Annotated in this window: 52 protein-coding genes and 1 tRNA gene (2 of these 53 only partly in view); 24 read left to right on the top strand and 29 right to left on the bottom strand. The window is 64.3% G+C overall.

Annotated features, from left to right (window positions below; genetic code table 11):
• From F8R15_RS16430 to F8R15_RS16420, 3 genes are all read left to right on the top strand, one after another.
• Positions 1-293: the 3' portion of a MerR family transcriptional regulator gene (locus tag F8R15_RS16430; protein ID WP_152845315.1), read on the top strand. The gene continues 673 nt to the left of window position 1, outside the view; 293 of the gene's 966 nt are visible here — the last part of the coding sequence; the start codon falls outside the window, past its left edge; the stop codon is at positions 291-293.
• A gap of 87 nt (positions 294-380) precedes the next feature.
• A tRNA-Pro gene (locus F8R15_RS16425) sits at positions 381-458 on the top strand.
• A 61-nt stretch (positions 459-519) separates the two neighbouring features.
• Complete coding sequence (locus tag F8R15_RS16420; RefSeq protein ID WP_152845314.1) at positions 520-1,602, top strand: 2'-deoxycytidine 5'-triphosphate deaminase; 1,083 nt, start codon at positions 520-522, stop codon at positions 1,600-1,602.
• A gap of 252 nt (positions 1,603-1,854) precedes the next feature.
• Here F8R15_RS16420 and F8R15_RS16415 read toward each other — a convergent pair whose 3' ends face one another.
• Together F8R15_RS16415 and dksA are read right to left on the bottom strand one after the other, a co-directional pair.
• The gene (locus tag F8R15_RS16415; RefSeq protein WP_152845313.1) at positions 1,855-3,027 is read right to left on the bottom strand and encodes an FAD-dependent monooxygenase; all 1,173 of its coding nucleotides are present in this window, start codon (positions 3,025-3,027) and stop codon (positions 1,855-1,857) included.
• Positions 3,028-3,150: 123 nt separating this feature from the next.
• Positions 3,151-3,573, bottom strand: coding sequence for an RNA polymerase-binding protein DksA (gene dksA, locus F8R15_RS16410; RefSeq protein ID WP_078522815.1), 423 nt, complete (start codon positions 3,571-3,573; stop codon positions 3,151-3,153).
• Positions 3,574-3,811: 238 nt separating this feature from the next.
• Between dksA and F8R15_RS16405 the strand changes: the two genes are divergently transcribed.
• The 3 genes from F8R15_RS16405 to F8R15_RS16395 all read left to right on the top strand — a co-directional run bounded on the left by F8R15_RS16405 (position 3,812) and on the right by F8R15_RS16395 (position 6,743).
• Positions 3,812-4,654 (top strand): AAA family ATPase, encoded by an 843-nt coding sequence (locus F8R15_RS16405; protein ID WP_368731085.1) that lies wholly within the window; start codon positions 3,812-3,814, stop codon positions 4,652-4,654.
• A 335-nt stretch (positions 4,655-4,989) separates the two neighbouring features.
• Positions 4,990-6,315 carry an MATE family efflux transporter gene (locus F8R15_RS16400; protein ID WP_368731084.1) on the top strand — a complete coding sequence of 442 codons (1,326 nt, stop codon included), beginning with the start codon at positions 4,990-4,992 and terminating at the stop codon, positions 6,313-6,315.
• Positions 6,312-6,743 carry a glyoxalase superfamily protein gene (locus tag F8R15_RS16395; protein ID WP_152845311.1) on the top strand — a complete coding sequence of 144 codons (432 nt, stop codon included), beginning with the start codon at positions 6,312-6,314 and terminating at the stop codon, positions 6,741-6,743. The genes F8R15_RS16400 and F8R15_RS16395 overlap by 4 nt, the downstream gene beginning before the upstream one ends.
• 115 nt (positions 6,744-6,858) lie before the next feature.
• On the opposite strand, the gene F8R15_RS16390 is transcribed toward F8R15_RS16395, so the two are convergent.
• The 8 genes from F8R15_RS16390 to F8R15_RS16355 all read right to left on the bottom strand — a co-directional run bounded on the left by F8R15_RS16390 (position 6,859) and on the right by F8R15_RS16355 (position 15,121).
• The gene (locus F8R15_RS16390; RefSeq protein ID WP_152845310.1) at positions 6,859-7,074 is read right to left on the bottom strand and encodes a hypothetical protein; all 216 of its coding nucleotides are present in this window, start codon (positions 7,072-7,074) and stop codon (positions 6,859-6,861) included.
• A 14-nt stretch (positions 7,075-7,088) separates the two neighbouring features.
• A complete protein-coding gene (gene scpB / locus F8R15_RS16385) occupies positions 7,089-7,754 on the bottom strand; it encodes an SMC-Scp complex subunit ScpB (protein WP_078547427.1) in 666 nt (221 codons plus the stop codon).
• Positions 7,751-8,533, bottom strand: coding sequence for a ScpA family protein (locus tag F8R15_RS16380; protein ID WP_078522820.1), 783 nt, complete (start codon positions 8,531-8,533; stop codon positions 7,751-7,753). Before F8R15_RS16380 ends, scpB begins: the two co-directional genes overlap by 4 nt.
• Positions 8,526-9,527, bottom strand: coding sequence for a beta-N-acetylhexosaminidase (gene nagZ / locus F8R15_RS16375; protein ID WP_152845309.1), 1,002 nt, complete (start codon positions 9,525-9,527; stop codon positions 8,526-8,528). The genes F8R15_RS16380 and nagZ overlap by 8 nt, the downstream gene beginning before the upstream one ends.
• Positions 9,527-10,573: an SPOR domain-containing protein gene (locus tag F8R15_RS16370; RefSeq protein ID WP_152845308.1), complete on the bottom strand. Its 1,047-nt coding sequence runs from the start codon at positions 10,571-10,573 to the stop codon at positions 9,527-9,529. The genes nagZ and F8R15_RS16370 overlap by 1 nt, the downstream gene beginning before the upstream one ends.
• Before the next feature lie 74 nt (positions 10,574-10,647).
• A complete protein-coding gene (gene argS / locus F8R15_RS16365; protein WP_152845307.1) occupies positions 10,648-12,393 on the bottom strand; it encodes an arginine--tRNA ligase in 1,746 nt (581 codons plus the stop codon).
• 143 nt (positions 12,394-12,536) lie between these two features.
• Complete coding sequence (locus F8R15_RS16360) at positions 12,537-12,959, bottom strand: heme-binding protein (RefSeq protein ID WP_152845306.1); 423 nt, start codon at positions 12,957-12,959, stop codon at positions 12,537-12,539.
• Positions 12,956-15,121: a malate synthase G gene (locus tag F8R15_RS16355; RefSeq protein ID WP_152845305.1), complete on the bottom strand. Its 2,166-nt coding sequence runs from the start codon at positions 15,119-15,121 to the stop codon at positions 12,956-12,958. Before F8R15_RS16355 ends, F8R15_RS16360 begins: the two co-directional genes overlap by 4 nt.
• Positions 15,122-15,634: 513 nt before the next feature.
• Here F8R15_RS16355 and pepN point away from each other — a divergent pair.
• The 6 genes from pepN to F8R15_RS16325 all read left to right on the top strand — a co-directional run bounded on the left by pepN (position 15,635) and on the right by F8R15_RS16325 (position 23,103).
• Complete coding sequence (gene pepN / locus F8R15_RS16350; protein ID WP_152845304.1) at positions 15,635-18,205, top strand: aminopeptidase N; 2,571 nt, start codon at positions 15,635-15,637, stop codon at positions 18,203-18,205.
• A 141-nt stretch (positions 18,206-18,346) separates the two neighbouring features.
• A complete protein-coding gene (locus tag F8R15_RS16345) occupies positions 18,347-18,760 on the top strand; it encodes a hypothetical protein (protein WP_152845303.1) in 414 nt (137 codons plus the stop codon).
• Between the two features lie 86 nt (positions 18,761-18,846).
• Entirely contained in the window at positions 18,847-20,364 is a 1,518-nt protein-coding gene (gatB, locus tag F8R15_RS16340) for an Asp-tRNA(Asn)/Glu-tRNA(Gln) amidotransferase subunit GatB (RefSeq protein WP_152845302.1), read from the top strand.
• A 143-nt stretch (positions 20,365-20,507) separates the two neighbouring features.
• The gene (locus F8R15_RS16335; protein WP_152845301.1) at positions 20,508-21,479 is read left to right on the top strand and encodes a DUF808 domain-containing protein; all 972 of its coding nucleotides are present in this window, start codon (positions 20,508-20,510) and stop codon (positions 21,477-21,479) included.
• Between the two features lie 72 nt (positions 21,480-21,551).
• Entirely contained in the window at positions 21,552-22,295 is a 744-nt protein-coding gene (locus F8R15_RS16330) for a carboxylesterase (RefSeq protein WP_152845300.1), read from the top strand.
• Between the two features lie 97 nt (positions 22,296-22,392).
• Positions 22,393-23,103, top strand: coding sequence for an alpha/beta fold hydrolase (locus F8R15_RS16325; protein ID WP_152845299.1), 711 nt, complete (start codon positions 22,393-22,395; stop codon positions 23,101-23,103).
• Here F8R15_RS16325 and F8R15_RS16320 read toward each other — a convergent pair.
• Both F8R15_RS16320 and phaZ read right to left on the bottom strand, forming a co-directional pair.
• Complete coding sequence (locus F8R15_RS16320; RefSeq protein WP_152845298.1) at positions 23,089-23,871, bottom strand: NERD domain-containing protein; 783 nt, start codon at positions 23,869-23,871, stop codon at positions 23,089-23,091. The two genes, F8R15_RS16325 and F8R15_RS16320, sit on opposite strands and share 15 nt — an antisense overlap.
• A 129-nt stretch (positions 23,872-24,000) precedes the next feature.
• Positions 24,001-25,311, bottom strand: a complete 1,311-nt coding sequence (phaZ, locus tag F8R15_RS16315; RefSeq protein WP_078542728.1) for a polyhydroxyalkanoate depolymerase — start codon at positions 25,309-25,311, stop codon at positions 24,001-24,003.
• 110 nt (positions 25,312-25,421) lie between these two features.
• Here phaZ and phaC point away from each other — a divergent pair, with 110 nt between their 5' ends.
• The 5 genes from phaC (at position 25,422) to F8R15_RS16290 (ending at position 31,190) form a co-directional block, all read left to right on the top strand.
• The gene (phaC, locus tag F8R15_RS16310; protein ID WP_078522835.1) at positions 25,422-27,215 is read left to right on the top strand and encodes a class I poly(R)-hydroxyalkanoic acid synthase; all 1,794 of its coding nucleotides are present in this window, start codon (positions 25,422-25,424) and stop codon (positions 27,213-27,215) included.
• A gap of 142 nt (positions 27,216-27,357) precedes the next feature.
• A complete protein-coding gene (locus tag F8R15_RS16305) occupies positions 27,358-27,807 on the top strand; it encodes a phasin, PhaP (protein ID WP_078542726.1) in 450 nt (149 codons plus the stop codon).
• Between the two features lie 150 nt (positions 27,808-27,957).
• Positions 27,958-28,506 (top strand): polyhydroxyalkanoate synthesis repressor PhaR, encoded by a 549-nt coding sequence (gene phaR, locus F8R15_RS16300; protein WP_078522837.1) that lies wholly within the window; start codon positions 27,958-27,960, stop codon positions 28,504-28,506.
• A gap of 299 nt (positions 28,507-28,805) precedes the next feature.
• Positions 28,806-30,755 (top strand): threonine--tRNA ligase, encoded by a 1,950-nt coding sequence (gene thrS / locus F8R15_RS16295; RefSeq protein WP_152845297.1) that lies wholly within the window; start codon positions 28,806-28,808, stop codon positions 30,753-30,755.
• A gap of 228 nt (positions 30,756-30,983) precedes the next feature.
• On the top strand, positions 30,984-31,190 hold the full coding sequence (locus F8R15_RS16290) for a cold-shock protein (protein ID WP_075775516.1): 207 nt from the start codon (positions 30,984-30,986) through the stop codon (positions 31,188-31,190).
• Between the two features lie 91 nt (positions 31,191-31,281).
• Here the strand turns inward: F8R15_RS16290 and F8R15_RS16285 are convergent, their stop codons facing one another.
• The 5 genes from F8R15_RS16285 to proS form a co-directional block, all read right to left on the bottom strand.
• On the bottom strand, positions 31,282-31,605 hold the full coding sequence (locus tag F8R15_RS16285) for an arsenate reductase family protein (RefSeq protein WP_152845296.1): 324 nt from the start codon (positions 31,603-31,605) through the stop codon (positions 31,282-31,284).
• Entirely contained in the window at positions 31,602-32,285 is a 684-nt protein-coding gene (locus F8R15_RS16280; RefSeq protein ID WP_078606113.1) for an ABC transporter ATP-binding protein, read from the bottom strand. Before F8R15_RS16280 ends, F8R15_RS16285 begins: the two co-directional genes overlap by 4 nt.
• Positions 32,278-33,570 carry a lipoprotein-releasing ABC transporter permease subunit gene (locus F8R15_RS16275; protein WP_152845295.1) on the bottom strand — a complete coding sequence of 431 codons (1,293 nt, stop codon included), beginning with the start codon at positions 33,568-33,570 and terminating at the stop codon, positions 32,278-32,280. The genes F8R15_RS16280 and F8R15_RS16275 overlap by 8 nt, the downstream gene beginning before the upstream one ends.
• Before the next feature lie 146 nt (positions 33,571-33,716).
• Entirely contained in the window at positions 33,717-34,241 is a 525-nt protein-coding gene (locus F8R15_RS16270) for a hypothetical protein (RefSeq protein WP_152845294.1), read from the bottom strand.
• Complete coding sequence (gene proS, locus F8R15_RS16265) at positions 34,228-35,565, bottom strand: proline--tRNA ligase (protein WP_078522843.1); 1,338 nt, start codon at positions 35,563-35,565, stop codon at positions 34,228-34,230. Before proS ends, F8R15_RS16270 begins: the two co-directional genes overlap by 14 nt.
• Positions 35,566-35,800: 235 nt before the next feature.
• On the opposite strand from proS, the gene F8R15_RS16260 reads away from it, so the two are divergent.
• From F8R15_RS16260 to F8R15_RS16245, 4 genes are read left to right on the top strand one after another with little or no spacing between them, the layout of a single operon-like run.
• Positions 35,801-36,943, top strand: a complete 1,143-nt coding sequence (locus F8R15_RS16260) for an AI-2E family transporter (protein ID WP_152845293.1) — start codon at positions 35,801-35,803, stop codon at positions 36,941-36,943.
• A 2-nt stretch (positions 36,944-36,945) separates the two neighbouring features.
• The gene (locus F8R15_RS16255) at positions 36,946-37,620 is read left to right on the top strand and encodes a DnaA/Hda family protein (RefSeq protein WP_152845292.1); all 675 of its coding nucleotides are present in this window, start codon (positions 36,946-36,948) and stop codon (positions 37,618-37,620) included.
• A gap of 50 nt (positions 37,621-37,670) precedes the next feature.
• Positions 37,671-39,836 (top strand): RNA degradosome polyphosphate kinase, encoded by a 2,166-nt coding sequence (locus tag F8R15_RS16250; protein WP_152845291.1) that lies wholly within the window; start codon positions 37,671-37,673, stop codon positions 39,834-39,836.
• A 39-nt stretch (positions 39,837-39,875) separates the two neighbouring features.
• The gene (locus F8R15_RS16245; RefSeq protein ID WP_152845290.1) at positions 39,876-41,426 is read left to right on the top strand and encodes a Ppx/GppA family phosphatase; all 1,551 of its coding nucleotides are present in this window, start codon (positions 39,876-39,878) and stop codon (positions 41,424-41,426) included.
• Here F8R15_RS16245 and F8R15_RS16240 read toward each other — a convergent pair.
• From F8R15_RS16240 to F8R15_RS16220, 5 genes are all read right to left on the bottom strand, one after another.
• A complete protein-coding gene (locus tag F8R15_RS16240; RefSeq protein ID WP_152845289.1) occupies positions 41,423-41,851 on the bottom strand; it encodes an AAA+ family ATPase in 429 nt (142 codons plus the stop codon). The genes F8R15_RS16245 and F8R15_RS16240 overlap by 4 nt on opposite strands.
• Positions 41,852-41,895: 44 nt before the next feature.
• Entirely contained in the window at positions 41,896-42,903 is a 1,008-nt protein-coding gene (locus F8R15_RS16235; RefSeq protein ID WP_152845288.1) for an endonuclease/exonuclease/phosphatase family protein, read from the bottom strand.
• The gene (locus F8R15_RS16230) at positions 42,903-43,589 is read right to left on the bottom strand and encodes a TerB family tellurite resistance protein (RefSeq protein ID WP_368731086.1); all 687 of its coding nucleotides are present in this window, start codon (positions 43,587-43,589) and stop codon (positions 42,903-42,905) included. The genes F8R15_RS16235 and F8R15_RS16230 overlap by 1 nt, the downstream gene beginning before the upstream one ends.
• Positions 43,590-43,820: 231 nt before the next feature.
• Positions 43,821-45,950, bottom strand: coding sequence for a methylmalonyl-CoA mutase (gene scpA / locus F8R15_RS16225; protein WP_078606120.1), 2,130 nt, complete (start codon positions 45,948-45,950; stop codon positions 43,821-43,823).
• Entirely contained in the window at positions 45,922-46,851 is a 930-nt protein-coding gene (locus F8R15_RS16220) for a hypothetical protein (protein ID WP_152845286.1), read from the bottom strand. The genes scpA and F8R15_RS16220 overlap by 29 nt, the downstream gene beginning before the upstream one ends.
• 178 nt (positions 46,852-47,029) lie before the next feature.
• Here F8R15_RS16220 and F8R15_RS16215 point away from each other — a divergent pair, with 178 nt between their 5' ends.
• Positions 47,030-47,506, top strand: coding sequence for a DUF4174 domain-containing protein (locus tag F8R15_RS16215; protein WP_152845285.1), 477 nt, complete (start codon positions 47,030-47,032; stop codon positions 47,504-47,506).
• 95 nt (positions 47,507-47,601) lie between these two features.
• Here the strand turns inward: F8R15_RS16215 and F8R15_RS16210 are convergent, their stop codons facing one another.
• From F8R15_RS16210 to F8R15_RS16185, 5 genes are all read right to left on the bottom strand, one after another.
• Entirely contained in the window at positions 47,602-49,605 is a 2,004-nt protein-coding gene (locus F8R15_RS16210; RefSeq protein WP_152845284.1) for an acetyl/propionyl/methylcrotonyl-CoA carboxylase subunit alpha, read from the bottom strand.
• Between the two features lie 152 nt (positions 49,606-49,757).
• Complete coding sequence (locus tag F8R15_RS16205) at positions 49,758-49,964, bottom strand: hypothetical protein (RefSeq protein ID WP_078571734.1); 207 nt, start codon at positions 49,962-49,964, stop codon at positions 49,758-49,760.
• 349 nt (positions 49,965-50,313) lie between these two features.
• A complete protein-coding gene (locus F8R15_RS16200) occupies positions 50,314-50,706 on the bottom strand; it encodes a hypothetical protein (protein WP_083078880.1) in 393 nt (130 codons plus the stop codon).
• A 916-nt stretch (positions 50,707-51,622) separates the two neighbouring features.
• Entirely contained in the window at positions 51,623-52,144 is a 522-nt protein-coding gene (locus tag F8R15_RS16190) for a DUF6497 family protein (protein WP_253732692.1), read from the bottom strand.
• 8 nt (positions 52,145-52,152) lie between these two features.
• On the bottom strand, positions 52,153-53,685 hold the full coding sequence (locus F8R15_RS16185) for an acyl-CoA carboxylase subunit beta (protein WP_083078881.1): 1,533 nt from the start codon (positions 53,683-53,685) through the stop codon (positions 52,153-52,155).
• A gap of 235 nt (positions 53,686-53,920) precedes the next feature.
• Between F8R15_RS16185 and F8R15_RS16180 the strand changes: the two genes are divergently transcribed.
• Positions 53,921-55,315 carry a short-chain fatty acyl-CoA regulator family protein gene (locus tag F8R15_RS16180; RefSeq protein ID WP_078522857.1) on the top strand — a complete coding sequence of 465 codons (1,395 nt, stop codon included), beginning with the start codon at positions 53,921-53,923 and terminating at the stop codon, positions 55,313-55,315.
• Positions 55,316-55,376: 61 nt separating this feature from the next.
• Here the strand turns inward: F8R15_RS16180 and F8R15_RS16175 are convergent, their stop codons facing one another.
• Together F8R15_RS16175 and F8R15_RS16170 are read right to left on the bottom strand one after the other, a co-directional pair.
• Positions 55,377-55,622 (bottom strand): YdcH family protein, encoded by a 246-nt coding sequence (locus F8R15_RS16175; RefSeq protein WP_078542708.1) that lies wholly within the window; start codon positions 55,620-55,622, stop codon positions 55,377-55,379.
• A 71-nt stretch (positions 55,623-55,693) separates the two neighbouring features.
• Complete coding sequence (locus F8R15_RS16170) at positions 55,694-56,344, bottom strand: thermonuclease family protein (protein WP_152845283.1); 651 nt, start codon at positions 56,342-56,344, stop codon at positions 55,694-55,696.
• An 80-nt stretch (positions 56,345-56,424) separates the two neighbouring features.
• Between F8R15_RS16170 and F8R15_RS16165 the strand changes: the two genes are divergently transcribed.
• Positions 56,425-56,784 carry the 5' portion of a DoxX family protein gene (locus F8R15_RS16165; protein ID WP_152845282.1) on the top strand. The gene runs 24 nt beyond the window's last position, so 360 of the gene's 384 nt are visible here — the first part of the coding sequence; the start codon lies at positions 56,425-56,427; the stop codon falls past the right edge of the window.

Here is a 56,784-nt window from a genome sequence, read left to right as displayed (position 1 = left end):
CCCCCGAAGTGGACGAGTCGGATGACGACGTAGAGGCCCCGATGGCCCTCGATGTCGAACCCGACCCCGAGCCGATGGCCCCCGTCGTGGCCATGACGATCGACCGCGGGCCGCAGGAACGCGCCGCGAAAATCGCCGCGCGTCCGGACCTCGCACGGCTCTTGCATGGGCTGCGTACGCTCGATCCGGCGCGGCTGAGCCCCGCCGATCGGGGCGATCTGCGCATGTTGCGCCTGCGTGCGCAGGCCCTTCAGGTGCGGCTCGCACAGCATGGCTCCGCACGAGCGGAATGAGTGATCTTAACCCCGGACGAATTGGCGTGAAATTTCTCTCACTAACTGCTTGCACCCGCCGCCCGGTTCGCACTATATCCCCCTCGTCGGGCTGTGGCGCAGCCTGGTTAGCGCGTCCGTCTGGGGGACGGAAGGTCGTGAGTTCGAATCTCGCCAGCCCGACCAATTCGACAAACGCCCACCTCTTCATCGGGGTGGGCGTTCGTGTATCCGGAGGAGGGATCGGATGACCATCGGCGTGCTACCCGACACGATGCTGCAAGACATGATCACGCGCGGTGAGATCGCCGCCGAGCCAGCCATCATCCCCGATCAGATCCAACCTGCGAGCCTCGACCTGCGGCTTGGCACCGTGGCCTACCGGCTGCGTGCCTCGTTCCTCGCAGGCAAGGGGCAGAAGGTCGCCCACCGGCTGCATGATTTCGAGATGCACCGCATGGCGCTGACCGATGACGGCGTGGTGCTGGAAAAGGGCTGCGTTTATCTCGTGCCGCTGATGGAGACCCTCGCGCTGCCCGAGGGCGTCACGGCGGTCGCCAATGCCAAAAGCTCCACCGGGCGGCTCGATCTGCTCACGCGCCTGATCACCGATGACGGCACCGAGTTCGACCGAATCCCCGAAGGCTATAGCGGCCCGCTTTATGCCGAGATCTGCCCGCGCAGTTTCTCGGTTCTGGTGCGACCCGGTATGCGGCTCAACCAGATTCGCTTCCGCGCCGGTCAGGCGGTACTGAGCGATGCCGAGCTGAAGATCCTGCACCAGCAGGAACCGCTCGTGGATGGCCCCGCAGTGATCGACGAGGGCCTGGGTTTCTCGGTCGATCTGAAGCCTGCCGAAGGCGATCTGGTGGGCTACCGCGCCAAACCCCATACCGGGGTGATCGACATCGACAAGATCGGCCATTACCCGGCCCGCGATTTCTGGGAAGAGGTGCGCGCCTCCGATGGCCGCATCATCCTCGATCCCGGCGCGTTCTATATTCTCGTGAGCCGAGAGGCCGTGACGATCCCGCCCGATCACGCCGCCGAAATGGCGCCCTATCTGGCGATGGTCGGTGAATTCCGCGTCCATTACGCAGGCTTCTTCGATCCCGGCTTCGGGCACGGCGCTGCCGGCGGCACCGGCTCGCGCGGGGTGCTGGAGGTGCGCTGCCACGAGGCCCCCTTCGCGCTCGAGCACGGGCAGGTCGTGGGCCGTCTCGTCTACGAGCGCATGGCCGAGGAGCCGCGCCAGCTTTACGGCAAGGACATCGCCTCGAACTATCAGGGACAGGGCCTGAAGCTCGCCAAGCATTTCCGGATGGGGTGAGCCGGGAATAGCGGCCTTCCAGTGGAAGGACGCCCCGGCTAACGCTCGAAGGCAGAACGCCACTCTCTGAGCGGCTGAGGGTCGCGCCCGAGCCTCGGGTGGGCGCTTGTCGCACTTTGTGGCTTGGAACTTTATCTCGCAAGCCCGCAGGTCGGTCGTGCCCGCGCTGACATCGCCAATGCGCCCTCCCGGGGGGAGGGTCGGGCGCGGCCCGGGGCTGGTCGCCCCGCGCCAGAGCCCCATAGAGACGCCCTACCCGGCCTGCTGCGTCACGTCATACCCATAGATCCAGTCGAACCGCCCCACCAGCCGCTCCGGCGTGAACCGCGAGGCGGCACGCAATGCGAGATGACCAAAGGTGCGCGGCGCCCCCGAGAGGTGATAGTTCCGCGCGTTCTTGTTTGCCGCTGTCACGATCTGATCGCAGCGATCCCAGCGCGCGTTCTGATAGGCGGCGAAGGCCACCTCGTCGGTCTCGTAGTTGGCGAGCGCCTCAGCCAGAACCCAGGCATCCTCCATCGCCATCACCGCCCCCTGCGCGAGGAAAGGCAGCGTCGGATGCGCGGCGTCGCCCAGAATCGCGACACCGGGCGCGAACCAGCGCTCGGCCACCGGATGACGGAAGAGGCCCCAGAGGTTCACCTTCTCGACCTGATCGAGCCAACCGCGCACGGTCGGGCAAAATTCGTCGAAGGCGGTGCGCAGATTGATCGGATCATCCTCGAGCGCCCAGCTCTCCTCGACCCAGCGATGCCGCTCCTCGACGGCCACGACATTGCGCAGCCCCCGGCCCAGCGGATAGCTCACCAGATGCTTGCCCGCGCCCATGAAGACCTGCGCGATCTTCGGCTCGGAATCGTCGCACGGCACCAGCGCGCGCCACGCCACCTGATGGGTGAAGAACGGCGCGACCCGCCCGTTAAGCGCCTCGCGCGTCTTGGAATTGAGCCCGTCGGCCCCGATCAACAGGTCGGTCTCGATCTCGGCGCCCTGCTTGGTGTGCAGCACCGGGTGCGGCCCCGAGAGGTTCACCCGCTCGATCTGCTGCAGCAGGCGGATTTTCACCCCCGCCTCGCGCGCCCCATCGGCCAGCAACTCGATCAGCCGGGCGCGATGGACGAAATGGTAATCCGCATCGGGACGCAGCCGCGCCATGTCGAGCTTGGCCACCTGGCTCCCGGTCTCGCCATCGACGAGCCGCACCGCCTCGGCGCGCGGCCCCGCCGCCTCCAGCGCCTTGCCCAGACCCAGCGCACGCAGCACCGCCGCCCCGTTGGGCGAGACCTGCAGCCCGGCGCCCACTTCGCGGATCGCCTCGGCCTGTTCGAGCACCTCGACATCCGCGCCGCGCATCGCCAGAGCCCGCGCCACCGTCAGCCCCGCGATCCCCGCACCCAGAACCGTAACCTTGCGCCCGATCAGCATGGGACCTCCTTCAAAAGCGAACACCGGCACCTTGGCGGTGCCGGTGTCGAATTGTTTTGCGCGCCTTCCCGCCCGAAGGCAACGCGCGTTTTGTGCATCACCACACGCAGTCCGCGCAGGCGATCAGTCGTCGCGATGCACCCGTTCGCGGCGCTCGTGTTTTTCCTGCGCTTCCAGCGTCATCGTCGCGATCGGACGCGCGTCGAGACGCTTGAGCGAGATCGGCTCCCCGGTCTTCTCGCAATAGCCGTATTCGCCATTGTCGATCCGACGCAGCGCCGAGTCGATCTTGCTGACCAGCTTGCGCTGACGGTCGCGGGTACGCAGTTCCAGCGCACGATCGGTTTCCTCGGAGGCGCGGTCGGCAATATCGGGAACGTTGCGCGCGGATTCCGCGAGACCTTCGAGCGTTTCAGCGGATTGTTCGAGAAGTTCGGCCTTCCACGCCAGAAGCTTTCTGCGGAAATACTCCAGCTGCCGGTCATTCATGAAGGGTTCATTCTCGGCCGGACGATAATCATCCGGAAGGAATACTTCAGCTCTCATACCTGCCCTCTCATACGTGCCGGGGGCGTCACCATGATCGTCATTCGCCATCGGCCAACTCTCCTCGGGCGAGGCAATACCCCAAGAACACAGTGTTGTCACGTCCGCATTCGCCCGGACTGCGTGTTTCCTCATCAATTCTTACGCCCGGGTTGCGGCAGCATTTTGGCGCAGATAGGTTGCAAACGATTTGCGCAAGATCATTGCGCAGCGATCTCGAAACCGGAGCGTGTTCCCCGTGCAATTTCAATCGACCGACAGCTATGTCGCCCCGCCCGATCTGACCGTCGCGGTCTATGCCGCCGTGGCGCTGGAGCGCCCCCTTCTGGTGAAGGGCGAGCCGGGCACCGGCAAGACGGAACTCGCGCGGCAGGTGGCGCAGAGCCTCGGAATGGAGATGGTCGAGTGGAACATCAAATCCACCACCAAGGCGCAACAGGGGCTTTATGAATATGACGCGGTGAGCCGGCTGCGCGACAGCCAGTTGGGCGACGAACGCGTCAACGACGTGAGAAACTACATCCGCAAGGGTAAGCTCTGGCAGGCCTTCGAGGCGGGCAAGAAGGTCGTGCTGCTGATCGACGAGGTCGACAAGGCCGATATCGAGTTCCCGAACGACCTCCTGCAGGAACTCGATAAGATGGAGTTCCACGTCTACGAGACCGGCGAGACGATCCGGGCCAAACACCGCCCCGTCGTCATCATCACCTCGAATAACGAGAAGGAACTGCCCGACGCCTTCCTGCGCCGCTGCTTCTTCCACTACATCCGCTTCCCCGAGCCGGAGGTGATGCGCGAAATCGTCGCCGTCCACTTCCCCGACATCAAGGACCGTCTGCTGACCGAGGCGCTGAGCCAGTTCTACGAGATCCGCGAGACCCCGGGCCTGAAGAAGAAACCCTCGACGAGCGAAGTGCTCGACTGGCTGAAGCTGCTGCTGGCCGAGGATCTGAACCCCGAAGACCTCAAACGCGAAGGCGCGAGCCTGCTGCCGAAACTGCACGGAGCGCTTCTGAAGAACGAGCAGGATGTGCATTTGTTCGAGCGGCTCGCCTTCATGGCGCGACGTCAGGGGCGGTGAGTCCGGATTGAGCCCATAGCTCCGGGTCTGGACTTTATAGCGTAACACTCATGCATCTCGGGGCCGCGCGGTCGCGCGACCTTGCATGCCTATTGCGCTTGATGGGGTTCCCTCTTAAGAAGCCGGTAGGTGCCGGGCACCTGCCGCCTGCGGACGCGAGTCACGGTGAAGCCCGGAACAAGACGACATCTCACCCTCGAAGCATTTCGCTGGTGGGCAATGCAGGCTCCCTCCCGATCCGAAATGCCTCTCTGGAGGAGTGAGCCATGTCCGCTGGACCTGCATCTACTGCAATTGAAAACCGTCTCCTGACACAGCCCGTCGGACGATTGTTCGTGTCGAATACCCTGCCCATGGCGGTGGTCATGTCGATGGGTGGGCTGCTTAACGTCGTAGACGGGATCTTCGTCGGGCGCTTCGTCGGCGCCCAGGCCCTAGCCTCGGTCAGCCTGGCCTTTCCGGTCGTCATGCTGCTCACGGCACTGACGACTTTGGCCGGTGGCGGCATGTCGAGCTTGCTCGCCCGCCATCTGGGCGCAGGCGCCCGCACACAGGCCGGAGCCGTCTTCGCAGGTGCCCACGGGCTGGCCCTCGCCATCAGCGCGGCGCTTATCGCGGGTGCTTTGTCGGTGGGGCCTGTCATCATCTCCGCACTCGCAGCCGGAAACGCTGCGGTCGCAGGTGGGGCGCAGAGCTACCTTCTGATCCTGATACTCGGCGCGCCAATCCAGTTCGCTTTGGGTCTGCACGCCGATGCCCTGCGCAACGAGGGACGTGCAGGGCAGATCGCCATGCTCTCGGTGCTCGTGAATCTGCTGAACATCGGGGCGAACTACATCGCGATCGTGCTGTTTGGATTGGGAGTGGCGGGCTCTGCGATCGGCACCGTGGGGGCGCAGGCCCTCGGCCTCGCGCTGCTGCTGGTCCTGCGGGAACGCGATCGCGACCTGTTGCCCCTTAGGGCACTCCGCCACCACAACTGGCTGTCGGGGTGGCTGCAGATCTTCTCGCTCGGGCTCCCTTTGTGCCTGACCTTCATTGGGATGGCCTTGGTTTCAAGCGTGGTCCTCCTCGTCGTCGGCACCACCGCCACGAACCATGCAACCTTTATCGCGGCCTACGGCGTGGTGACACGCATTCTCGGACTGGCCTTCCTGCCACAGATGGCGATCGCGCTGACCACCCAGAGCATCACCGGCAACAACGCGGGCGCGGGCCGGCTGGATCGGGCGGGCGCAGCCTTGCGGCTTGCCATGGGAAGCGCGTTCCTGTGGTGCCTTGGTGTGACGCTCACCGGAGCCTTTCTGGGCGAGCCCTTGGGCGCGATGTTCTCGAACGACCGGGAGGTCGTCTCGGCAGTTGCCGCGATCCTGAGGCCGATGACGGCCCTCTACGTCGTCACCGGCCCCATCCTCGTCCTCGCCCTGCATTTTCAAGCGATGGGGTATCCGCTCCGGACTGCAGCACTCACCCTGACGAAGCCGTGGCTGCTGACGCCCGCGCTGCTGCTTGTCCTGAACGCAGTGGCGGGGATCGACGGCCTGTGGTTCGCCTTCCCCATCGCTGATGCTGCGCTGTTTGCGCTGGCCTTGATCCTTGTCGTCCGTAACCGCCTCACTGCGCCCATCTCCGCAACGCCGCACGCGAAGGAAGCCGCATGACACAAGCATCCCTCGACACCGTCAAGACGCAGGCCAAGGCACTGCGTCAGGCCTTGCAGGCCCAGGGTATGACCGTCAGTCATGCCCAGGCTCTCGAACTCGTCGCCCGGCAACATGGGGCGCGGGACTGGAACACGCTTCACGCCCGTCTCAGTCAACGCAATGCGCCACCGGAACTTGCCCTGGGCGACCGGGTGACCGGACACTACCTCGGACAAGCCTTTAGCGGAAAGATCGTCGCCCTTTCGGGTCCCGCCGCGCATCGCCGGGTCGAAATCGCGCTGGATAAGCCGATCGACACGGTGCGGTTCGACAGCTTCTCGAATTGGCGGTCCCGCATTCGTGGCACTCTGCGCGAAGATGGGTGCAGCCACAGCAGAACGTCGGATGGCACACCCCATCTTACCTTGGAGAAGGCACCGTCCTGATCTCACACTTCCTTTGAGCAATGACCCTTTGCCGGACCTCTTCGGGAGGTTCGGCTTTCGCGGCGAATGGCAACTTTGTCCGCAAAACTGCCTCGTCGCGAGCTGCCGGAGCCCCTCACATGCGCCGCGTGATCCGCGCCGCCTTCCGTGCCCGCTTCACCGCGTCGCGCGCGCCCTGCTGGGCCTTGCGCTCCTGCGCCGTCATCGGGCCCGTGGCCTTGCCCTTGCCGCCCCGCTTCGAGGCCATGCCGACGCCCTTGTTGATCCCCCAGTTGATCCCGCGGCGCAGGAACATCCGGATGACCATGTTGATGATCTGGTTGAAGTTCATCGGATATCCCCCTGTCAATCCTCGAACAATTCGGACTGGCCGGTCTGGGCCTCGTCCTCCTCGCCCTCCTCGTCGTCATCCGAGCCTGCACCCGGCAGGGGGCGCGAGTCCAGCAGACCGGCGGCGCGCAGCTCCTTGAGGCCCGGCAGGTCGCGGGCGCTCTCGAGGCTGAACTGGTCGAGGAATTCCTGCGTCACGACGAAGGTGACGGGGCGGCCCGGCGTCATCCGGCGGCGACCGAAGCGGATCCATTCCATCTCCAGCAACTGGTCGATCGTGCCGCGCGAGACGGCGACGCCGCGGATCTCTTCGATCTCGGCGCGGGTGACCGGCTGGTGATAGGCGATGATCGCGAGCGTCTCGACGGCGGCGCGGGACAGCTTGCGCTCCTCCACCGTCTCCTTCTGCATCAGGAAGGCGAGATCGGGCGCGGTGCGCACGGCCCAGGCATCGCCGACCTTCACCACCCGCACGCCGCGCCCCTCGTAGCGCTTGCGCAGATGCACGAGCGCCTCGGCGGGGTCGCAGCCATGCGGCATCCGCTCTTCCATCTCGCGCAGACGGACGGGTTCGGCAGAGGCGAAAAGTATCGCTTCGACCATCCGCTCCTGCTCGGCAATAGGCGGCGCCGCGAAAAGAGTTTCTTCTTTTTCTTCAGTCTGTTCCGGCTCGTCGTTCATGTCTTCTTCCGGATCGAAATGGGTTGGAACGTATCGCTCTGGCGCAGCTCGATCTGGCCTTGCTTGGCCATCTCCAGCGAGGCCGCGAAGGTCGCGGCGGTGGCCGAGCGTCGGCGTTTGGGATCGGCAGTCCAGCCGTCGGGCAGGAAGGTGGTCAGCTCCGACCAGCCGCCCGCGAAACCGATCAGCCCGCGCATCCGGTCCAGCGCCTCCTCCATCGTGAAGACATTGGTCCGATCGAACGCATAGGGGCGGAATTCGTCGCGCGTGCGGATGCGCGCATAGGCCTGCATCAGGTCCATCAGCGAGGCCGAATAGGTGACCTTGCGGACGCGCTCGACCTCTTCCGAGATGCCGCGCGCAAAGGTGTCGCGCCCCAGCCGGTCGCGCGCCATCAGCTGCGCCGCAGCCTCGCGCATCGCCTGCAGGCGTTCCAGCTGGAAGGCCAGATGCTCGGCAAGATCTTCCGCCGAGGGGCCTTCGGCCTCCGGGTCGGGCGGCAGCAGCAGGCGCGATTTCAGGAAGGCGAGCCATGCCGCCATCACGAGGTAATCCGCGGCCAGCTCGATGCGCAGCGCCTTGGCGCGATCGACGAAGGCCAGATATTGCTCGGCCAGTTGCAGCACGGAAATCTTGCGCAGATCGACCTTCTGGCTACGCGAAAGCGTCAGCAGAAGGTCGAGCGGGCCTTCGAACCCGTCGACATCGACGATCAGCGCCTCGGCCTGAAGCCGATCCGCTACCGTTTGGGAGTCGAACAGGTTTTCGGTGTCACTCATCCATGCCGCCGCTCAAGAGTGCCTCAAGTTCGGCATCGAGCGCGGCCATGTCAACTGTCTCGGGCGGCAAGCGCCGGTCGAGCGCGGCCTCGGCGCGGGCCTTTGCCGCCTCGCTCATCGCCGGAGCCGCCATCGCCACTTCTTCCATCGCGGGCATGTCGCCCTTGCAATGGAGCACCAGATCGCAGCCCGCCGCCAGTGCGGCAGCCGTGCGTGTCCCGAAGCCGCCCGCCAGCGCCTCCATCCCGATATCGTCGCTCATCAGGAGCCCGTCGAAGCCGATCTCCTCACGAATGATCTTGATGATCTTCGCGCTCTGCGTCGCAGGAGCCGCGTCGAGCGCGGTGAAGCGGATATGGGCGGTCATCCCCAGCGGGAGATCGTTCAGAGCCTTGAAGGGTGCGAAATCAGTCGCGATCAGATCGGCCTTGGAGGCTTCGACCACCGGCAGGTCCTTGTGGCTGTCGGAGATCGCACGGCCGTGGCCCGGAATATGCTTGATGACTGGGAGCACACCGCCCGCCAGCAGCCCCTCGGCCGTGGCTCGGGCATTGGCGATCACGGTGGCCGCATCCTTGCCCAGACAACGGTTTTGCAGGAAAGGATGGGTCAGAAGCCCCGCGATATCGCAGGTGGGCGCGCAGTTCACGTCGATGCCGACCGCACGCAGTTCCTCGGCCATGATCCGCGAGCGCAGCCAGAACGAGCGCGGAGCCGCATCCCCTGCCCGCTTCGCCTGCTCCAGCGGCGGCAGCCATTCGCGCCATTGCGGACCGCGCATCCGCTGCACCCGACCGCCTTCCTGATCGATCAGCACCGGCGCATCGCGCCCCACGGCCCCGCGCAGCGCATCGGTCAGCCGTGCGACCTGCTCGGGCGTGTCGACATTGCGCGAGAACAGGATGAAGCCCCACGGGTCGGCCTCGCGGAAGAAGTCGCGTTCGCGCGCGGAGAGCTCGGTCCCCTCGCAGCCGAAGATCGCGGCGACGCCCATCAGCGCGCCTGCGTCGGGATGCAGTTCTGCCGCTCGGCCACGAGGGCGGCGCAGAACTGGCGCGCTTCGGTCACGTCGTCAAAGCCCGCGACGCGCAGGCGATAGAAATCGCGCCCGCCGGAGCTGGCCTTCTGAACCACACGCTTCTTGCCGGACATCAGAGCGTCGAAGCGCTTGGCGATGCGGTCCCATTCGCCCTTGGCCGCGGCCTCGGTGTCGAAGGCGCCAAGCTGCACGAGCCGCGTGCCCGCCGCCAGATCCGCAGGGTTGATGTCAACGACGCCCGCCTCGGCCTGACCGGAGGACATCTGTTTCGTCACCGCCTGCTCCAGCGCCGCCGCCAGAAGTTGATCGCGCATCGGCTTGGTCTGCGGGCGCGGCGAGCGCGAGACGCCCGGCACCGAGGCCGGGATCACGCCGCTGACCGCGTCGCTCTCGGGCGTTGCCTCCTGCGCGACCGCGTCGGGGCGCGTCTCGGGCATGGCCGGGCTCATCAGCGCGGGCTTCACGGGAATATCGGGCGCGTCCTGCACCTGCGAGGGATCGGCATTGAGCGCAGCAGGCTCGAGCGCGGCGATCGCGGCCTCTACGGCCGGATTGGACGCCGTGTTGGCCTCATCGCCTGCCACCTTGGCCTCTGCCGCCAACTCGCCCATCGGCTTGTCATCGTCGGTGAACCCTTCCGGGCTGGGCGCGAGCGTCACTTTCTCGGGCGCAGGCGCCGCCTGCCCCGTGCCGGCTACGTCGTTCACGGCCAGACCGGTATGGCGCGCAAGTTCGCCGCCCGGGTCCTCGGGCGCGATGCGGGCGGGTCCGTCCATCGCGCGGATCACCGGCACGCCGTTGAGATCGCGCATCGCCAGCTTGTAGCCCCAGACCACCAGCCCCGCGATCATCGCGACCGATGTCAGCGCGCCGGCCACATTGACCCATCGCGACACGACGCGTGGCGCACGTTCAGGAGCGGGATCTTCGGGATGCGCGTAATGGGGCTGCGGGTGTTCATGCCCGTAACCCCCACTCTCGCGGTAGTCGTAGGTCGTCATGCTCGTCGCCTCGCCGCCGGTTGCCCGGCCTTGCCCGGTTGACCCGGAATTTGCCTGTTCCCGGCGGCGTGCGTTTATCGCATCTCTTCAGCCGGGGTCACGCCAAGAATACCAAGACCGGCGGAAATGACAACGGCGCTGGCACGGGCAAGGGCGATTTTCGCCGCCGATGCGGCCTCATTGCCATCCTGCAGGAAGCGCAGGGCCGGCTCGTCATTGCCACGGTTCCACAGGCTGTGCAGGTCCGAGGCAAGATCGTAGAGGTAGAACGCCACCCGGTGCGGCTCGTTCGCGCGCGCCGCGATCTCCAGAAGACGCGGCCATTCGGCGATCTTCTTGACCAGTTCCAGCTCGGACGGATGCCACTCGCCGGACAGATCGACCTCGGCCAGACGCGCGTCGGACATGTCCCAGCCCGCTTCCGCCGCCTTGCGCAGCACCGAGCAGACCCGGGCATGGGCGTATTGCACGTAGAAGACCGGGTTGTCCTTGGACTGCTCCAGCACCTTGTCGAAATCGAAATCCAGCGGCGCGTCGTTCTTGCGGGTGAGCATGTGGAAGCGGGTCACATCCGCGCCCGCCTGCTCCACCACGTCGCGCAGCGTGACAAACGTGCCCGCGCGCTTCGACATTTTGAAGGGCTCGCCATTCTTGAATAGCTTCACCAACTGGATCAGCTTGATGTCAAGCGTCACCTTGCGATTGGAGAGCGCAGCCACGGCCGCCTTCATCCGCTTCACGTAGCCGCCATGGTCGGCGCCGAAGACGTCGATCAGAAGATCGTAGCCACGCTCGATCTTGGTCCAGTGATAAGCGATATCGGGCGCGAAATAGGTCCAGGAACCATCCGACTTCTTCACCGGACGGTCCACGTCATCGCCATAATCGGTGGAGCGGAACAGCGTCTGCTCCCGCTCCTCCCAATCCTCGGGCAGCTTGCCTTTCGGCGGGTCGAGCACGCCTTCGTAGATCAGCCCCAGATCCTCGAGCCGCTTCAGCGCCGCCTCGATCTGGCCGGTGCCGTAGAGCGATTTCTCGGAGGAGAACACATCCATCTTCACGCCGAGGCAGGCGAGATCCCCACGGATCATCTCCATCATCTGCTCGGTCGCGAATTCGCGGATATCTTCGAGCCAGTCTTCCTCGGGCTTGTCGAGCAGGCTCTCGCCATACTTGGCCTTGATCGCCTCGCCGACCGGGATCAGGTAATCGCCCGGGTAAAGCCCCTCGCGGATTTCCGGCTCGAGGCCACAGGCTTCGCGATAGCGTTCATAGGCGGAGCGGGCGAGCACATCGACCTGCGCACCGCCATCGTTGATGTAATATTCCCGCGTGACGTCATAGCCCGCGAAGTCCAGCAGGCTCGCCAGCGCATCGCCGAACACCGCGCCGCGCGTATGGCCCACATGCATCGGGCCGGTGGGGTTCGCGGAGACATATTCCACGTTGACCTTCACACCCTTGCCCAGATCGGAACGCCCGTAATCCGCGCCCTCTTTGAGCACAGCGTGTGTCACATCCGCCCAGACCTTGGGATCGAGGCGCAGGTTGATGAAGCCGGGACCAGCCACATCGGCGCTGACGATCCGGTCATCTGCGGCCAGCTTGCCCGCCAGCGTCTCGGCGATGTCGCGCGGCTTCGATTTGGCGGGCTTGGCCAGCACCATCGCGGCGTTGGTCGCCATGTCGCCATGCAGCGGATCGCGCGGCGGCTCCACCGCGACGTTTGCGTAGTCCAGCCCCTCGGGCAGCGCGCCCTCGGAAACCATCTGATCGAGTGCCGCAATCACCGCGGCGCGGATGTCGGAAAACAGGTGCATTCTCATTGTCCTTATTTGCGCTCTCCCCTGCCAGAGCGCGCCGGGCGCGTCAATGGCCCGAGCGGGGGCCGCGGGAGGCAGAGACGACGCGGGCGGCCCGGCATCGCCTGCCGGACCGCCCGAAATCGAACCTTGCGAGAGGATCAGTCCTCGGCGGTGAAGCCCGCAGCCTCGATCCCGGCCACGGCCACTTTCGCATCATTGTCCGAGGTATCGCCGGTGACGCCCATCGCGCCGATCACCGCCCCGCTCTCGTCGCGGATCAGCACGCCGCCGGGCACCGGGCAGGTCTTGCCGTCATAGATGCCGTTCACGGCGGCCATGAAATAGGCCTGCGCTTCGGCCCGCGCCATCTGCGCCTTGCCGCCCATGCCCAGCATCACCGCGCCGTAGGCTTTGGCCTGCGCGATCTCGAACCGGCCCGGCGCGGCGCCATCGGCGCGCGCGAAAGCCAGCGGGTGGCCGCCCGCGTCCAGCACGATCGCCGAGAGCGGTTTCAGCCCATCTTCCACACCTTGCGCCAGCGCGGTCTCGATCATCTTCTGCGCTTGTTCGAGCGTGATCATGCGCGTTCCTCCTTCACTTGCAGGCGGCGCTGATGCAGCACCGGTTCCGTATAACCCGAGGGCTGGACCGTACCCAGGAAGCACAGATCGCACGCCGCCTGGAAGGCGAATCCGTCATAACCGAGCGCCATCGGGCGGTAGTTCGGGTCGCCCTCGTTCTGGCGGTCGACGACCTTGGCCATCTTGCGCAGCGCCTCCATCACCTGACCCTCGCTGACCAGCCCATGCTCGAGCCAGTTCGCGATCGCCTGGCTGGAAATCCGGCAGGTCGCGCGGTCTTCCATCAGGCCGACGTCATGAATGTCGGGCACCTTCGAGCAGCCCACCCCCTGATCGACCCAGCGCACGACATAGCCGAGGATGCCCTGCGCGTTGTTCTCGATCTCGGTGCGGATTTCCTCTTCCGAGTAGTTCTTGCCGCGTGCGAGCGGGATCGTCAGCAGATCGTCGAGCCGCACCGGGCGGTTCATCGCGGCGATCTCCTGCTGGCGACGTTTCACATCGACCTTGTGGTAATGCGTGGCATGCAGCGTGGCCGCCGTCGGCGACGGCACCCAGGCGCAGTTCGCCCCCGCCAGCGGGTGATTGACCTTGGCCTCGAGCATATCGGCCATCCGGTCGGGCATCGCCCACATGCCTTTGCCGATCTGCGCCTTGCCCGCCAGCCCGCAGGCCAGCCCGATATCGACGTTGCGATCCTCATAGGCTTCGATCCACGGCTGGCCCTTCATCTCGCCCTTGGCGAGCATCGGACCGGCCTGCATCGACGTGTAGATCTCGTCGCCCGTGCGATCGAGGAAGCCCGTGTTGATGAAGGCCACACGGTTCTTCGCGGCGCGGATGCATTCCTTGAGATTGACCGAGGTGCGGCGCTCCTCGTCCATGATGCCCAGCTTCACCGTGTAACGCGGCAGGCCCAGAACCTCTTCGACCTCGTCGAAAATCTCGGTCGCGAAGGCGACCTCTTCGGGGCCGTGCATCTTCGGCTTCACCACATAGACCGAGCCGGTGACCGAGTTGCGCGGGCCTTCGGTCTTCTTGAGGTCATGCATCGCACAAAGCGTGGTGACCATCGCGTCCATCAGGCCCTCGAAGGCCTCTTCGCCGTCGCGGGTCAGGATCGCGGGCGTGGTCATCAGGTGGCCGACATTGCGCACCAGCATCAGCGAACGGCCTTTCAGCGTGATCTTCTCGCCACCGCCGCCGGTGAACTGGTAATCGCCTTCGAGCCGCCGGACCGTCTTCTCGCCGTTCTTCACGACGTTTTCGCGCAGATCGCCTTTCATCAGGCCCAGCCAGTTGCCATAGGCCTGAACCTTGTCTTCGGCATCGACGCAGGCGACCGAGTCCTCGCAATCCATGATCGTGCTGATCGCGGCCTCGAGGATGACATCGGCGATATCGGCGGGATCGGCCTGACCGACTTCGGTGGTAGGGTCGATCTCGATCACGAGATGCAGCCCGTTATTTTCCAGCAGAACCTCGGACAGCGCGCCCTCGTCGGAAATGTTGAACCCGAGGAACTGCGCCGGATCGGCCAGCCCCGTTTCGCCCACCGCGTTCTCCACGAAGAAGACGCCGTTCTCGACACGCAGCGCGGTCACACCGGTCCAGCTGCCACCTGCAAGCGGCACCGCCTCATCGAGAAATGCCTTCGCGCGCTCGATCACGCGCGCGCCACGTTCGGGGTCATAGCCCTTGCCCTGCGGCAGATCGCCAAGCGCGTCCGTACCATAAAGCGCATCGTAAAGGCTGCCCCAGCGCGCATTCGCCGCGTTGAGCGCATAGCGCGCATTGGTGATCGGCACGACGAGCTGCGGACCGCAGACGGTGGCGAATTCGGGATCGGTTTCCGGCGTCTCGATCTTGAAGTCGTCGCCTTCGGGCAGCAGGTAGCCGATCTCTTTGAGGAAGGATTTATAGTCTTCGAAATCAAAGCCTTCGGCGCGGTGATGCGCGTGCCAGTCGTCGAGCTTGGACTGGATCGCCTCGCGCGTCTCCAGCAGCGCACGGTTCTTCTGTCCCTGCGTATGCAGCAGGTCCGACAGCCCCTCCCAGAAGCGCTCCGGCGCGACGCCGGTCCCCGGCAAAGCCTGATCCTCGATGAAGGCGGCCAGTTCGACCGCCACCTGCAGTTCGTTACGTGCGACCCGCTGTGCCATTGTGCCCTCCCGGTTTTCTTAGACGCGTACTAGATGAAACCGCTGAGCGTGAATGTCCAGCGGATTGCCGCCAGCGCGCGGGAAGACGCCAAGACGGAGAACGGGTGAGAATAGGCTCTCCGATCGCCCAAGGGACAACGCTGCCACTCGTCACCCGATCGACATCACTGCTGGATCGGGTCGGCCTCGGTCGGCGCGCCATTGCTTTCAGCAGTACCGACACCGGTCGTCTCGGGCGCTTGCGTGGTGGACAGGCCCCCTTCACCCAAGGTAACGCAGCCCTCCCGCTTAGGGTTCACCCGGCGCGCCACCGCGTCTCTCAGAGCGGTCCGCGAAACCGCTTTGAAAACCCCGAGCGGGCCAGATACTGTTCCGCCAGCTGCGGGACTGCGACGCCAAGACCGGGTCGCGCCCGCCGAACATCAGAGGCGCGGCTCACGCAAAGGCGAACTTGCTTTCGCACGGGCGCGCGCCACCTGAAATAACCCGAAGTTAATTAGGAATATCGTTAGAATGTCCGCTGAACTGACGGCTGCCGACGCCCCTGCCAAGCGCCTGAGCGACTACCGCCCCTACCCCTTCACCCTCGAGACCGTGCGGCTTGATTTCACGCTCGACCCGGACGCGACCGAAGTGCGCGCGCGCCTCACCTTTTCGCCCCGGCAGGAGGCGGCCGCGCTGGAACTCGATGGCGAAGATCTGGAGCTTGTCTCGGTTGCAGTGGACGGGCGGGCGCTGACGCCGGACGACTATGAACTGACAAAGACAGGCCTGACGATCCCGGCGAACGTTCTGCCCTCGCAGCCCTTCACGCTGGAAACCGTCACGCGGATCGCACCGTCGAAGAATACCGCGCTCGAAGGGCTTTATATGTCCAACGGCATGTATTGCACGCAATGCGAGGCCGAGGGCTTCCGCAAGATCACCTACTACCCGGACCGTCCCGATGTGATGGCGCGCTTCCACGTCACGATCACCGGCGACCAGCCGGTGCTGCTGGCGAATGGCGATCTCGTCGAGAGCCGCGAGGGCTATGCCGAATGGGTCGATCCGTGGCCCAAGCCCGCCTATCTCTTCGCGCTAGTCGCGGGCGACCTGCGCGCGCATTCGGGCACATTCACCACGATGTCGGGCCGCAAGGTCGCGACGAATATCTGGGTCCGTCCGGGCGACGAGGACCGCTGCGACTTCGCCCTGCAGGCGCTCCACCGCTCGATGCGCTGGGACGAAGAGGCCTATGGGCGCGAATACGACTTGGACATTTTCAACATCGTTGCCGTCGATGACTTCAATATGGGCGCGATGGAGAACAAGGGGTTGAACATTTTCAACTCCAAATGGGTTCTCGCCTCGCCCGAGACCGCGACAGACGCCGATTACGAGCGTATCGAGGGTATCATCGCCCATGAGTATTTCCACAACTGGACCGGCAACCGGATCACCTGTCGCGACTGGTTCCAGCTGTGCCTGAAAGAGGGGCTGACAGTCTATCGCGACCAGCAGTTCACCGGCGACATGCGCGGCCATGCGACGAAGCGGATCGACGATGTCCTCTCGCTGCGCGGACGACAGTTCCGCGAGGATCGCGGCCCGCTCTCGCACCCACCGCGCCCCGATCATTACCGCGAGATCAACAACTTCTACACCGCGACCGTCTATGAGAAGGGCGCCGAGATCGTGGGCATGCTGCACCGCTTGCTGGGCGCAGAGGGCTACCGCGCCGCGCTGGATCTCTATTTCGAGCGCCATGACGGGCAGGCCTGCACGATCGAAGACTGGCTGAAGGTCTTCGAGGACAGCTCGGGCCGCGATCTGAGCCAGTTCAAGCGCTGGTATACCGATGCGGGCACGCCGACCCTGCGGGTGCGCGACAGCTTCAAGGACGGCACGTACACGCTTGAATTCGAACAGGAAACGCGCCCCACTCCCGGCCAGTCGGAGAAGCTTCCGCGCCACATCCCGATCGAAGTCGGCCTTCTGTCCGAGAATGGCGACGAGGTCCTGCCCTCCACCGTGCTGGAGATGACCGAGGCGAAACAGAGCTTCACCTTCGACGGGCTCGCGACGCGCCCCGTGCCCTCGATCCTGCGCGACTTTTCCGCCCCCGTGCGGCTGGAGCGCGACGTCGACACGTCCGAGCTGGCCTTCCTGCTGACCCACGACCGCGACCCGTTCAACCGCTGGGAAGCCGGCCGCGCGCTGGCCCAGAAAGTGCTGATCGGCCGGGTGCTGGGACAGGAAACCGACGCGTCCTTCTCCGATGCGATCGGGGCGCTCCTGCGCGACGAGACCGCCGATCCGGCCTTCCGTGCACTGTGCCTGAACCTGCCCTCCGAGGACAGCATCGCGCAGGCGCTCTACGATCAGGGCGAGACGCCCGATCCCGCGGCGATCTACGCGGCGCGCGAAGGGCTCGCCCGCGATCTGGCGAGCGCGCATAAGACGCTTCTGGCCGAAATCTTCACCAGCACCGAAGCGACAGGCCCCTATAGCTCCGATCCCGAGCAGGCCGGTCCGCGGGCGCTGCGCCTTGCGGTCCTGCGGCTTCTGAACCGCATCGACGGCGGGGCACGGGCGGGGGCGCTTTTCGCCTCGGCCGAGAACATGACCGAAAGCCTCGGCGCACTCGCAGCTCTGGTGCAGACCGGGCAGGACGCCGCCGCCATGGCCGAATTCCGCGAGCGCTGGCAGGGCGACCGGCTGGTGATGGACAAGTGGTTCCTCGTCCAGCTTGCCAATTGCCCGCCAGAGACGGCGCTGGAGCGCGCGGGGGCGCTGACCGGCGATCCGCTCTTCACATGGAAGACGCCGAACCGCTTCCGCGCGCTGATGGCGGGGCTGTCGGGCAATCACGCGGGGTTCCACCGCGCGGACGGGGCGAGCTATCGCTTCTATGCCGACTGGCTCCTGAAGCTCGATCCGGTCAATCCGCAGGTCGCCGCCCGCATGTCCACCGCTTTCGAGACGTGGACGCGCTATGACGAAGGCCGGCGCGAGAAGATGCGCAGCGAGCTGGAGCGGATCGCCGCTCAGCCGGGCCTCAGCCGCGACCTGTCGGAGATGACGCAGCGTCTGTTGGGCTGATTTCCGCTCAGCGCCCGCAGGCGCGCCCATCTCACCACGGATTGGCCGTATTTTCGGCCCATCCGTGCCGGGTTCTCGCGCTACGAAACGCGGACGCCCGCGCCTTGCGGGCGTTACGCAATTTCGCGGATGGGCTCGACCATGGACGACAATGAATTTGAATACCGACACCAAGCCCGCCGGGCGGGAGGCTATCTCGCCCTCGCCTTCGGGATGGCGCTGCTTTACGGCGCAATGAAACTGACCGCGACGACTTGGATTCATGTCGCCGCGTGGATCTATCTCGCCCTCACTTTGTACAAGCTGATGCGCAACCGCTCGGGGCTGCTGCGGATCACGCCTGCGCGAATGGAGGTCTATCGCAACGGGCGGCAACTGGGCACGTTCCCGCTTGCGCAGATCGACTCGGCGCGGCTGCGGCGGCGCAAGCTTGCGGGCGACGAATGCATGGTCACGCTGCGCGACGGGCGTCGCGCCTACCTGCCACGAGAGGCCACGCCGCCGCTCGATCGCCTTGGGGCGATTTTCGAATCCTATGGGGTGCCGGTGGTCTGATCCCCAATCCGGGGCGGTCGCCCTCTTGCTCCCGCCCCTGCCCTGTCCTAGAAGCTTGCCCAAGCCTTTACTGACAGGATGTGGACATGCTCGACCATCTCGAATTCCAAGCCCCCGAACCCAAGGTCATTGCCGGTGCCAATTCGGATTGGGAGCTGGTGATCGGGCTTGAAGTCCACGCCCAGGTGGCCTCGAAAGCCAAGCTGTTCTCGGGCGCCTCGACCAAGTTCGGCGCAGAGCCGAACTCCAACGTGGCCTTCGTCGACGCGGCGATGCCGGGGATGCTGCCGGTGATCAACGAGTTCTGCGTGGAGCAGGCGGTGCGCACGGGCCTCGGCCTCAAGGCCGATATCAACCTGCGCTCGGCCTTCGACCGGAAGAACTATTTCTACCCGGACTTGCCGCAGGGCTACCAGATCAGCCAGCTCTACCACCCCATCGTGGGCGAGGGCGAAATCATCGTCGATATGGGCCCGGGCGTCGCCCGAAAGGTCCGCATCGAACGCATCCACCTCGAGCAGGACGCGGGCAAGTCGATCCACGACATGGACCCGCATATGTCCTTCGTGGACCTCAACCGCACCGGTGTCGCGCTGATGGAGATCGTCTCGCGCCCCGACATCCGCGGCCCCGAGGAAGCGGCCGCCTATGTCGGCAAGCTGCGCCAGATCCTGCGTTACTTGGGTACCTGCGACGGCAACATGCAGAACGGCAACCTGCGCGCCGACGTTAACGTCTCGATCTGCAAGCCGGGCGCTTACGAGAAATATCAGGAAACGCAGGATTTCTCGCATCTGGGCACCCGCTGCGAGATCAAGAACATGAACTCGATGCGCTTCATTCAGCAGGCCATCGAATACGAGGCCCGTCGCCAGATCGCCATCGTCGAAGACGGCGGCGAAGTGGTGCAGGAAACCCGCCTCTACGATCCCGACAAGGGCGAGACGCGCTCGATGCGTTCGAAGGAAGAAGCGCATGATTACCGCTACTTCCCCTGCCCCGACCTGCTGCCGCTGGAAATCGAGCAGGCCTGGGTCGACGATATCGGCGCGTCCATGCCGGAGTTGCCCGACGAGAAGAAGGCGCGTTTCGTCAAGGAGCTGGGCCTGTCGGAATATGACGCCTCGGTGCTGACCGCAGAGGTCGAGAACGCGGATTACTTCGAGGCTGTGGTGGCCGAGGCCGGTGACGGCAAGCTCGCCGCGAACTGGGTCATCAACGAGCTGTTCGGCCGCTTGAAGAAGGAAGATCACGACATCACGTCGAGCCCGGTCGATGCCGCGCAGCTAGGCGCGATCATCCGGCTGATCAAGTCCGACAAGATCTCGGGCAAGATCGCCAAGGACCTCTTCGAGATCGTCTATACCGAAGGCGGCGACCCCGAGAAGATCGTGGAAGAGCGCGGCATGATTCAGGTCACCGATACCGGCGCCATCGAGGCCGCCGTGGACGAGGTGATTGCTGCGAACCCCGAGCAGGTCGAGAAGGCCAAGGCGAACCCGAAGCTCGCGGGCTGGTTCGTCGGTCAGGTCATCAAGGCCTCGGGCGGCAAGGCCAACCCCAAGGCGGTCAACCAGATCGTCGCGCAGAAGCTGGGGCTGTAAGCCTCGCGAACAATTCCGATCAAGGCGCCTTCGGGCGCCTTTTTCATGTCCGCCCGGAAAGAATTCGGGAACAAGTCTTCGCGCTTGTGGCTTGGGGAGACGCGCCCTAGGCTCACGCGGGCGTGATTGGGAAAGGGTTTGCGATGAGTGGCTTGCTGGCATTGCTGGATGACGTGGCGGGGATCGCCAAGGTGGCGGCGACCTCCATCGACGACGCGGCAGGTCAGGCGGCCAAGGCGGGCTCTAAGGCGGCTGGCGCGCTGATCGACGATGCGGCGGTGACACCGAAATATGTCCACGGCTTCAAGCCCGCCCGCGAATTGCCGATCGTGGGGAAAATCGCACTCGGTTCGATCAAGAACAAGCTGATCTTCCTGCTGCCAGCGGCGCTGCTGCTGTCCGCCTTCGCGCCGTGGCTGATCACACCCTTGCTGATGCTGGGCGGCTCTTACCTGTGTTTCGAGGGCGCGGAGAAGGTCTATCACCTGTTCAAACCGCATGAGCCCGATGCCGAGGGCCACGTCGCGGCAGAAACCGCCGACCATCTCGAGGAAAAGCGCGTCAAAGCCGCGGTAAAGACCGATTTCATCCTCTCCGCCGAGATCATGACCATCGGCCTCGCCGCCCTGCCCTCGGGCCAGCCGATCTGGATGGAGGCGATCGCGCTCGCGATCATCGGGATCGGCGTGACGGTGGTGGTCTATGGCTCGGTCGCTCTGATCGTGAAAGCCGATGATGCGGGGCTCTGGCTGGCAGAAAATGGTAAGCTCGGACCTACGCGCGCACTCGGGCGTGGCATCGTGCATGTGATGCCCAGATTGATGCAACTGCTGATGATCGTCGGCACCGCCGCGATGATCTGGGTCGGCGGCAATATCGTGCTGCACGGTCTGGCAGAGCTTGGCTGGCACGCGCCCTACGACTGGATTCACCATCAAGCCGAGGCCGCCGCCCATGCGGCAGGCACCGCTGAAGGCTTCGTCAGCTGGGCCGTCACCGCGTTCTTCGACGGCATCTTCGGGCTGATCTACGGTCTGGTCCTGATCCCCGTCGTCACCCGGATCATCCAGCCGATCTACCGCGCCATCACCGGCAAGGAAAAGCCCGCGCACTGAGCGCAAGCGGACAGGTTGAGGCCACCCGCGCCGCCCGATAGGCTGGGCGCGAACAGATCGCAGGGAGCGCAGATGACCGAGTATTTCGAGACCCAAGAAGGCCGCCGCATCGCCTATAATCTGACGCCGGGCAAAGGGCCGGGCGTGGTGTTCCTCGGCGGGTTCAAATCCGACATGGAAGGCACGAAGGCGCTGGCGCTCGAGGACTGGGCCAAGCGCGAAGGCCGCGCCTTCCTGCGCTTCGACTATTCCGGCCACGGTGTCTCGGACGGGGAATTCGAGGACGGCGCGATCGGCGACTGGTTCGAGGATGCGCGCGACGTGATCATGGCCAAGACCGAAGGCCCGCAGATCCTCGTGGGCTCCTCGATGGGCGGCTGGATCTCGCTCCTGATGTCGCGCGAACACCCCGAGAAAGTCGCAGGCCTCGTCACCATCGCCGCCGCCCCCGATTTCACCGAGGACGGCTATTGGGCGAGCTTCGACAAGGAAACCCGGCACAAGCTGGAGAGCGAAGGCTCCATCGCGATCCCGTCCGATTACGGCGAGCCCTATGTCATCACGCGCCGCCTGATCAACGAGGGCCGCGAACGGCTGGTACTGCGCAGCCCGCTGGCGCTGCCCTTCCCCACGCGCTTTTTGCAAGGCACCGCCGACGAGGCCGTCAGCACCGAGACCGCGATCCGGCTGCTGGAGCATGCCGAGGGCGAGGATATGCGCCTGACACTTGTGAAGGGCGCCGATCACCGCTTCTCGGACCCCGATTGCCTCGCGCTGATCGAGACCGCGCTGGCGGAGGTGCTCGCCCGGCTGTGATCCGCTGCTTGCGGCATTTCGATTTGCTTGACCTCGGCCCTTGCGGCACACTCGACGCGAGAAGCGCGAAAACGCGCCGCGATTGAGGTTTCGAGCGATGCCAAGCGACCCGCTGGTCTTTCTACCCGGATTCATGTGCGACGCACGGCTGTTCTGGCACCCGCTGCAGGAACTGTCCTCCGAGCGCTCGGTGATGGTGGCGCGGCTGCGTGGCGCGACGATCGAGGAGATGGCGCAGACCGTGCTCGACGAAGCCCCGCCGCAATTCGCGCTGGTCGGGCATTGGCTGGGCGCGGTGGTCGCAATCGAGATCTTGCGCCGCGCGCCCGACCGCGTGAGCCAGGTCGCGCTGCTCGACGTCTCTCCCCTGCCCGAGATGCCGCAGATCGCCGCCGCGCGCGAGACTCGGATCGTGAAGGCGCTCACCGGGCGGCTCGACGAGATGATGCTGGAAGAAATCCCCGCCGAGAGCCTTGCTCCCGGTCCCGGCCGCGCCGAGATTCAGGCGATGATGCTGGAAATGGCGGCAGGCTTGGGCGCCGACACGTTCGAGGCGCAATCGCGCGCCCTGATGCGCCGCCCCGACCTGCAACGCACGCTGCGCGCCACGAAAACCCGCGCGCTGCTGATGTGCGGCGAATACGACAAGATCTGCCCGCCCCGCCGCCACGAATTCCTCGCCGAGCTGATGCCGCACGCCGAATTCCGCCTGATCCTCGGCGCAGGCCACCTCAGCCCGCTCGAGCAACCCGAGAAGATCACCCAGAACCTGCGCGACTGGCTGGAGGCACCGTTATTGTTGGCGTGAGAACGCAACAACTTTGGACGCTTCGACTTTCCGGGTCCCACGGCATTTCGGGAAATTCGTGCAGCCCAGGAAGACGTCATTCGTTTTCTTGCTACGGCGCTCGACCATCGCGGATCCGCATCGCGGGCACGCATCTGTCGAAGCCTGCGCTTCGACTTGCGCACTCCTGACGTTCTTGATGTGCTGCTGCGTGGTCCTCAAACCCCGCTCGAACCGCTGGCTTTCCAACGCCTGACATAGCGCCTCAACCTCGCTCTCCGTGAGTATCACCTGGTGGGGAGCCTTCAGAAAGTCGAGCATCGAGTTCCGCCGCCAGTAAACGCTGGAAGGAAAATCGGTTTTCGGGACCGCCCCACCAACGAAGACGATAGCCCCCTGAACCTTGCTGCCATCTACACCAAGACACTCTTCGATCGCTTTGATGTGCTTGTAGTTTTGCCGCAGCGGATTCTGAAACTTGGTCTTTTTCTTATAGAGAACCTGCGTCCACTGAGATTGCCTCTCGGCACCGAATATCCAACCGCTCATGTTCTTGGTCTCGATCACGAACACGCCGCTGCGCGATATGAGGACATGATCGATCTGCGTCGTCCCGTCCTTCACGGGCAGGGTCACATCATCGAAGAGATGCATGTCACCTTCTTCAGCCAGTTTCTTAAGTCCTTTGCTGACGTACGCCTCTCCGATGAACCCCTTGAAACGGGGGGATTTTACGATCGCAACTAAGAGGAGGAGAAGCAGTATAACGGGGAAAAACAATGCGTCCATAATCTCGGTCTCAAAAAATCAAAGTGATTTTCCGATCATGCGCCGAAACCCGTCAAAGCGATGGCGAAGTCGCGAATAAAAAAGCGCTGCCGAAGCAGCGCTTTCCTAAAACTCTCGCGTGGAGTGAGATCACCCCGCCTCGGCCGTCTTCACCTTCTTCTTGCGGATCGGGGTGACCGTCGCGGGTTTCCCCTTCCCGGGCGCGGGGTTGTCGGCGTTCTCGTCGATGAAATCGAGGACCAGCGGGCGGATGTTGTTGCGCCAATGCGACCCTGCGAAGATGCCGTAATGGCCTGCGCCGGGTTCGAGGTGCTGTTGCTTCATCGAATCCGGCACGCCCGAGCACAGGTCGAGGGCGGCGACGCATTGACCGGGGGCGGAGATGTCGTCCTTCTCGCCCTCCACGGTCTTCACCGCGACCTTGGTGATCTTCGAGATATCGACCATCTTGCCGCCGACCTCGAAGCGGTTCTGGGCGATCTCGAGGCCCTTGAAGATGCGCTCCACCGTCGAGAGGTAGAACTCCGCCGTCATATCCATCACCGCGAGATACTCGTCATAGAAGCGGTAATGCTTGTCATGCTCGGAGCCTTCGCCCTGCGCCTCGCTCCAGATCTTCTCCTGGAAGGCTTGCGCGTGCTTGTCCATGTTCATCGAGATGAACGAGGCGAGCTGCATCAGGCCCGGATAGACCAGACGGCCCGCACCCTTGTATTTGAAGCCGACGCGCTGGATCACCATCTGCTCGAGCTGCCCCATCGTGACGCGACGCCCGAAATCGGTGACCTCGGTCGCCTTCGCGTCGGGATCGATCGGCCCGCCGATCAGGGTCAGCGTGCGCGGCTGCGCGGCCGGGTCTTCGGCTGCCAGATAGGCGGTCGCGGCCAGCGCGAGCGGTGCCGGCTGACACACGGCGATCACGTTGCAGTCAGGGCCCATCTTCTTCATGAAATCGACAAGGTAGAGGGTGTAGTCCTCGATATCGAACTTGCCCTCAGAGACGGGGATGTCGCGCGCATTATGCCAATCGGTCACCCACACATCCGCATCGGGCAGCAGCGAGGCCACGGTCGAACGCAGCAGCGTCGCGTAATGGCCCGACATCGGCGCGACCAGCAGGATGCGCCGCTCCATCGGCTCGCGGCCATGGACGTTGAAATGCACGAGGCTGCCGAAGGGCTTGTCGAGCACGGTCTCGACCTCGACGAGGTGATCGCGCCCGTCTTCGGCCGCGATCGAATGGATGCCCCAGTCGGGCTTGATCACCATCCGTGCGAACGAGCGCTCCGTCACGCGGCCCCAGGCCGACATGATCTTGAACATCGGATGCGGGGCGAGCCCCCAGACCGGGTAGGACGCCATGGCGCGCGCCGAGGCGCCCATCCACTCGTTCGTGTTCCTGAAGGTCTCCATCAGGTCGTAGGACATGATCGTTTTCATATACAACTCCTCGGGGCGGGCCACGCACTCACTCGGCAATGGAAACGCCGCTTTACCCCAAGACTGCGGCGATATTATGCTGGTGCAGAGGATAGGGAGGAATATCATTTATGACAACCGAGGAGACGGACAAAATTGCTGCATCGCAGAAGATGCAGGACAACCTCGCCCGCATCGAAGAACTGACCGAGCGCATGGTCGATGCGATCGCCCATAAGCGACCGATGAACCCGGCCCTCGAAGGCCCCGGCGCCGATCTCTACATGACGTCCTCTGCCGCCATGATGAACGAGTGGCTCGAAAAGCCCTCGAAAATCCTCGAAGCCCAGGTGAATTACTGGGGTCAGGCGATGAAGCATTACCTCGAAGCGCAGGAGGCACTCGCCAAGGGCGCGTTCCGCCCGCCGGAAGATCCCGGCCCCTCCGACCCGCGCTTCGCCAATCCGCTCTGGGACAGCCACCCCTATTTCAACTACATCAAACAGCAGTATCTGATCGCAGCCAAAGGCGTGAAAGAGGCGGTCGACAAGCTCGACGATCTCGATCCGGTGGACCGTCAGCGACTGAACTACTTCTCGCGCCAGATCATCGACCTGATGGCGCCCACGAATTTCCTCGCCACCAACCCCGACGCGCTGGAGAAGGCGATCGAGACTGAGGGCGAGAGCCTCGTGAAAGGGCTCGAGAACCTCGTGCGCGACATCGAGGCGAACCGCGGCGATCTGCTGGTGACGCTGGCCGACAAGGACGCCTTCACCGTGGGCGAGAATATCGGCACCGCCGAGGGCGCGGTGGTCTATCGCAACCGTCTGTTCGAGCTCATCCAGTACACGCCGACCACCGAAAAGGTTCACAAGACCCCGCTGGTGATCTTCCCGCCCTGGATCAACCGCTTCTACATCATGGACCTGAAGCCGCAGAACTCGCTGATCCGCTGGATCGTCGATCAGGGCTTCACCCTCTTCGTGGTGAGCTGGAAGAACCCCGATCAGAGCTATGCCGATGTCGGCATGGATGACTACGTGCAGGAAGGCTATCTGACCGCGATCGACGAGGTGAAGAAGATCACCGGCGAGAAGAAGGTCAACGCGGTCGGCTATTGCATCGCGGGCACCACGCTATCGCTGACGCTGGGCCTTCTGAACAAGCGCAAGGACAAGTCGATCAACTCGGCCACCTTCTTCACCACACTCACCGATTTCTCGGATCAGGGCGAATTCGCGGTCTTCCTGCAGGACGATTTCGTCGACGGGATCGAGCGGCAATGCAAGGCCGACGGGGTGCTCGACAGCTACTTCATGTCGCGCACCTTCTCCTACCTGCGCTCGAACGACCTGATCTACCGGCCCGCGATCCGCAGCTACATGATGGGGGAATCCCCCCCCGCCTTCGACCTGCTGTTCTGGAACGGCGACTCGACGAACCTGCCGGGCAAGATGGCGGTCGAGTATCTGCGCGGGCTCTGCCAGAAGGACCGCTTCGCGCGCGACGGCTTCGAGGTGTTGGGCGAGACGGTCAAGGTCTCGGACGTGAACGTGCCGCTGATGGCGATCGCCTGCGAGACCGACCACATCGCGCCCTGGGTCGCCTCGTTCAACGGGGTCGCGAAGATGGGATCGAAGGACAAGACCTTCATCCTGTCGCAGTCGGGCCATATCGCCGGGATCGTGAACCCGCCCAGCAAGAAGAAATACGGCCACTACACCTCTGAGGCGCCGGTCGCGAATCCCAACGAATGGAAAGCGCAGGCGGAGTTCCACGAGGGCAGCTGGTGGCCGCGCTGGGGCGAATGGCTGGCCAAGAAGTCCGGCGCGATGGTGCCCGCACGCCAGCCCGGCGATGCAGATCACCCGGTTTTGGCTGATGCGCCCGGCACTTATGTAAAAGAAATAGTTAAGATATAACTTTCCCGTTTGGGTTGAAAATTTCTGCGGCGCAGCAATTCTTCTCTTGAAATGCTGCGCCGCAGCATGTATATACGTTGCGTAACCCAAAGGGCCCCGCCAACGTTCCAGACCACGGGCCCCAACCCAACGGAGCATTCACATGGCTAAGACCCAAGACTACACCAAGATCATGCAGGACATGATGGCGTCCTTCCCCGTCGACACCTCGAAATTCCAAGACGCTTTCAAATCGCAAGCGGCTCTGGGCGAGAAGATGTCGCAGGTGGCGCTTGAAGCTGCCGGCAAGTCGACCGAAATCTCGACCAAATGGACCAAGGGCACCATCGACAAGATGGGCGACCTGACCAAAACCAAGGAAGAGCCCGCCGATTACGCCAAGGCGATGAGCGACTTCGCGTCGGCTTCGGCCGAGATGGCTGCCGAAAACATGGCCGCTTTCGCTGAAATCGCGAAAAAGGTTCAGATGGACACCGTCGAGCTGATGATGGCTGCCGGCAAGGACATGTCGGAAGAAGCCTCCGCAAACGTCAAGAAGGCGACTGCCGACATGACCGCTGCGACGAAGAAAGCCACGGCGGCTGCGAAGTAAGAATTCACCGCGGGCACCGGCTTCCTCCTCCCAGTCGGCCTCGCGTATCTCGGGCGCGCCCTCGTGGCGCGCCCTTTTTCTTTTATTGCTTTTGGCAGCGCGGCGTCACACAATCGCTGCACAAGCACAATCCGGGGAGGATCGCATCACATGGCCGAAGACGAAAAGCCCTTGCTGATCAAGCGTTACGCCAGCCGCCGTCTCTACAACACCGAGACCAGCGATTACGTGACGCTCGAAGACATCGCGAAATTCATCCGCGACGGGCGCGAGGTGCAGATTGTCGATCTGAAATCGGGCGACGACCTGACGCGGCAATATCTGCTGCAGATCGTGGCCGAGCACGAAAGCCGCGGCGAGAATGTCCTGCCGGTCGACGTGCTGACCGATCTGGTGCGCTCCTATACGGGGGCTGCGCAATCGGTGGTGCCGCAATTCCTCGCAGCCAGCTTCGAGATGCTGCGCGAGGGGCACTCGCATATGCTCGAGAACATGAACAAGATGCCGAATCCCATGGCCTCGATGCCGGGCTTCGAGGCGCTGCAGGCGCAGCAACAGGCCTTCTTGCAGAACATGATGGCCGGCTGGGGCACGGCAGGCTCGTCCGGCCCCGCGCCCGATGACGGCGATGATCGCGGCGAGTTGGACTCGATCAAGAAACAGCTCGCCGATCTGCAGAGCAAGCTCAACAAGATGTAAGCGAGAGGCGCCCGCGCGGCGCCTTTTTCTTGGCTCATGGCCATGGGGGCTCTGCCCCCTCGGTGCTGCGCACCTCACCCCCGGGATATTTTTGCCAACACGAACGCGCACAACGCTTTCAGCTTCGGCTTGGCCGAAATATCCCGGGGGAGCGCGTCAGCGCGGGGGCGGAGCCCCCCTGCGACACCTCCCCCAGCCCCAAGCCATTGACAGCCGCGCGCGAGCCGCGCAAAAGGCTCGGGAAGCATATATCCCGCAACCGGGCGTTCCGTGGGCGCCAAACCGACGAGGAGGACGACATGTCCCAGATCTCCCTCACCTTTCCCGATGGCAATTCGCGCGACTACGACGCGGGCGTGACGCCGGCCGAAGTGGCCGCCTCGATCGCACCGTCGCTGGCGAAGAAAGCGATCTCCGCGCAGGTCAATGGCGCGCATTGGGATCTGCAATGGCCGATCCAGGAAGACGCGCAGATCGCCATCAACACGATGCAGGATGACGGCCCCGCGCTGGAGCTGATCCGCCACGACCTTGCCCATATCATGGCCCGCGCCGTGCAGGAGCTTTATCCCGGCGTGAAGGTCACGATCGGCCCGGTCCGCGACAATGGCTGGTTCTACGACTTCGACCGCGAAGAGCCCTTCACGCCCGAAGACCTCGGCGCGATCGAGAAGAAGATGCGCGAGATCATCAACGCGCGCGACGCCATCAAGACCGAGGTCTGGAGCCGCAAACACGCGATCGACCACTATCTGGCGACGGAAGAGCCCTACAAGGTCGAGCTGATCAACCGGATTCCGCAAGGCGAGGACATCCGGATGTATTGGCACGGCAACTGGCAGGATCTCTGCCGTGGCCCGCACCTGCAGCATACCGGTCAGGTTCCGGCGGATGCGTTCAAGCTGACCCATGTCGCGGGCGCCTATTGGCTGGGCGACAGCTCGCGTCCGATGCTGCAGCGCATCTATGGCGTGGCCTTCAAGACCAAGAAGGACCTCAACGCCTGGGTCACGATGATGGAGGAAGCCGCCAAGCGCGACCACCGCAAGCTCGGACGCGAGATGGACCTGTTCCACATGCAGGAAGAGGCGCCGGGCCAGATCTTCTGGCACCCGAACGGCTGGACCATCTACACCGCGCTGCAGGACTACATGCGCCGCAAGCAGCGCGATGACGGCTATGTCGAAGTGAACACGCCGCAGGTGGTGAACCGCAAGCTCTGGGAAGCCTCGGGCCACTGGGAGAACTATCAGGAGAACATGTTCATCGTCGAAGTCGACGAGGATCATGCGCGCGAAAAGACGGTCAACGCGCTCAAGCCGATGAACTGCCCCTGCCACGTCCAGATCTTCAATCAGGGCGTCAAATCCTATCGCGACCTGCCCCTGCGCATGGCCGAGTTCGGCTCCTGCGCGCGCTACGAACCCTCGGGCGCGCTGCACGGGATCATGCGCGTGCGCGGCTTCACGCAGGACGACGCGCATATCTTCTGCACCGAGGATCAGATCGAGGCAGAAACCGAGAAATTCATCAAGTTCCTCTCGGGGATCTATGACGATCTCGGCTTCACCGACTGGCGCATCAAGCTGTCGACGCGCCCCGAGAAGCGCATCGGTAGCGATGAGAGCTGGGATTACACCGAAGCCGCGCTCGGCAATGCCTGCAAAGCCGCCGGTTACGACTACGAGATATTCGAAGGCGAAGGCGCGTTCTACGGACCGAAGCTGGAATTCGTGCTCACCGACGCGATCGGGCGCGACTGGCAATGCGGCACGCTGCAGGTCGACACCAACCTGCCCGAGCGGCTGGATGCGGAATTCGTGGGCTCCGATGGCGAGCGCCACCGCCCCGTGATGCTGCACCGCGCGGTGCTCGGCTCGTTCGAGCGCTTCATCGGCATGCTGATCGAGAACTTCGCCGGCAAGATGCCGCTCTGGCTCGCGCCGCGTCAGGTGGTCGTGGCGTCGATCGTCTCGGACGCCGACGATTTCGTGCTGGAAGTGACGTCGAAGCTGCGCGCCGCCGGTATCCGCGCCGAGGCCGACACCCGCAACGAGAAGATCAACTACAAGGTCCGCGAGCACTCGCTCGGCAAGGTCCCCTATATCTTCGCGATCGGGATGAAAGAGGTCGAGGAGCGCACCGTGTCGGTCCGCAAGCTCGGTGATACCCGCACCTCCACGGTGGCGATCGACGAGATCGTGGCGCAGCTGATCACCGAATCGACGCCGCCCGACTTGCGCGAATAATCGCCAATTCAACGACCTATCTCGAATTTTCACAGACCTGTGAGGGGCTTACGCCCCTCATGGAATGTCATTGCATTTTCGCAATTCTCGGAGAGACTTGAATATGCGTGTGTTACAGACTTTCCTACCGCCTCGCTTCTGAAAAAGGCAGCCGGAAGACCCGAAAGAGACTGGCTGCACGGCCCGGACGCAATATCGCGCCGGGAGACTACGAAGGAGAAGACGGTAATGGCCACTGGCACCGTGAAATGGTTCAATTCTACCAAGGGTTACGGCTTCATTGCGCCTGACGAAGGCGGCAAGGACGTGTTCGTGCACATCTCTGCTGTCGAGCGTGCGGGTCTCAAGGGGCTCGATGACAATCAGAAGATCCAATATGAGCTGCAGTCGGGTCGCGACGGCCGCTCCTCGGCATCGGATCTGGTCCTGCTCTGATCTTAGGATCGGACGGTAAGGATTTGAAACGGCGCGCATCGCGGGATGCGCGCCGTTTTTCTGTCTCGGCCTATGACGAAGGGGTGCCCGCTCAGAGCCACTCGGCCTGCGTGGCCTTCGCCCAGCCCAGCGTCAGCTTGTCGCCCTCGCGGATCACCGGGCGCTTCATCAGCGCGGGATGTTCGCCCAGCAGATCGGCGACGGACTTTTCGCGCTCGCTTTCGGGCAGGTTGCGCCACGTCGTGGAGGCGCGGTTGACGATCTTGTCGCCGAAAGCCGCCTCGAATTCCGCGACCTCAGCCCCGGTCAAAGGCTCGGCCCGCACGTCGCGGAACGCCACGTCGCGTCCGGCCGCTTCCAGCGCCTTGCGCGCCTTACGCACCGTGTCGCAGGTCGAAATCCCGTAGACGATCATATCCCCTCCTCCAGCGCGCCATTATCCAGATGCAACACGCGGTCCATCTTGGCGGCGAGCTCCATGTTATGCGTCGCGATCAGCGCCGACAGGCCCGTCTCGCGCACCAGCCCCATCAGCACGTCGAACACGGTGTCAGACGTAGCCGGGTCGAGGTTGCCCGTGGGCTCGTCGGCCAGCAACAGGCTCGGCCCGTTCGCGAGCGCCCGGCAGAACGCCACACGCTGCTGCTCGCCTCCCGACAGCGCCGAGGGGCGGTGATCCATCCGGCCCGCCATACCGACGCGGCTCAGAAGATCTTTGGCCCGCTCTTCGGCGGCCTTGCGGCTGACGCCATTGGCCAGCTGCGGCAGCACGATATTCTCGACCGCCGAGAACTCCGGCAGCAGGTGGTGAAACTGGTAGACGAAGCCCAGCTTCTCGCGCCGCGCCGCCGTGCGCTTGCCATCGCGCGCACCGGTCAGGTCCTCGCCATCAATCAGAACCCGACCGGAATCGGGCGTGTCCAGCAGCCCCGCGATATGCAGAAGCGTCGATTTCCCCGCGCCCGAGGGCGCGACCAGCGCCACGACCTGCCCTTTCGGAATCGTCAGATCGAGACCTTTGAGCACCGTGATCTCGTTCGGCTTGCCCCGGTTGTAGCACTTTTCCAACTGTTCGCAGATCAGCACGTCATTCATAGCGCAGCGCCTCCACCGGGTTCATGCGCGCAGCACGGCGCGCCGGGAAGATGGTCACGATGAAGCTCAGCGTCAGCGACAGCGCCACCGCCTTGGTCACGTCCCAGGGCTGCAACTTCGCGGGTAGATGATAGATGCCGCGGATCGACGGGTCCCAGGCATCGCCGCCATTGAGCCAGTTCACGAAGCCCATGACATGGTCGATATTGACCGCGAACAGCACCCCGATCCCCAGACCGGCAAGCGTCCCGATCACCCCGGTGAAGGCCCCGCAGAGGAAGAAGACCCGCAGGATCGAACCCTCGCTAAGCCCCATCGTGCGAAGAATGCCGATATCGCGCCCCTTGTTCTTCACCAGCATGATCAGCCCCGAGGTGATATTCATCGAGGCGATCAGCACGAGAATCGAGAGGATGATGAACATCACGTTATCCTCGACCGAGAGCGCGCGCAGGAAGCTCGAGGACGCGTCCTTCCACGTCCACAAGAGCGTGCCCTTGCCACTGGCATCCATGATCGCGGGCTCCCATTCGGCGATACCTTCGGGATCGGCCACGTCGACGTCGATCTCATCCACCCCGCCCTCGCGGTTGAAGAAGCTCTGCGCCTCCTTGAACGGCATATAAAGCCGGGTCTGGTCGATGTCGTAGCGCCCGGCCGAGAACACATACGAGATCTTGTAGGCGTTCACCCGCGGGCTCGTGCCGGACGGCGTCTTGGCCCCGTTGGGCGAGATCACCTTGACCGTGTCGCCCACCGTCACGCCCAGATCGCGCGCCATCCCGATGCCGATCGCTATGCCTTCACCGTAATTGTCGATATCGCCCTGCGCGTCGTCGGAATGCGCGATATTGGGGATGTTCTTCAGGTCCGACAGCGCGAGCCCGTAGACATCCGCCACGTTGGAGCGGTCGCCGAAGCTGACCATCGCCTGTCCGCGTACCGCCGGGGCCGCGCTGACCACGCCGGGGATCGCCTTGATCCGATCGGTGCGCTCGGCATAGTCGCGGATCAGCTTGGAATAGACGCCCGAGCCTTCGGCCACTTCCATCGGTGCGGAATAGACGGTGATCTGCGGGTTCGAGCCGACGATGGTCGAGACGAACTCGGCGCGGAAGCCCGCGCGCACGGCGAGCGTCGCGATCAGGGCGGCGACGCCAAGCGCGATGCCGATCAGGGAAATCCATGTCATGACCGAGACGCCACCTTCGGCGCGGCGCGCGCGCAGATAGCGCCATGCGATCATGAACTCGAAACGGGAAAACGGGGCAGTGCGTGCGGCCATCGGCTCCATCCACGAAAATTCGGCGCAAGCTGGCGCGGCGGGGTCGAAAGGTCAAGCCTGCGCCCGGTCATAGCGGCGAGAGCGCGCCTGTTTCGGCTTGGTCGAAATATCCCGGGGGAGCCCGGAACGGGCGGGGGCAGAGCCCCCTATTTACAGCCCAACGTGCCGGGCACATCGGCCAGAAGCGGCGCCATGCCCTCGGCCAGATCGGCGGGGTAATCGGTCTGCACGGAGGCCAGCACCGCCCCACCCGCGCAATCGAGCCGCTCGGTCTTGCGCAGCGTCACCTTGCCGAACGTGTCCTTGGAGCGGATTGCGAACCCGTCCTCGGTCACGTCATCCGACAGCACCGTGTCGCCATCGAGCAGGATCGTGTGCAGCAGTTGATCATGCGCAGCCGCCAGATCAGACCCCTGATCGGCATGGGCGCGCAGCGCGACATGGGCGGTCTTGTGCGGGTCGATATCAGGGGCGGAGAACAGGATCCCGCCCCCCGGCATCTCATCCGACGTCCAGCCCTGCGGCACTTTCGCAGAGATGCCGAGCGCGTCGCTCGACCACGCCACGAGCCCCTGCTCGGCGCCCTGCCCCGTACCTTCGGCCAAAGCGGGCCCGGCGAGCAGGCTCGCCGCGACCGCGCTGGCGGCAAAGATCAGATCAAAGCCCTTCATAGATGCCCACGATCTTCTCGACCGCCTCTTCCGCCGGCATCTCTTCGCTCTCGCCGGTGCGGCGGCAGGTAAGTTCCACCTTGTTGGCCGCGATCCCGCGCGGACCGACGGTGATGCGCCACGGCAGACCGATCAGGTCCATGGTGGCGAATTTCGCGCCCGCGCGCTCTTCGCGGTCGTCATAGAGCGGGTCGAGCCCGTGATCGAGGAACGCGCGGTAGAGCGCTTCGCAGGCGCTGTCGCAGCTGACATCGCCCTGCTTGAGATTGACGATACCGACATGGAACGGCGTCACGCCCTCGGGCCAGATGATGCCCTTGTCGTCGTGGTTCGCCTCGATCAGCGCGCCTACAAGACGGCTCACGCCGATCCCGTGCGAGCCCATATGGACCGGGACTTTCGAACCGTCCGGGGTCTGGACACTCGCGCCCAGCGCCTCGGAATATTGCGTGCCGAAATAGAAGATCTGACCGACCTCGATGCCGCGCGCGACGCGGCGACGCTCTTCCGGGACCTCGTTGAAGGCCGCCTCGTCATGGGTCTCGTCGGTGCGGGCATAGCGCGAAGTGAACTCCTCCAGCACGCTTTGGCACTGCGCCACGTCGTCGTAGTCGATCTCGCGGTCGCCGAAGGTCAGATCGGTGATCTCGCTGTCGTAGAAGACCTCCGACTCGCCCGTCTCGGCCAGCACGAGGAATTCATGGGTGTAGTCGCCGCCGATCGGGCCGCTATCGGCGCGCATCGGGATCGCCTGCAGACCCATGCGCTCATAGGTGCGCAGGTAGCTGACGAGGTGGCGGTTATAGGCGTGCAGCGCGTCTTCCTTGCTGAGGTCGAAGTTGTAGCCATCCTTCATCAGGAATTCGCGCCCCCGCATCACGCCGAAGCGCGGGCGGATCTCGTCGCGGAATTTCCACTGGATCTGATAGAGCGTCAGCGGCAGCTGCTTGTAGCTGGAGACATGCGCGCGGAAGATATCGGTGACCATCTCCTCGGCGGTGGGCGAGTACAGCATATCGCGCCCCTGCCGGTCGGTGATGCGCAGCATCTCCTCGCCATAGCCGTCATAGCGGCCCGACTCGCGCCACAGATCGGCCGATTGCAGCGTCGGCATCTGGATCGCGAGATGGCCGGCGCGCGCCTGCTCTTCATGCACGATCTGCTCGATCCGGCGCAGCACCTTGAAGCCCATCGGCAGCCAGGAATAGATCCCGGCCTGCTGCTGCTTGATCATGCCCGCACGCAGCATCAGCCGATGCGAGGCGATCTGCGCCTCGGCGGGGGTTTCCTTGAGAACGGGAAGAAAATAGCGGGACAGGCGCATGAGCGGTCCTTCGAGGGTTGGTGTCAGACGTTGCGTTTGGCCTAGAGGAAACGGGGGCGTTGGGCAAGATGGTGGCGCAGGTTGCGGCTGTCGCCTATGAGGGGGCTCCGCCCCCGGCGCATCCGCGCCTCCCCCGGGATATTTCCGCCAAGAGGAAGGGGCGCGTGCGCCCGCACTTGATTTCCCACCGCATTTCGCCACGTTAAAGCGAACGCATCGCTGAAAAGGACCGCGCATGGCCCTGCCTGCCCGCCAGCAAGTCACCTATTGGTCCGTCGCCGCTCTGGTGCTGATCTTGTCGCTGTGGTGGCTGGGCAATGTCATCCTGCCCTTCATAATGGGCGGCGCGATCGCCTATTTCCTCGACCCGCTGGCCGACCGGCTGGAGAAGCTGGGGTTGAGCCGTGCGGTCTCTACCGCGATTATCGGGCTGGCGACGGTGCTGATTTTCGTGATCCTTGCGCTCGCCGTGGTGCCGATGCTGGCGCGGCAGTTGGGACAGCTCGTCGCGCTCGCCCCTGATCTGCTGTCCTCGTTGCAGACCTTCCTGAACGAGCGCTTCCCCAATCTCCTGCAAAACTCGGTCGTGAACGACACGCTCAATACGCTCGGCACCGCGATCAAGGCGCGGGGCGGTGAATTGGCGGCGACCCTGCTGAGTTCGGCGATGACGCTGGTGAACGTCATCATCTTCATCGTCGTGGTGCCGGTCGTGGCCTTCTACATGCTGCTCGACTGGGATCGGATGGTAGCGAAGGTCGATGGCTGGCTGCCGCGCGACCACGTCCACACGATCCGCACCATCGCCCGCGATATCGACCGGGTGCTCTCGGGCTTCGTGCGCGGTCAGGTCACGGTCTGCCTCGTGCTGGGCACCTTCTATGCGATTGCGCTGATGGCGGCGGGGCTCGATTTCGGGCTGCTGGTCGGCTCGGTCGCAGGTGCGCTGACCTTCATCCCCTATATCGGGGCGATCATCGGCGGCGCGCTCGCCATCGGCCTCGCGCTGTTCCAGTTCTGGGGCGAGTGGTTCAATATCGGCATCGTCGCGGGCATCTTCGTGCTCGGTCAGTTTCTCGAAGGCAATTTCGTCACCCCGAAACTCGTGGGCGATTCGGTCGGGCTGCATCCGCTCTGGCTGATCTTCGCGCTGTCCGCTTTCGGCACTTTGTTCGGTTTTGTTGGCATGTTGGTCGCCGTTCCCGTCGCTGCAGTGATCGGAGTGGTTGCGCGCTTCTTCATCGACCAATATCTGCAAGGGGCGCTTTACCGAGGGCAAACGGAGCGCGAGCCGACAGCCCATTCGCCGATCTCTCTCATCAACGAGGAGACCGGGGAAGTGACGGGCGCGACCGAGACGACCGAACACGAGAGCTGAGAATGGCCGAGCAGTTGACCTTCCCGCTGCACCTGCGTTCCGCGCAGGGGCGTGAAGACTTCTTCATCTCGCCAGCCAATGCGCTGGCGGTGACGACCCTCGATGCGCCCGAAACATGGCCGCTGGGCCGGATGATCCTGATCGGGCCGGAAGGCGCGGGCAAGACGCATCTCGCGACGATCTGGGCCGATGAACAGGGCGCCGACATCCTCCCCGCACGTGATCTGACCGAAGAGATGGCCCCTGCCCTCGTCGCCAAGGGCGCGACCGTGATCGAACGCGCCGAGAGGATCGGCGCGGATGAGGCGGGCCAGCGCGCGCTTTTTCACCTGCACAATCTGATGCAGGCCGAGGGCGGGCGGCTTTTGCTGACCGCGCGCACGCCGCCACGCGACTGGGGGATGACCCTGCCCGATCTGATCAGCCGGATGGAGGCGACCGCGACGGTGCGGATCACGCCCCCCGATGACGCGCTGCTGGCGGCCGTTCTGGTGAAGCTGTTCTCGGACCGGCAACTGACCGTTCCACCGAACCTGATCGGCTGGCTGGTCACGCGGATGGACCGCTCTCTGGCGACCGCGCGCAAACTGGTCGCGGCGCTCGATCGGCAGGCTCTGGCGCAGCGCCGTGCGATCACCCAAAGACTGGCGGCGGAGGTTCTGGACAGTCTCGACTGAGCCGCGCAAACTGTCACGGAGCCATTACAAAATCCAACGATAAGCGCGCCATGACCCAAGCAGATTTCCTCAAGACCCCCTTCCCCACGCCGATCACGCTGCCCGAGTCGGAGATCAGCGGACCGGGCCGGTTCTTCAACCGGGAACTGAGCTGGCTGGCCTTCAACTGGCGGGTGCTGGAAGAGTCGCGCAATCCGCGTGTGCCGCTCCTGGAACGCGTGCGCTTCCTGTCGATCTCGGCCACCAATCTCGACGAATTCTACACCGTGCGCGTGGCGGGCCTGATGGAGCTTGTGCGCGAGAGCAACGTGAACGCCTCCGATGACGGGCTGACCCCGGCCGAGCAGCTGGAAAAGATCAACGCCAATGCCCGGCGGCTGATGGACACCCAGCAGGCGACGTGGTCGGCGCTCAAGCGCGAGATGGAGCGCGAAGGCATCCATGTGGTGAGCCGCTCGCGGCTGACCAAGCGCGATCTCGATTTTCTCTCGGATCACTTCCTCAACAACGTCTTCCCGGTGCTCTCGCCGCTGGCGATCGACCCCGCGCACCCCTTCCCCTTCATCCCGAATACCGGCTTCTGCCTCGCGCTGGAGCTGGAGCGGGAAAGCGATCAGCGCCGGTTGCAGGCGCTCCTGCCGATCCCCGCGCAGATCGACCGTTTCGTGCGTCTGCCGGGCGAGGCGCGCTTCCTGCCGCTCGAACAGCTTCTGATGCTGCATCTGAGCTCGCTCTTCCCGGGCTACAAGGATGTGGGCTCGTGCTCCTTCCGGGTGCTGCGCGACAGCGATCTTGAAGTCGAGGACGAGGCCGAAGACCTCGTGCGCGAATTCGAAACCGCGCTGAAACGCCGCCGCCGCGGGCAGGTCATCCGCATGTCGGTCTCCCCCGGCGCGCCCGAAGACCTGCAGGCGCTGGTAATGCGCGAGCTGCATGTCGACCCCGACGAGGTCGTCGAGGAAAAGGGGCTGGTCGGCATTGCTGATGTGAAGGAACTGATCCTGAACGAGCGGCCCGATCTGCTCTGGCCGACCTTCACCCCGCGTGTGCCCGAACGCGTGCAGGACCACGAGGGCGACATGTTCGCCGCGATCAAGCAGAAGGACATTCTGCTGCACCATCCCTACGAGACCTTCGATCTGGTGGTGCGCTTCATCGATCAGGCGGCGAACGATCCCAACGTGCTGGCGATCAAGCAGACGCTCTATCGGACATCGAAAGACAGCCCCGTCGTCTCCTCGCTGTGTGAGGCGGCTGAGAACGGCAAGTCCGTGACCGCTCTGGTTGAACTGAAAGCCCGGTTCGACGAGGCCGCCAATATCCGCCAGTCGCGCCGTCTGGAGCGCGCGGGCGCCCATGTCGTCTACGGGTTCATCAACTATAAGACCCACGCCAAGATCTCGACCGTTGTGCGCCGCGAGGGCGACCATCTCGTGACCTACACCCATTACGGCACGGGCAATTACCACCCGATCACCGCGAAGATTTATACCGATCTGAGCTTCTTCACCTGCGACGCGGCACTGGGGCGCGATGCGACGAAGGTCTTCAACTACCTTTCGGGCTATGTGCAACCCGAGGGCCTGGAGAACCTCGCAATCTCGCCGATCACGCTGAAGCCGCGCCTGCTGGACCTGATCGACCGCGAGATCGAACACGCCAAGGCGGGCAAACCCGCGGCGATCTGGGCGAAGATGAACTCGCTGATCGAATCCGACGTGATCGACGCGCTCTACCGGGCGTCGCAGGCGGGGGTGAAAATCTCGCTCGTGATCCGCGGCATCTGTGGCATCCGCCCCAGCATCAAGGGCCTGTCCGAGAATATCCGCGTCAAATCCATCGTCGGGCGTTTCCTCGAGCATTCGCGCATCGTGTGCTTCGGCAATGGCCACGCCCTGCCGTCGAACGACGCGCGGGTGTTCTTCTCCTCCGCCGACTGGATGGGGCGCAACCTCAACCGCCGGGTCGAGACTCTGGTGGAGGCCAAGAACCCCACGGTGAAGGCGCAGATCGTCAGCCAGATCATGGCGGCGAACATGGCCGACGAGGCGCAGAGCTGGATTTTGCAGCCCGACGGCAAGTTCATCCGCCACCTGCCCGACGACCGCGAGGACCTGTTCTCCTGCCACCGGTTCTTCATGGAATATCCGTCGCTCTCGGGCCGGGGTTCCGCTGGGGCAAGCGACGTTCCCGAACTTGCCCATAGCTTCGACTAGCCCTAGCTTTGGGTGCGAACGACTCGAACGGACGGGCAGATGAGCAAAGACAAAGCGGCGCCGGCAGTTGATGACAGCGACGATTGGGATCCGTTCGGCCAGCCTCTCTTCGATGACCCGTCCGTACGCGCGCTCTCGCGCGTCGGCGTTGTCGATATCGGCTCCAACTCGATCCGGATGGTGGTCTTCGACGGGGCGGCGCGCAGCCCCGCCTATTTCTTCAACGAGAAGGTCATGGCGGGTCTCGGCCAAGGTCTGGCGGAAACCGGAAAGCTCAATCCCGAGGGGCGCGAACGCGGGCTGACCGCGCTCAACCGCTTCGCCGCGCTCGCCGAGGGGATGGACATCGGCCCGCTCACCTGCGTCGCCACCGCTGCGATGCGCGATGCCGAGGACGGCCCCGAGTTTCACCGCAAGATCGAGAAAGAGACCGGCCTCAAGGTCCATATCGTCGACGGGCTTGAAGAGGCCCGGCTGTCCGCGCAAGGGGTGCTTCTGGGCTGGCCCGAGGCCGAGGGCCTCGTCTGCGATATCGGTGGCAACTCCATGGAATTGGCCGAGATTCGCGGCGGCAAGGTCTGGCGTCGCGCGACCTCGCAGCTCGGCCCCTTCCGTCTGCAGCAGATCTCCGGCGGCAAGAAAGCGATCACCGCCCATATTCAGGCGACGATGCAAGAGCTGGCCGAGAAGGTCGGCACCGAACACGAACGCATCTACCTCGTCGGCGGCTCGTGGCGCGCCATCGCACGTCTCGACATGGAGCGGCGCGACTACCCGCTGCTGGTGCAGCACGAATACCGGATGAAGCCCGACGAGCTGGGCGAGACGATCGAGTGGATCGGCAAATCCGACATGGAGAAGCTGCGCGCGAAAACCGGCACCTCCTCGGCGCGGATGGAACTGGTCCCGCTCGCCAGCCAGGTGCTGCGCGAGTTGATCGCCACCTTCGAGCCCAAGGAGATTGACGTCTCCGCCTACGGGATCCGTGAAGGGCTGCTTTATGAGCAGATGCCCGAACGGCTGCGCCGCCGCGATCCACTGGTGGAAGCCGCGCGCCATACCGAGCGCGTGATGAGCCGGATGCCCGGTTTCGGCAAGAAGCTCCACGCCTTCATCGAGCCGATCTTCGGGCCCCTTCCGCCCGAGAAATTCCGCCTCGTGCGCGCGGCCTGCCTGCTGCATGACACGACGTGGCGCACCCATCCCGATTACCGCGCCGAGGCCTGTTTCGAGAACGTCACCCGCGCGAACTATTCGGCCATGTCCCACCCCGAGCGGATCTGGCTCGGCGTGGCGCTGCTGCACCGCTACAAGAACTCGCGCGGCGGATCGCGGCTGGAGCCGTTCCTGCCGCTGCTGACGGAAGAGCAGATTCAGGAGGCCGAGGTTCTGGGCAAGGCGATGCGCTTCGGCTCGATGTTCGCGACCCACAGCCCCGCCGATGCGGGCGAGCTGAAATATTCGGCCAAGAAGGGCGAGCTGGAGTTGAAACTGACCAAGCGCGGCAAGGCGCTGATGGGCGAGGTCGCCGAGTCGCGCTTCCGCTCGCTTGCGAATGCGCTGAAGGCCGAGCCGATCATCACCGATTAAAGCTCGATGCCGCCCTCCGGGATCTCGATGGGCCCGCCCTGGTTCGGCGCGTCCTTTTGCGGCGCATCCTCCGGCGGCTCGGTCATCAAAGGCGGCGGCGGCGGCGCGTCCGAGTTGCGCCGCATGATGATATCGCCATTTGGCAGCCGCTCGGGCGCGCCGTAATTCGACATGTCGTCAACCAGCGCGAGGAACTGGCGCAGCTTCGGCCCCAACTGGGCTGCGGCCTCCCCCAAGCCTTTTTGCATCTCGTCGAGCTGCGGCTTCATTTCGCCCATGAGCCCCCGAAACAGCGACTGCGCCCCTTCCTGCAGCAACGAGAGCCCGCGATCGACATCGCCGCCAGCGTCGCCGCCCTCCTCCTGCGCGGAGACGGGCGTTGCCAGAAGGGCGAGCGAGAGAGCGATGACGAGTGGCTGTTTCATGCTCCCGATCCTACGTGCAAGCGGCGCGAAAATCACGCCCCCGATCAGTCGATATCGACCGAGACGGGAAAATGATCGGAGGCCTGCAAAAGCGCCTCGCGCAATTCGGGCACGCGGTAGATATGCGGGTCGTCGAACGGGTGCCAGATACGCCAATTCTTCGCCCGGGCCGCCAGATCGGGCGAGAGCATCACATAATCCAGCATGGCCGAGAAATACTGCTTCTGATCGACGAGGTAGAACCGCGCGGAACTTGGCGCAGCGGCCGTGTGATGCGCTTTCGACAGCCGCGCATGAGGATCGTGCAGCCGCTCCGCGTCCGGCCCGCCCTCGCCCGCGACGATCTCCACGCCCGAGCGCCCGAACAGCTTCTCGTATTCGTCGAGCCCGGGACCGTCGTTGAAATCCCCCAGCACGATCAGGCTGTCGCCCGCCGCGAGATGTTCCTCCACGCGGCCGCGGATCCAGATCGACTGCGCCAATTGCTTGCGCCGGTTCTCGATCGCCATGCGGGTGGCTGTCTCGAGGCTCGTCGCGCCATGCGGGGCTTTCGACTTCACATGCACGCCGATCAGCCGAAGCACTTCCCCGCTCTGCGTTCCCAGCGCGACTTCCAGCGGAGGCTTGGAAAAGGTGACCGTATCCATCCGCGCATCGATATCGAGGTCGATCCGCAGGCTGCCATCGAAGCGCGGCCACGCCTCCGAGCTTTGCGGATCGTGTCGCGCCGTCACGACATCGGGATCATAAAGCAGCGCCAACTCCTGCTGCGTGTCGTTGGAAAAGCCCAGAAGCGCGCGACGCTGGCGCAGCCCGAACCGCTCCGCGAAGCCTTCGAGCATATCCACCGTCTTGTGGCGATGATTGTCGTCGGGCGCCTCGACCACCAGAAGCACATCGGCCTCCAGCGCGCTCATCACGATCGCGATCGCGCCGGTCTGCTGGCTGCGCGTCACGTTGTAGCGCGCCGACCATTCACTATCGTCGAGAAGCGTCCCGTTGCGCGCGAAAAGGCTGTTGAACCACTCGATATTCCAAGTGGCGATCCGCATCACGCCTCCGCATGGCTGGCGCGGATTTCCTCCCAGGCCTTGTTGAGCGCGATCACCCGCGCCTCGGAGAGCTGCACGGCTTCCTCAGGCAGACCGCGGGCAATTGCCCGGTCGGGATGGGCCTCGCGCACCTTGTTGCGCCAGACCTTGCGCACTTCGGGAAGCGGCGTGCCGGGCTCGACTTCCAGCACGGTCCACGGATCGGGATCGGCATCTTCCACGAAGGCCGAACGCATCGCGCGGAAACAACATTCCTCCAGCCCGAAAATCCGCGCGACCTCCAACAGGAAGGCATCCTCGCCCTCGTGGTAATCGCCATCGGCCAGCGCGATGAAGAACAGCCCTTCCAGCACGTCTTTCAGAACATCCGCGCCGGGGCCGAACATATTGGCGATCTTGCGGGCATAGGCGTCGAAACCCGCCACATCGGTGCGCGCCATGTTGAAGACGCGCGCGGCATTGGCTTCCTCTTCCGGCGGGATCTGGAAAATCCGCCGGAACGCGGCCACCTCGTCGCGCGTGACCTGCCCGTCGGCCTTCGCCATCTTCGCCCCCAGCGCGATCACCGCGATGGTGAAAGCGACCGAGCGTTCCGGCGGCTGGCGCAGATTGTCGAAAACGGTCGACAGCGCGTCCCCCCGCCCGAGAGCGGAGAGCGCCTGCGCGATACGCGACCAAAGGGAGATGGGCTTGTCCATGGTTCAAGTCTAGCCGCGCTGCGGCGGAAATGCACCCGCGCAAATCCGCCCTGTGATTAAATCGTTGTAATGTTTTGAAATGACTGGCGGCGCGCAGAGTTCCCCCGCGCGCCGCCCAAATTCAAAGCAAAGCCCGAACTTCGCCTTGGTCAAAATATCCCGGGGGGCGCGTCAGCGCGGGGGCAGAGCCCCCTCGCCCGTGCCACCTCCACCGCGCCCTCAGGCCCGCGCCTGACGCACGATGTCGAGGATCTCGCGCGCGGCCAGCGGGATGTTGGTCCCCGGCCCGAAGATCGCCTTCACGCCCGCCTTTTTGAGGTAGTCGTAATCCTGCTGCGGGATCACGCCGCCGCAGATCACGATGATATCCTCGGCACCCTTTTCCTTGAGCGCTTCGATCAGCTTCGGTGCCAGCGTCTTGTGACCGGCCGCCTGTGACGAAATCCCGACCACATGCACGTCGTTGTCGATCGCGTCCTGGGCGGCTTCTTCCGGCGTCTGGAAGAGCGGACCCACATCGACGTCGAAGCCGATATCGGCGAAGGCCGTCGCGATCACCTTGGCGCCGCGGTCGTGGCCGTCCTGACCCATCTTCACCACCAGCATCCGCGGGCGGCGGCCCTCTTCCTCGGCGAAGGTCTCGACGTCCTTCTGGATCTGGGCGAAGCCCTCGTCGCCGTCATAGGCCGCACCGTAGACACCAGCCAAAGTCTTCACCTCGGCGCGGTGACGTCCGAACACCTTTTCCATCGCCATAGAAATCTCTCCCACAGAGGCCCGGGCGCGTGCAGCTTCCACCGCCGCTTCGAGCAGGTTGCCACCCTCGGAGGCGCGGCGCGTCAGTTCCGTCAGCGCCGCCTCGCAGGCCGCCTCGTCGCGGCTGGCCCGCATCTTCTCGAGCCGCGCGATCTGGTTGTCGCGCACCTTCGCATTGTCGATGTCGAGAATATCCAGCTCGTCCTCGGTCTCGCGGCGATACTTGTTCACCCCGACCACGACATCCTCGCCCCGGTCGATCAGCGCCTGACGCCGGGCGGCGGTCTCCTCGATGCGCAGCTTGGGCATGCCCGAGGCCACGGCCTTCGTCATGCCGCCCATCTCCTCGACTTCCTCGATCAGTTCCCAAGCCTTCTCGGCCAGTTCCGCCGTGAGGCTTTCGACGTAGTAGGAGCCCGCGAGCGGATCGACCACGTTGGTGATCCCCGTCTCTTCCTGCAAGATGAGCTGCGTGTTGCGCGCGATCCGGGCCGAGAACTCGGTGGGCAGCGCGATCGCTTCGTCGAGCGCGTTGGTGTGCAGCGACTGCGTACCGCCAAGTGCTGCCGACATCGCCTCGTACGCCGTGCGGATCACGTTGTTATAGGGATCCTGCTCGGCGAGCGAGACGCCCGAAGTCTGGCAGTGCGTGCGCAGCATCGAGCTTTGCGGCTTCTTCGGCTCGAACTCTTCCATGATCCGGCTCCACAGCAGGCGCGCCGCACGCAGCTTGGCGGCCTCCATGAAGAAGTTCATCCCGATCGCGAAGAAGAAGCTCAGACGGCCCGCGAACTTGTCGACATCCATCCCCGCCTTGATCGCGGTGCGCACGTATTCGCGCCCGTCCGCCAGCGTGTAGGCCAGCTCCTGCACGAGGTTCGCGCCAGCCTCCTGCATGTGGTAGCCGGAGATCGAGATCGAGTTGAACCGCGGCATCTCGTTCGAGGTGTATTCGATGATATCCGCAATGATCCGCATCGAGGGCTCGGGCGGATAGATATAGGTGTTGCGGACCATGAACTCCTTGAGGATGTCGTTCTGGATCGTGCCCGACAGAACGCTGCGGTCATGGCCCTGCTCTTCGCCGGTGACGATGAAGTTGGCGAGGATCGGGATCACCGCGCCGTTCATCGTCATCGAGACCGAGATCTGATCGAGCGGGATACCGTCGAACAGGATCTTCATGTCCTCGACGCTATCGATCGCCACGCCCGCCTTGCCGACATCGCCCTCGACGCGCGGGTGATCGCTGTCATAGCCGCGGTGGGTGGCGAGGTCGAAGGCCACCGACACGCCCTGCTGACCGGCGGCGAGCGCCTTGCGGTAGAAGGCGTTCGACTCCTCGGCGGTCGAGAAGCCCGCATATTGCCGGATCGTCCACGGACGGCCCGCATACATCGTCGCCCGCGGGCCGCGCGTGAAGGGCGACAGGCCCGGCATGGTGCCCAGATGGTCGAGCCCCTCCACGTCCTCTTCGGTGTAAAGCGGCTTGACCGCGATCCCTTCGAGCGTGTTCCAGGTCAGGTCCTCGAACGGCCTGCCACGCAGTTCCTTCTCGGCGAGGTTACGCCAGTCCTCTTTCTTGTCCGTCATGGCCAAATCCTTCTTCCACTGTCGCCGCGGCGGGTGTCTTCCCCGCGTCTTCGGCCGTCATTTCCACGAAATTCAGTCCCGGCGGCGCGCGGCGCAGCCAAGTCAGATCCTCCAGATAGCGGGCGGTCATCTGCGCGCGCTGCGCCTGATCGAAAGGCATCCAGCGCCCCGGCCCCGCAGCGACGCGGTGCCCGGCGCGGACCAGCCCCTCGCGCAGCGCCGCGCGGCCCGGAGCCGCGTTGCGCTGCCTGCGGGCATCGAACAGCCCGGCAGGCAGGCCTTCGCCCGGCACAAGCGCCTGAAGCTGGGCCTGCGGCTCCGCCCCCAGCGCCTCATGGCTCCAGACCGTGACGGGCGCCCCAAGCGCGGTCTGCGCCTGCGCGATCACCTCCGGCCAGCCGCGCGGATGATCGGCAAGCCGCGCAAGCCCGCGCGCATCGGGCAGGCCGGCGCCCCGCCCCGCCATCACCGACAGCACCGAGGACCACCACATATCATAGCGCCGCATCGACAGTGCCACACCGCCCAGATGCGTGCCCAGCACCTGCCGCGCACGCTCCAGCCGCCCCGCCGCATCCGGGTAGAGCGTCAGCATGTCCACGCATTGCGGCATCGCGCCCAGCAGGTTCTCCTCCGAGATCACCAGATGGCGCATCCCCTGATCGGCGAGCCGGTCCAGTTCGAACGCCAGCGCGGTTCGCAGCCGCGACAGCGCCGCCCCATCCTCGGGCGTCACCAGATCGGGGCGCTTCACCAGCCCCGAGAACAGCCCCGCCCGCGTCCGGTCCGGCCCCCAATAGGCGATCCCGCCTGAAGTCAGCGCGTCGGCGTTTTGTAGCATCCACGCCTGAAACGTCGTCGTCGCGGTGCGATGCGCCCCGATATGCAGAATGACATCCATGCCCAGCCCCCACGGCCCCGGGTCCAAGCGGCACCCCGCCGCAGCCCAGAAAACCCGGCGCCAGTCTGCACCGCGAGTCCTTGCGGGGCGCTTAAAGGACGCATTTGGCGAAAATTCGCACGGTCCGGCATGGTGCGAGGGGGCTCGCGCGCATATATCAGGAACGAGAGAGGAGCCCATGACCCGTCTATTATCCCTTGGACTCGCTGCATTTCTTGCGCTGACACCCTTCGCGGCCGCAGCCCAGGACAGCACCGTCGATCTCGCCGTGGCAGAGCCCGAGGTCACGCCCCCCTTCGCACCGGTCGATGGGGCGGATGCGGATCTAGACGCGTTCGTCTGGCAGAAACGGCCCATCGTGGTCTTCGCCGACAGCCCGCTCGACCCCGCGTTCAAGGAGCAGATCCGGTATCTGAAGGACCACTGGGCCGAACTGGCGCGACGTGACGTCGTCGTCATCACCGACACCACGCCCGATCCGGCCAGCGACGTGCGCCGCACGCTGCGCCCGCGCGGGTTCTCCCTCGTCATCATCGCCAAGGATGGCACGGTAAACCTGCGCAAGCCCGCCCCGTGGGACGCGCGCGAGATCGTCCGCTCGATCGACAAGATGCCGATCCGGCGCGACGAGATCCGCGAAGAGCGCGGCTTCTGACCGCTCCCCCGATGCGCACACGCCACTAGATCGCGCCCCGCCGTGGCGGGGTGAGCCGGTCGCCCGGCCTCCCTATACCACGGCGCGGGCGTCACTTATTCGAACTCCATGATGATGTCGTCGACGGCAAGGCTCGCGCCCGCCTCGGCGTTGATCTTCTTCACGGTGCCCTTCTTCTCGGCGCGCAGGATGTTCTCCATCTTCATCGCCTCGACGGTGGCCAGCGGCTGACCTTCCTGCACTTCCGCGCCTTCCTCGACCGAGATCTTCACGACGAGACCCGGCATCGGGCAAAGCAGGAATTTCGAGGTATCCGGCGGCAGTTTCACCGGCATCAGCTGCGCGAGCTCGAACTGGCGCGGCGTGCGGACATGGACCTTCAGATCGGCGCCACGCACCCGGATGCGGAAGCCCATCGGGATCTTGCCGACTTTCAGCACCAGCGGCGCTCCGTTCACGCTCAGCTCGGCCAGCGGGTCGCCCGGGGTCCAGTCGCTCTCGACGCGCATCTCTTCGCCATCCTCGAAGATGATGGTCGAACCATGGCGATCCGCGTTCACCTTGAGCTTGAAATCCTCATCCTGAAGCGAGACCGCCCAATCCACGCCGACCTTGCGCTCGTGGTTGCCGAGCGTGCCGGAGATCTTGGTGCGTCGGATCTCGGCCACGCGCTCCATCGCCGCCGTGGCCGCCGCGACCTTGCGCAGCATCCCCTCGTCCAGCGTCACGCCGTTGAACCCTTCAGGATATTCCTCTTCGATGAAGGCGGTGGTGATGTTGCCGGTCACGAAACGCTCGTGATCCATCACCGCGGCACAGAACGGCAGGTTGTGCCCGATGCCCTCGACCTCGAACATATCGAGCGCGAGACGCATCTCTTCGATGGCCTCGCCACGGTTCGGCGCCCAGGTGCAGAGCTTGGCGATCATCGGGTCGTAGAACATCGAAATCTCGCCGCCTTCGAAGACACCGGTATCGTTGCGCACGATGCCGCCCGAAGCGGTCTTGCCTTCCACCGGCGGACGGTAGCGGGTCAGACGCCCGATCGAGGGCAGGAAGTTGCGATAGGGATCCTCGGCGTAGAGGCGGCTCTCGATGGCCCAGCCGTTGATGCCGATATCTTCCTGTTTCATCGGAAGTTTCTCACCGTCGGCCACGCGGATCATCTGCTCGACGAGGTCGATGCCGGTGATCAGCTCGGTGACCGGGTGCTCCACCTGAAGACGGGTGTTCATCTCGAGGAAGTAGAAGTTCTTCTCGCCATCGACGATGAATTCCACGGTCCCTGCGCTGCAGTAATCCACCGCTTTCGACAGGGCCACGGCCTGCTCGCCCATCGCCTTGCGCGTCTCGGGGTCGAGGAAGGGCGACGGCGCCTCTTCGATGACCTTCTGGTTACGGCGCTGGATCGAGCATTCGCGCTCGTTCAGATAGACGCAGTTGCCGTGCTTGTCGGCGAGCACCTGAATCTCGATGTGGCGCGGTTGCGTCACGAATTTCTCGATGAAGATACGGTCGTCGCCGAAGCTGTTCGCCGCCTCGTTCTTGGACGACTGGAAGCCCTCGCGCGCCTCTTCGGCATTCCACGCGATACGCATCCCCTTGCCGCCGCCACCTGCGGAGGCCTTGATCATCACCGGATAGCCGATCTCGTCGGAGATCTTCACCGCCTCGTCGGCATCCGCGATCAGGCCCATATAGCCGGGCACCGTCGACACGCCCGCCTCTTTCGCGAGCTTCTTCGAGGTGATCTTGTCGCCCATCGCCTCGATCGCACCCGAGGGCGGGCCGATGAAGGCGACGCCCTCTTTTTCCAGCGCCTCGGCGAACTTCTTGTTTTCCGACAGGAAACCGTAGCCCGGGTGAACCGCCTCGGCGCCCGACTGACGGATCGCATCCATGATCTTGTCGATCACGATATAGGATTGGTTCGCGGGCGGCGGGCCGATATGGATCGCCTCGTCGGCCATTTGGACATGCAGCGCCTGCGCATCGGCATCGGAATAGACGGCGACCGTCTTGATCCCCATCTTCTGCGCCGACTTGATGACGCGGCAAGCGATCTCGCCACGGTTGGCGATCAGGATTTTCTTGAACATGTCAGGCCCTTCCCTTCCGGTGCGGGAGGGGCATCCCCCCGCCCCGCGTGTCGTGTTCATGATGTGAGACAAAAGAAAAACCGCCACCGGAGCGCGCAGCCCCGATGGCGGTCGAATAGCGATCGGACGCGGTCAGAGCCGCGCAGATGTGCTTAGTACGAGCGCTGGCAGACGCCTGCGTCGTCGCAATACGTGCCCGCGAGCGCGCCGAGAGCCGCGCCGGTGAGCGCGTTGTTGTCGGTCGCATCCGCGATGATCGCGCCGCCGGCCGCACCGGCGAGGGCGCGCTGGCCGTCGGTTTGCATGCAGCCTGCGAGAGCGAGGCCGGCAAGGACAAGAAGGATCGGGGTTTTACGCATGGGAAACTGCCTCCAATAGCGGTTATGATTGGACGCGAGTTTATCGCGGCGCCGTGAAAAGCCAACGGCGAAAACGCGAGCTGAAGCCCCATCGGCGAGCTATCGCCGCTCCCCTTCACATCTTGGCGGAGCCCCCCTTGACCCTGCGAAGAAAAAAGCTGCGGCCCGACCATAAGATCAGGCCGCAGGAATAGGGAAGGGGTAGGGATATTAAACAAGCCGCGGGTGTTGGGGACAGTACGGCTTGCCCGCTCAATGTGACCGCGCGCACCGGCGATTGCAAAGGCGAAATCCTTGCAACCATGAGGTTCGGCGGCATGCCGCCATTTCGCGCAGGACATCAGCGAAATCATGCCCAATCCTCATCCTCGTCATCATCGAAGGTAAAGGCGTCGGGATCGGCGAAGACCTCCGGGAAGGAGGCTTCCGCGCGTTTCACGTCGATTTTGAGAAGCGCCTCGTAGCTTTCTGGATCGAACGGGTCTTCGGCAGCCAACACCTCGCGCCCGAAGAGCCAGCTCAACCGGCCCGCATCGAGATTGCCGCGCTCGAACGGCTCTTCGCCGAACTGCGCCCAAAGCGCGGCCATGAAGCCCGCATCGGCCTTGCGATCGCCATGACCGCGATCGGCGTAGCGTTCACGCCGGATGAGCTTCGTCGCGCCTTTCTTGTTGGCACGGCGAATGGTGAATTGATAATCCGTCGAGGGTAACCGCGACGGGAAACCGCGATGCTTCAGCATGACGCGCCCTCCCCTTTGAAGATGTTGGGACGGCGCGTGCTGAGCTTATGCGTTACGCCTTCATTGTTGACCCGTTTGATTTCGGTTCTGGTTCCCACCGGTCGGGTCGGTCGAAGAAGTTGGCGTGCCAGGTGTCGGCTGACGTTGGGTCGATCCGCCGCGCGGCTCGGGCACACATTGTGCCGGTCGCTGCGTTGTTGCCGCCGTGGCAGTCTCGAGCGGTCCGCATTCGAGCGGACAGTCGGGCACGGAAGCCGGGTATTGCGAGTCGACGAGCCGTCCAGTCGGTCGGCAGGAGCCGCCACTGGCGACGGGGCCGCCATATTTGCCGGTATAGACCGGCTCAACGGTGACAGGTGCAGGCTCCGGTTTGGGCGCACAGCCCACAAGCAGAGCCGCGCAGGCAAGCGCGCCCAGAGAAATTCGGACCATCTCACTCTCCCCCATTCTTTGTTGGAATGGCTAAGAGCATACTCTGGAAGGATAATTGCCGCTAGGTAACCGTATGGCGTATCACACAACGCCACGGCTCCCGCAGGGATCGCGGGGGCAAGGCGACGGCTGCCGCCCCGCCCCGCACGCAGATTATTTGTACTTGCCGGTGTAGGTCGGCTCGGTGGTGACGGCCACCGGCGCGGGCTCAGGCTTGGGTGCGCAGGCTGCGACGAAGGCCACGAGGCCAAGCGCGATGAGAGCTTTCGACATGTCGTTCTCCTGTCCAAGGGGGCGCCCGCCCCGATCTCGGCGAGGTTCGGCACGACCCGTTTCAATGCGGGGACCGAAATTGCTTTCCCCAAGGGCAGGTTAGCCTGCAAATCCCGCTCACGAAAGCGCGATTTCGCCGTGAGCGGCTGCGCTTGCGCGCGCCCCGGCATCATGCCCTCCAAGCTGTGATCTGCGGTTCCGGCCAAAGCCATCAGAAAAACTCCCAAACGCAGTTTCCGTCCTCGACGGAAAAGCTGTCGAAATATTGCACCACCTCGGGGGCGGCATCGCCGAACGGCACGATCTGGTCCGACAGGCTCACCATCACCTGCGCGGGCTCCGGACCGGGCTGCGGCAGGCGCGGCACCACCCACCCGTTGCACAGCGCCTCGATATCCTGCAGCGCGATATCGGAGGACAGCGGACTGCGCCCTCCGATCTGCGGCGCGAGGAAACGAAAGCGATAGGTCAGCCCGTCCGGCCCGGCCTCGTTATGGATCACGTCGATCCACCAGACCTTCTGCCCGGACGGGACTGGGATCGCATCGCCCTTGGTCCCCTCCGGCCCATCGCCCGGCCCCAGATCCTCACCCAGATTGCCCGGATGCATCACCGCACCGTAATCGGGCACCGGGGTCACCTCCCGCAGCTCCTGAGCCGGCGCCGGAGACGCCAGCACCAGCCCGGCGAGAGCGCCGGGCAAGAGCGTCGTGATCCTCGGCCTGCCCGTCATGCGCCTCCTCAGAGCGGGATGTTATCGTGCTTCTTCCACGGGTTGGACAGCTTCTTCGAGCGCAGCGCCGCGAAGGCACGGGCCACCCGGCGACGCGTCGAGCGCGGCTGGATCACCTCGTCGATGAAGCCCTTCTCGGCCGCCACGAACGGGTTCGCGAACCGGTCCTCGTAATCGGCGGTGCGCTTGGCGATCTTCTCGGGTTCGCCCAGCTCCGAGCGATAGAGAATTTCGACCGCGCCCTTGGCGCCCATCACCGCGATTTCCGCGGTCGGCCAGGCGTAGTTGAAATCGCCGCGCAGGTGCTTGGAAGACATAACGTCGTAAGCGCCACCGTAAGCCTTGCGGGTAATGACGGTGACCTTCGGCACGGTCGCCTCGCCATAGGCGAACAGCAGCTTCGCGCCATGCTTGATGACGCCGTTATATTCCTGGCTGGTACCCGGCAGGAAGCCCGGCACGTCGACAAGCGTCAGGATCGGGATTTCGAACGCGTCGCAGAAGCGCACGAAGCGCGCGGCCTTGCGGCTGGAATCGATGTCCAGACAGCCCGCCAGCACCATCGGCTGGTTCGCGACCACACCGACCGTCTGACCTTCGAGACGGATGAAACCGGTGATGATATTGCCCGCGAAATCCTTCTGAATCTCGAAGAAATCCCCCTCATCCGCGATTTTCAGGATCAGCTCCTTCATATCGTAGGGGGTGTTCGCGTTCGACGGCACCAGCGTGTCGAGCGACGCCTCGATCCGGTCCACCTCGTCGAAGAAGGGCCGCACGGGGGCCTTCTCGCGGTTCGACAGCGGCAGGAAGTCGATCAAGCGGCGGGTCTCGAACAGCGCCTCGACGTCGTTCTCATAGGCGCCATCGGCGACCGAGCTTTTCTTGGTATGCGTGGTCGCGCCGCCCAGCTCCTCGGCCGTCACATGCTCGTTGGTGACCGTCTTCACCACGTCGGGGCCGGTGACGAACATGTAAGATGTGTCCTTCACCATGAAGATGAAGTCCGTCATCGCGGGCGAATAGACCGCACCACCAGCACAGGGGCCCATGATGAGGCTGATCTGCGGCACCACGCCCGAGGCCATGATGTTGCGCTGGAACACGTCCGCGTAGCCCGCAAGCGAGGCCACACCCTCCTGAATCCGCGCACCGCCCGAATCGTTGATCCCGATCACCGGCGCACCGTTCTGCACCGCCATATCCATGATCTTGCAGATCTTCTCGGCATGGGTTTCCGACAGCGAGCCGCCGAAGACCGTGAAGTCCTGCGAGAATACATAGACCATGCGCCCGTTCACGGTGCCCCAGCCGGTGACGACGCCGTCGCCATAGGGCTTGCTCTCTTCCATCCCGAAATCGGTGCAGCGATGGGTTTTGAACATGTCGAACTCTTCGAAAGAGCCCTCGTCGAGCAGCAATTCGATCCGCTCGCGCGCGGTCAGCTTGCCCTTCTTGTGCTGCGCCTCGATGCGTTTCTCGCCGCCACCAAGGCGGGCTTCGTCGCGCCGATGCTCCAGCTCCTTCAGGATGTCTCTCATGAGGGTCCTCCGCATAATTTCCCGGCACACTATTCCGAACGCAACAATCTTACAAAGGGGATTCGAGAAAATTTGCAAATAATTGGCAAGTAACGGATAGCGAATTGCATAACTGCGAAGCCCGTTGCCACTCGCAGCGTATCTCCGATTGATCCCGTGACGCCGCCTCAGACTCGGGAAAGTTTGACGGCGAATGTTTGCAAAGCTACAAATTCATTTGCAAAGGGAGGGGCAGATGGCGACTCAGAAACTCTATGCCGGTGTGAAACTGCGCGAGACCCGCACGCGCCTCGGCCTGACCCAGAAAGCCTTCGCCGAGCGGCTCGGCGTGTCGCTGCCCTATCTCAACCAGATGGAGAACAACCACCGCCCGGTCTCGGCGCAGGTCGTGCTGGCGCTGGCGAGCGAGTTTGGCCTCGACGTGACCGAGCTCTCGGCAGGCGATGCGGAACGGCTGGTCTCGGACATGCGCGAGGCGCTGGCCGACCCGATCTTCTCCGATGGCGCGCCGCCTCTGGCCGATCTGCGGCTCGCGGCGTCCAATGCACCCGCCCTCGCCCGGTCCTTCCTCGAACTACACCGCGCCTATCGCCAAACCCATGAACGCCTCGCCTCGCTCGACGAAGCCCTGGGCCGCGAAGGCGCGCAAACGGTGGTCTCCCCCTGGGAAGAGGTCCGCGACTTCTTCCACTATTGCGACAATTACATCGACGCCGTCGACCGCGCTGCCGAGCGCTATTCCTGCCGCGATGGCAATCGGTTGGAGCCCATTCCTCATGCGATCGACACCCTCGCGAAACGGGGCATCGACGTGCAGTTTTCCGACATTTCGCAGCTGCGCGAGCGTGACGGCAATCGCCTTCTGATCAACGCCCATGCGGGCCGCCCGACGCAGGCCTTCCAACTGCTCCATCAGGTCGCGCTGATGACCCAGAACGACCTGTTGGAGGCCACGCTCGACCTCGCGCGCTTCCAGTCCGACACCGCCCGCGCCATCGCCAAAATCGGCCTGGCCAACTACTTCGCGGGCGCGGCGCTGCTGCCCTATCGCCCCTTCCTCGAAGCGGCGCAGGACACGCGCCACGATCTGGAGCGGCTCTGCGATATCTTCACTGCCTCGACGGAGCAGGTCGCCCATCGGCTTTCGACGCTGCAACGGCCCGGCGCGAAGGGCATTCCCTTCTTCTTCGTCCGCGTCGATCAGGCCGGCACGATCACCAAGCGCCACTCCGCGACCCGGCTGCAATTCGCCCGGTTCGGCGGCGCCTGCCCGCTCTGGAACGTCCACCAAGCCTTTGAGACACCGACGAAATTCCTGCGACAACTCGCCGAGACCCCCGATGGCGTTCGCTACCTCTGCCTCGCGCGCGACGTCTCGAAATCGGGCGGCAGCTTCACCGCGCCGGTGCGGCGTTACGCGATCTGTCTGGGCTGCGAGGTGAGCCACGCGAAGGGGCTCGTCTATGCCGACGATATGGAGCTCGGCAATCCCAAGGCCTACCAGCCGATCGGGATCTCCTGCCGGATCTGCGAGCGCAAGGACTGCCACCAGCGCTCGGTTCCGCCGCTGGAACGCCGCCTGCATGTCGACCCCGACCACCGCGGCCTTCTGCCCTACGACATCGCATAGAAAAACGCCCCGGGGCCGAAGCCCCGAGGCGTCTCACCAAAATCACTCGTTACCCTACAACTCAGGCGTCGGCGGTGCCCAGCATCCGCGCGATCTCGTCCTTCACCGCGGCGCGTTGCTTGCGCAGGTCGGTCTCGGCCAAGCTGTCCATCGGCTCCACATTCGTCTCGGCCCGGTGCACGCGATCGTTGAGCGCGTCGTAATCGTCCAACAATTTTGCAAAATGCGCGTTGGAGATTTTCAACTCGTGAATCCGATCGAGTTTCGTCGGGAATTCTTCTTGCAGCGTGTGCGGCGTATTGGCCATGTCGCTCCCTTTCCTTGCTGTCGGGTCGACATTAGGCCAGCGCGACTCGGCCCACCTTGATGCGCATCAAATCAGCCGCCCGCGCGACGCCATCCGGCCGATTTTGCCTCGGCTTCCGAGCAGAACCACCGCTCGCCCTTGGCCTCGTTGATCCGCGTGGCGGCATAAGCGCGCGTGCCCGGCAGATGATAGAGCCGTCCGCGCCCGGAAATATTGCCTTTGATCGCGCAATTTCCCGGCGGATTCTGTATCTTGGCCGCGGCACGCACCTCTGCGGGGCGCTGCGCCGCGCCCTGCCAGACACCGAGCCCCGCGCGCCGCGCCCGCTCCTCCTGCGACACATAATCGCGCGAATATTTCCGATAGGCGAAGGCCGCCCCGCGCGCGACCATCTCGGCATTCAGGTCGCGCCCGCCTGCCCGGCACACCGCGATCAGCCGCCCGTAGCGATCTTCCTCATCGCCCGAGCAGCGCCCCCCCTGCCCCGCAAGCCGCTGCAGCTCCGCCGTCGCCGCCCGTCCGCAGGCCCAGCGCACACCCTGCGCCGTCTTGCAGCTTTGCTTCGCCTCCGGCGCGTCGATCCCGAAAAGCCGCACCCGCGTGTTCTGGACCACCAGCGTATCGCCATCGACGACGCGCGGCAGACCGGTCACCGTGGCCGCCGAAAGCTGCGAGGCGGCGGGCACCGCCAGAAGAACGAGGAGTGAACAAATCCTTAACATGCCCCAGATATCGGCGGAACTGATCTCGCACGCAACAGATTTCGTAGCTGAATAGTAAACGCGAAACTTGGGAGCCCCACATGTCCGACGCACTCAACCTGATCGGCCGCATCCTGATCGCGCTGCTGTTCTTCGGCGGCGCGGTGCAGAAAATCAGCGACCCGCAGATGGTGGAGGAGATGATCAGCTGGCTCGGCCTGCCCGGCTGGCTGGTCTGGCCTGTGGCGCTGTTCAATCTGATCGCGGCGTTCGGCCTGATCTTCGGCCCGAAGGTGCGGGCTTGGGCCCTTGTCCTCGCCGCGTATTGCATCTTCACCAGCTGGTTTCATTGGCAGCTGCGCGCCGACCCGTGGCAGGTGACGATCTTCGTGAAGAATTGGGCAATCGCGGGCGGGCTTTTGATCCTCGCAGCGCAAGGGCCGGGGCGCTATGCCCTCAAC

This window comes from Thioclava sp. JE_KL1, assembly GCF_009296265.1.
GTDB lineage: Bacteria > Pseudomonadota > Alphaproteobacteria > Rhodobacterales > Rhodobacteraceae > Thioclava.
This window is presented reverse-complemented; position numbering and strand designations above follow the sequence as displayed.

Bases quoted from the DNA above. Each gene is read 5' to 3' on its own strand.
- F8R15_RS16420 (WP_152845314.1), top strand. From the start codon at position 520: ATGACCATCGGCGTGCTACCCGACACGATGCTGCAAGACATGATCACG.
- F8R15_RS16415 (WP_152845313.1), bottom strand. From the start codon at position 3,027: ATGCTGATCGGGCGCAAGGTTACGGTTCTGGGTGCGGGGATCGCGGGG.
- dksA (WP_078522815.1), bottom strand. From the start codon at position 3,573: ATGAGAGCTGAAGTATTCCTTCCGGATGATTATCGTCCGGCCGAGAAT.
- F8R15_RS16395 (WP_152845311.1), top strand. From the start codon at position 6,312: ATGACACAAGCATCCCTCGACACCGTCAAGACGCAGGCCAAGGCACTG.
- F8R15_RS16390 (WP_152845310.1), bottom strand. From the start codon at position 7,074: ATGAACTTCAACCAGATCATCAACATGGTCATCCGGATGTTCCTGCGC.
- scpB (WP_078547427.1), bottom strand. From the start codon at position 7,754: ATGAACGACGAGCCGGAACAGACTGAAGAAAAAGAAGAAACTCTTTTC.
- F8R15_RS16380 (WP_078522820.1), bottom strand. From the start codon at position 8,533: ATGAGTGACACCGAAAACCTGTTCGACTCCCAAACGGTAGCGGATCGG.
- nagZ (WP_152845309.1), bottom strand. From the start codon at position 9,527: ATGGGCGTCGCCGCGATCTTCGGCTGCGAGGGGACCGAGCTCTCCGCG.
- F8R15_RS16370 (WP_152845308.1), bottom strand. From the start codon at position 10,573: ATGACGACCTACGACTACCGCGAGAGTGGGGGTTACGGGCATGAACAC.
- argS (WP_152845307.1), bottom strand. From the start codon at position 12,393: ATGCACCTGTTTTCCGACATCCGCGCCGCGGTGATTGCGGCACTCGAT.
- F8R15_RS16360 (WP_152845306.1), bottom strand. From the start codon at position 12,959: ATGATCACGCTCGAACAAGCGCAGAAGATGATCGAGACCGCGCTGGCG.
- F8R15_RS16355 (WP_152845305.1), bottom strand. From the start codon at position 15,121: ATGGCACAGCGGGTCGCACGTAACGAACTGCAGGTGGCGGTCGAACTG.
- pepN (WP_152845304.1), top strand. From the start codon at position 15,635: ATGTCCGCTGAACTGACGGCTGCCGACGCCCCTGCCAAGCGCCTGAGC.
- F8R15_RS16345 (WP_152845303.1), top strand. From the start codon at position 18,347: ATGGACGACAATGAATTTGAATACCGACACCAAGCCCGCCGGGCGGGA.
- gatB (WP_152845302.1), top strand. From the start codon at position 18,847: ATGCTCGACCATCTCGAATTCCAAGCCCCCGAACCCAAGGTCATTGCC.
- F8R15_RS16335 (WP_152845301.1), top strand. From the start codon at position 20,508: ATGAGTGGCTTGCTGGCATTGCTGGATGACGTGGCGGGGATCGCCAAG.
- F8R15_RS16330 (WP_152845300.1), top strand. From the start codon at position 21,552: ATGACCGAGTATTTCGAGACCCAAGAAGGCCGCCGCATCGCCTATAAT.
- F8R15_RS16325 (WP_152845299.1), top strand. From the start codon at position 22,393: ATGCCAAGCGACCCGCTGGTCTTTCTACCCGGATTCATGTGCGACGCA.
- F8R15_RS16320 (WP_152845298.1), bottom strand. From the start codon at position 23,871: ATGGACGCATTGTTTTTCCCCGTTATACTGCTTCTCCTCCTCTTAGTT.
- phaZ (WP_078542728.1), bottom strand. From the start codon at position 25,311: ATGAAAACGATCATGTCCTACGACCTGATGGAGACCTTCAGGAACACG.
- phaC (WP_078522835.1), top strand. From the start codon at position 25,422: ATGACAACCGAGGAGACGGACAAAATTGCTGCATCGCAGAAGATGCAG.
- F8R15_RS16305 (WP_078542726.1), top strand. From the start codon at position 27,358: ATGGCTAAGACCCAAGACTACACCAAGATCATGCAGGACATGATGGCG.
- phaR (WP_078522837.1), top strand. From the start codon at position 27,958: ATGGCCGAAGACGAAAAGCCCTTGCTGATCAAGCGTTACGCCAGCCGC.
- thrS (WP_152845297.1), top strand. From the start codon at position 28,806: ATGTCCCAGATCTCCCTCACCTTTCCCGATGGCAATTCGCGCGACTAC.
- F8R15_RS16290 (WP_075775516.1), top strand. From the start codon at position 30,984: ATGGCCACTGGCACCGTGAAATGGTTCAATTCTACCAAGGGTTACGGC.
- F8R15_RS16285 (WP_152845296.1), bottom strand. From the start codon at position 31,605: ATGATCGTCTACGGGATTTCGACCTGCGACACGGTGCGTAAGGCGCGC.
- F8R15_RS16280 (WP_078606113.1), bottom strand. From the start codon at position 32,285: ATGAATGACGTGCTGATCTGCGAACAGTTGGAAAAGTGCTACAACCGG.
- F8R15_RS16275 (WP_152845295.1), bottom strand. From the start codon at position 33,570: ATGGCCGCACGCACTGCCCCGTTTTCCCGTTTCGAGTTCATGATCGCA.
- F8R15_RS16270 (WP_152845294.1), bottom strand. From the start codon at position 34,241: ATGAAGGGCTTTGATCTGATCTTTGCCGCCAGCGCGGTCGCGGCGAGC.
- proS (WP_078522843.1), bottom strand. From the start codon at position 35,565: ATGCGCCTGTCCCGCTATTTTCTTCCCGTTCTCAAGGAAACCCCCGCC.
- F8R15_RS16260 (WP_152845293.1), top strand. From the start codon at position 35,801: ATGGCCCTGCCTGCCCGCCAGCAAGTCACCTATTGGTCCGTCGCCGCT.
- F8R15_RS16255 (WP_152845292.1), top strand. From the start codon at position 36,946: ATGGCCGAGCAGTTGACCTTCCCGCTGCACCTGCGTTCCGCGCAGGGG.
- F8R15_RS16250 (WP_152845291.1), top strand. From the start codon at position 37,671: ATGACCCAAGCAGATTTCCTCAAGACCCCCTTCCCCACGCCGATCACG.
- F8R15_RS16245 (WP_152845290.1), top strand. From the start codon at position 39,876: ATGAGCAAAGACAAAGCGGCGCCGGCAGTTGATGACAGCGACGATTGG.
- F8R15_RS16240 (WP_152845289.1), bottom strand. From the start codon at position 41,851: ATGAAACAGCCACTCGTCATCGCTCTCTCGCTCGCCCTTCTGGCAACG.
- F8R15_RS16235 (WP_152845288.1), bottom strand. From the start codon at position 42,903: ATGCGGATCGCCACTTGGAATATCGAGTGGTTCAACAGCCTTTTCGCG.
- scpA (WP_078606120.1), bottom strand. From the start codon at position 45,950: ATGACGGACAAGAAAGAGGACTGGCGTAACCTCGCCGAGAAGGAACTG.
- F8R15_RS16220 (WP_152845286.1), bottom strand. From the start codon at position 46,851: ATGGATGTCATTCTGCATATCGGGGCGCATCGCACCGCGACGACGACG.
- F8R15_RS16215 (WP_152845285.1), top strand. From the start codon at position 47,030: ATGACCCGTCTATTATCCCTTGGACTCGCTGCATTTCTTGCGCTGACA.
- F8R15_RS16210 (WP_152845284.1), bottom strand. From the start codon at position 49,605: ATGTTCAAGAAAATCCTGATCGCCAACCGTGGCGAGATCGCTTGCCGC.
- F8R15_RS16205 (WP_078571734.1), bottom strand. From the start codon at position 49,964: ATGCGTAAAACCCCGATCCTTCTTGTCCTTGCCGGCCTCGCTCTCGCA.
- F8R15_RS16200 (WP_083078880.1), bottom strand. From the start codon at position 50,706: ATGCTGAAGCATCGCGGTTTCCCGTCGCGGTTACCCTCGACGGATTAT.
- F8R15_RS16190 (WP_253732692.1), bottom strand. From the start codon at position 52,144: ATGACGGGCAGGCCGAGGATCACGACGCTCTTGCCCGGCGCTCTCGCC.
- F8R15_RS16185 (WP_083078881.1), bottom strand. From the start codon at position 53,685: ATGAGAGACATCCTGAAGGAGCTGGAGCATCGGCGCGACGAAGCCCGC.
- F8R15_RS16180 (WP_078522857.1), top strand. From the start codon at position 53,921: ATGGCGACTCAGAAACTCTATGCCGGTGTGAAACTGCGCGAGACCCGC.
- F8R15_RS16175 (WP_078542708.1), bottom strand. From the start codon at position 55,622: ATGGCCAATACGCCGCACACGCTGCAAGAAGAATTCCCGACGAAACTC.
- F8R15_RS16170 (WP_152845283.1), bottom strand. From the start codon at position 56,344: ATGTTAAGGATTTGTTCACTCCTCGTTCTTCTGGCGGTGCCCGCCGCC.